Annotated in this window: 57 protein-coding genes and 1 other annotated feature (1 of these 58 cut by a window edge); of the genes, 28 read left to right on the top strand and 29 right to left on the bottom strand. The window is 66.4% G+C overall.

Features of this window, described 5'->3' with window-relative positions; genetic code table 11:
• Nucleotides 1-163: 163 nt before the first annotated feature.
• The 3 genes from ACFULV_RS21040 to ACFULV_RS21050 all read right to left on the bottom strand — a co-directional run bounded on the left by ACFULV_RS21040 (nt 164) and on the right by ACFULV_RS21050 (nt 3,175).
• Complete coding sequence (locus ACFULV_RS21040; protein WP_378659058.1) at nt 164-1,384, bottom strand: PucR family transcriptional regulator; 1,221 nt, start codon at nt 1,382-1,384, stop codon at nt 164-166.
• A gap of 41 nt (nt 1,385-1,425) precedes the next feature.
• The gene (locus ACFULV_RS21045; RefSeq protein ID WP_378659393.1) at nt 1,426-2,760 is read right to left on the bottom strand and encodes a lipase family protein; all 1,335 of its coding nucleotides are present in this window, start codon (nt 2,758-2,760) and stop codon (nt 1,426-1,428) included.
• Nucleotides 2,761-2,908: 148 nt separating this feature from the next.
• Nucleotides 2,909-3,175: a hypothetical protein gene (locus tag ACFULV_RS21050; protein ID WP_378659061.1), complete on the bottom strand. Its 267-nt coding sequence runs from the start codon at nt 3,173-3,175 to the stop codon at nt 2,909-2,911.
• Nucleotides 3,176-3,898: 723 nt separating this feature from the next.
• On the opposite strand from ACFULV_RS21050, the gene ACFULV_RS21055 reads away from it, so the two are divergent.
• The 3 genes from ACFULV_RS21055 (at nt 3,899) to ACFULV_RS21065 (ending at nt 6,694) form a co-directional block, all read left to right on the top strand.
• Nucleotides 3,899-4,492 carry a tetratricopeptide repeat protein gene (locus tag ACFULV_RS21055; protein ID WP_378659064.1) on the top strand — a complete coding sequence of 198 codons (594 nt, stop codon included), beginning with the start codon at nt 3,899-3,901 and terminating at the stop codon, nt 4,490-4,492.
• A 653-nt stretch (nt 4,493-5,145) separates the two neighbouring features.
• Nucleotides 5,146-5,772: a hypothetical protein gene (locus ACFULV_RS21060; protein WP_378659066.1), complete on the top strand. Its 627-nt coding sequence runs from the start codon at nt 5,146-5,148 to the stop codon at nt 5,770-5,772.
• A gap of 379 nt (nt 5,773-6,151) precedes the next feature.
• On the top strand, nt 6,152-6,694 hold the full coding sequence (locus tag ACFULV_RS21065) for a hypothetical protein (RefSeq protein WP_378659069.1): 543 nt from the start codon (nt 6,152-6,154) through the stop codon (nt 6,692-6,694).
• Between the two features lie 109 nt (nt 6,695-6,803).
• Here the strand turns inward: ACFULV_RS21065 and ACFULV_RS21070 are convergent, their stop codons facing one another.
• The 3 genes from ACFULV_RS21070 to ACFULV_RS21080 form a co-directional block, all read right to left on the bottom strand.
• A complete protein-coding gene (locus tag ACFULV_RS21070; RefSeq protein ID WP_378659071.1) occupies nt 6,804-7,091 on the bottom strand; it encodes an integrase core domain-containing protein in 288 nt (95 codons plus the stop codon).
• Between the two features lie 70 nt (nt 7,092-7,161).
• Nucleotides 7,162-7,722, bottom strand: coding sequence for a DDE-type integrase/transposase/recombinase (locus ACFULV_RS21075; protein WP_378659074.1), 561 nt, complete (start codon nt 7,720-7,722; stop codon nt 7,162-7,164).
• Nucleotides 7,630-7,758, bottom strand: a sequence feature (AL1L pseudoknot). (Overlaps the previous gene by 93 nt.)
• Nucleotides 7,719-8,045: a transposase gene (locus ACFULV_RS21080; RefSeq protein ID WP_378659077.1), complete on the bottom strand. Its 327-nt coding sequence runs from the start codon at nt 8,043-8,045 to the stop codon at nt 7,719-7,721. Its footprint overlaps the feature before it by 40 nt. Before ACFULV_RS21080 ends, ACFULV_RS21075 begins: the two co-directional genes overlap by 4 nt.
• Nucleotides 8,046-8,113: 68 nt before the next feature.
• Here ACFULV_RS21080 and ACFULV_RS21085 point away from each other — a divergent pair, with 68 nt between their 5' ends.
• Nucleotides 8,114-8,482, top strand: coding sequence for a low temperature requirement protein A (locus ACFULV_RS21085; RefSeq protein ID WP_378659080.1), 369 nt, complete (start codon nt 8,114-8,116; stop codon nt 8,480-8,482).
• Nucleotides 8,483-9,053: 571 nt separating this feature from the next.
• Here the strand turns inward: ACFULV_RS21085 and ACFULV_RS21090 are convergent.
• Together ACFULV_RS21090 and ACFULV_RS21095 are read right to left on the bottom strand one after the other, a co-directional pair.
• A complete protein-coding gene (locus ACFULV_RS21090; RefSeq protein WP_378659083.1) occupies nt 9,054-9,356 on the bottom strand; it encodes a hypothetical protein in 303 nt (100 codons plus the stop codon).
• A gap of 396 nt (nt 9,357-9,752) precedes the next feature.
• Nucleotides 9,753-10,079, bottom strand: coding sequence for a cupin domain-containing protein (locus tag ACFULV_RS21095; protein WP_378659086.1), 327 nt, complete (start codon nt 10,077-10,079; stop codon nt 9,753-9,755).
• Nucleotides 10,080-10,131: 52 nt separating this feature from the next.
• Between ACFULV_RS21095 and ACFULV_RS21100 the strand changes: the two genes are divergently transcribed.
• Nucleotides 10,132-10,578, top strand: coding sequence for a MarR family winged helix-turn-helix transcriptional regulator (locus tag ACFULV_RS21100; RefSeq protein WP_378659088.1), 447 nt, complete (start codon nt 10,132-10,134; stop codon nt 10,576-10,578).
• A 45-nt stretch (nt 10,579-10,623) separates the two neighbouring features.
• Here ACFULV_RS21100 and ACFULV_RS21105 read toward each other — a convergent pair whose 3' ends face one another.
• The 4 genes from ACFULV_RS21105 to ACFULV_RS21120 form a co-directional block, all read right to left on the bottom strand.
• On the bottom strand, nt 10,624-11,463 hold the full coding sequence (locus tag ACFULV_RS21105) for a DUF1206 domain-containing protein (protein ID WP_378659091.1): 840 nt from the start codon (nt 11,461-11,463) through the stop codon (nt 10,624-10,626).
• 89 nt (nt 11,464-11,552) lie between these two features.
• Nucleotides 11,553-11,726, bottom strand: a complete 174-nt coding sequence (locus ACFULV_RS21110) for a CsbD family protein (RefSeq protein WP_378659094.1) — start codon at nt 11,724-11,726, stop codon at nt 11,553-11,555.
• A gap of 383 nt (nt 11,727-12,109) precedes the next feature.
• The gene (locus ACFULV_RS21115) at nt 12,110-13,186 is read right to left on the bottom strand and encodes a DUF1254 domain-containing protein (protein WP_378659097.1); all 1,077 of its coding nucleotides are present in this window, start codon (nt 13,184-13,186) and stop codon (nt 12,110-12,112) included.
• 292 nt (nt 13,187-13,478) lie between these two features.
• The gene (locus ACFULV_RS21120; RefSeq protein WP_378630699.1) at nt 13,479-13,670 is read right to left on the bottom strand and encodes a hypothetical protein; all 192 of its coding nucleotides are present in this window, start codon (nt 13,668-13,670) and stop codon (nt 13,479-13,481) included.
• 36 nt (nt 13,671-13,706) lie between these two features.
• Here ACFULV_RS21120 and ACFULV_RS21125 point away from each other — a divergent pair, with 36 nt between their 5' ends.
• Complete coding sequence (locus ACFULV_RS21125; protein ID WP_378659395.1) at nt 13,707-14,345, top strand: hypothetical protein; 639 nt, start codon at nt 13,707-13,709, stop codon at nt 14,343-14,345.
• 202 nt (nt 14,346-14,547) lie between these two features.
• Here ACFULV_RS21125 and ACFULV_RS21130 read toward each other — a convergent pair whose 3' ends face one another.
• Nucleotides 14,548-15,699 (bottom strand): SMI1/KNR4 family protein, encoded by a 1,152-nt coding sequence (locus tag ACFULV_RS21130; RefSeq protein ID WP_378659099.1) that lies wholly within the window; start codon nt 15,697-15,699, stop codon nt 14,548-14,550.
• Between the two features lie 263 nt (nt 15,700-15,962).
• Here ACFULV_RS21130 and ACFULV_RS21135 point away from each other — a divergent pair, with 263 nt between their 5' ends.
• The 4 genes from ACFULV_RS21135 to ACFULV_RS21150 all read left to right on the top strand — a co-directional run bounded on the left by ACFULV_RS21135 (nt 15,963) and on the right by ACFULV_RS21150 (nt 18,866).
• A complete protein-coding gene (locus tag ACFULV_RS21135; protein ID WP_378659102.1) occupies nt 15,963-16,397 on the top strand; it encodes a hypothetical protein in 435 nt (144 codons plus the stop codon).
• A 313-nt stretch (nt 16,398-16,710) separates the two neighbouring features.
• Nucleotides 16,711-17,247 (top strand): hypothetical protein, encoded by a 537-nt coding sequence (locus tag ACFULV_RS21140; protein ID WP_378659105.1) that lies wholly within the window; start codon nt 16,711-16,713, stop codon nt 17,245-17,247.
• 80 nt (nt 17,248-17,327) lie between these two features.
• The gene (locus tag ACFULV_RS21145) at nt 17,328-17,810 is read left to right on the top strand and encodes a nuclear transport factor 2 family protein (RefSeq protein ID WP_378659108.1); all 483 of its coding nucleotides are present in this window, start codon (nt 17,328-17,330) and stop codon (nt 17,808-17,810) included.
• A gap of 315 nt (nt 17,811-18,125) precedes the next feature.
• On the top strand, nt 18,126-18,866 hold the full coding sequence (locus ACFULV_RS21150) for a hypothetical protein (RefSeq protein ID WP_378659111.1): 741 nt from the start codon (nt 18,126-18,128) through the stop codon (nt 18,864-18,866).
• Nucleotides 18,867-18,917: 51 nt separating this feature from the next.
• Here the strand turns inward: ACFULV_RS21150 and ACFULV_RS21155 are convergent, their stop codons facing one another.
• A complete protein-coding gene (locus tag ACFULV_RS21155) occupies nt 18,918-19,520 on the bottom strand; it encodes a TetR/AcrR family transcriptional regulator (RefSeq protein ID WP_378659113.1) in 603 nt (200 codons plus the stop codon).
• 150 nt (nt 19,521-19,670) lie between these two features.
• Between ACFULV_RS21155 and ACFULV_RS21160 the strand changes: the two genes are divergently transcribed.
• The 4 genes from ACFULV_RS21160 (at nt 19,671) to ACFULV_RS21175 (ending at nt 25,549) form a co-directional block, all read left to right on the top strand.
• On the top strand, nt 19,671-20,522 hold the full coding sequence (locus ACFULV_RS21160) for an alpha/beta fold hydrolase (protein WP_378659116.1): 852 nt from the start codon (nt 19,671-19,673) through the stop codon (nt 20,520-20,522).
• Nucleotides 20,519-22,900 (top strand): beta-glucosidase, encoded by a 2,382-nt coding sequence (locus ACFULV_RS21165; protein WP_378659119.1) that lies wholly within the window; start codon nt 20,519-20,521, stop codon nt 22,898-22,900. Before ACFULV_RS21160 ends, ACFULV_RS21165 begins: the two co-directional genes overlap by 4 nt.
• 131 nt (nt 22,901-23,031) lie before the next feature.
• Nucleotides 23,032-24,273, top strand: a complete 1,242-nt coding sequence (locus ACFULV_RS21170; protein WP_378659121.1) for an MFS transporter — start codon at nt 23,032-23,034, stop codon at nt 24,271-24,273.
• A 106-nt stretch (nt 24,274-24,379) separates the two neighbouring features.
• Entirely contained in the window at nt 24,380-25,549 is a 1,170-nt protein-coding gene (locus ACFULV_RS21175) for a serine hydrolase domain-containing protein (protein WP_378659124.1), read from the top strand.
• Between the two features lie 55 nt (nt 25,550-25,604).
• Here ACFULV_RS21175 and ACFULV_RS21180 read toward each other — a convergent pair whose 3' ends face one another.
• Nucleotides 25,605-26,273: a hypothetical protein gene (locus ACFULV_RS21180; RefSeq protein ID WP_378659126.1), complete on the bottom strand. Its 669-nt coding sequence runs from the start codon at nt 26,271-26,273 to the stop codon at nt 25,605-25,607.
• A gap of 214 nt (nt 26,274-26,487) precedes the next feature.
• Between ACFULV_RS21180 and ACFULV_RS21185 the strand changes: the two genes are divergently transcribed.
• Nucleotides 26,488-27,747, top strand: coding sequence for an oxygenase MpaB family protein (locus ACFULV_RS21185; RefSeq protein WP_378659398.1), 1,260 nt, complete (start codon nt 26,488-26,490; stop codon nt 27,745-27,747).
• Between the two features lie 17 nt (nt 27,748-27,764).
• Nucleotides 27,765-28,829 carry a lipocalin-like domain-containing protein gene (locus tag ACFULV_RS21190; RefSeq protein ID WP_378630713.1) on the top strand — a complete coding sequence of 355 codons (1,065 nt, stop codon included), beginning with the start codon at nt 27,765-27,767 and terminating at the stop codon, nt 28,827-28,829.
• Between the two features lie 21 nt (nt 28,830-28,850).
• Here ACFULV_RS21190 and ACFULV_RS21195 read toward each other — a convergent pair whose 3' ends face one another.
• Nucleotides 28,851-29,477 carry a TetR/AcrR family transcriptional regulator gene (locus tag ACFULV_RS21195; protein ID WP_378659129.1) on the bottom strand — a complete coding sequence of 209 codons (627 nt, stop codon included), beginning with the start codon at nt 29,475-29,477 and terminating at the stop codon, nt 28,851-28,853.
• 270 nt (nt 29,478-29,747) lie between these two features.
• Between ACFULV_RS21195 and ACFULV_RS21200 the strand changes: the two genes are divergently transcribed.
• Nucleotides 29,748-30,299 (top strand): hypothetical protein, encoded by a 552-nt coding sequence (locus tag ACFULV_RS21200; protein ID WP_378659132.1) that lies wholly within the window; start codon nt 29,748-29,750, stop codon nt 30,297-30,299.
• Between the two features lie 39 nt (nt 30,300-30,338).
• On the opposite strand, the gene ACFULV_RS21205 is transcribed toward ACFULV_RS21200, so the two are convergent.
• Genes ACFULV_RS21205 through ACFULV_RS21235 form a run of 7 tightly spaced genes read right to left on the bottom strand, consistent with a single transcriptional unit; the run spans nt 30,339 to nt 39,751 of the window.
• On the bottom strand, nt 30,339-31,367 hold the full coding sequence (locus tag ACFULV_RS21205) for an NADP-dependent oxidoreductase (protein WP_378659135.1): 1,029 nt from the start codon (nt 31,365-31,367) through the stop codon (nt 30,339-30,341).
• A gap of 56 nt (nt 31,368-31,423) precedes the next feature.
• On the bottom strand, nt 31,424-32,896 hold the full coding sequence (locus ACFULV_RS21210) for a serine/threonine-protein kinase (RefSeq protein ID WP_378659138.1): 1,473 nt from the start codon (nt 32,894-32,896) through the stop codon (nt 31,424-31,426).
• Nucleotides 32,889-34,121: a hypothetical protein gene (locus tag ACFULV_RS21215; RefSeq protein WP_378659141.1), complete on the bottom strand. Its 1,233-nt coding sequence runs from the start codon at nt 34,119-34,121 to the stop codon at nt 32,889-32,891. Before ACFULV_RS21215 ends, ACFULV_RS21210 begins: the two co-directional genes overlap by 8 nt.
• 3 nt (nt 34,122-34,124) lie before the next feature.
• On the bottom strand, nt 34,125-35,567 hold the full coding sequence (locus ACFULV_RS21220) for a serine/threonine-protein kinase (protein WP_378659142.1): 1,443 nt from the start codon (nt 35,565-35,567) through the stop codon (nt 34,125-34,127).
• Nucleotides 35,554-37,080 (bottom strand): serine/threonine-protein kinase, encoded by a 1,527-nt coding sequence (locus ACFULV_RS21225; RefSeq protein WP_378659145.1) that lies wholly within the window; start codon nt 37,078-37,080, stop codon nt 35,554-35,556. The genes ACFULV_RS21220 and ACFULV_RS21225 overlap by 14 nt, the downstream gene beginning before the upstream one ends.
• A gap of 5 nt (nt 37,081-37,085) precedes the next feature.
• Nucleotides 37,086-38,285, bottom strand: coding sequence for a hypothetical protein (locus ACFULV_RS21230; RefSeq protein ID WP_378630724.1), 1,200 nt, complete (start codon nt 38,283-38,285; stop codon nt 37,086-37,088).
• Nucleotides 38,282-39,751: a serine/threonine-protein kinase gene (locus ACFULV_RS21235; RefSeq protein ID WP_378659147.1), complete on the bottom strand. Its 1,470-nt coding sequence runs from the start codon at nt 39,749-39,751 to the stop codon at nt 38,282-38,284. The genes ACFULV_RS21230 and ACFULV_RS21235 overlap by 4 nt, the downstream gene beginning before the upstream one ends.
• Nucleotides 39,752-39,949: 198 nt before the next feature.
• On the opposite strand from ACFULV_RS21235, the gene ACFULV_RS21240 reads away from it, so the two are divergent.
• Nucleotides 39,950-40,162 carry a hypothetical protein gene (locus ACFULV_RS21240; RefSeq protein WP_378630727.1) on the top strand — a complete coding sequence of 71 codons (213 nt, stop codon included), beginning with the start codon at nt 39,950-39,952 and terminating at the stop codon, nt 40,160-40,162.
• Here ACFULV_RS21240 and ACFULV_RS21245 read toward each other — a convergent pair whose 3' ends face one another.
• Both ACFULV_RS21245 and ACFULV_RS21250 read right to left on the bottom strand, forming a co-directional pair.
• Nucleotides 40,163-40,414, bottom strand: coding sequence for a hypothetical protein (locus ACFULV_RS21245; protein WP_378659150.1), 252 nt, complete (start codon nt 40,412-40,414; stop codon nt 40,163-40,165).
• A gap of 197 nt (nt 40,415-40,611) precedes the next feature.
• Nucleotides 40,612-41,250 (bottom strand): TetR/AcrR family transcriptional regulator, encoded by a 639-nt coding sequence (locus tag ACFULV_RS21250; RefSeq protein ID WP_378659153.1) that lies wholly within the window; start codon nt 41,248-41,250, stop codon nt 40,612-40,614.
• Nucleotides 41,251-41,388: 138 nt separating this feature from the next.
• Here ACFULV_RS21250 and ACFULV_RS21255 point away from each other — a divergent pair, with 138 nt between their 5' ends.
• Entirely contained in the window at nt 41,389-42,021 is a 633-nt protein-coding gene (locus ACFULV_RS21255; RefSeq protein ID WP_378659156.1) for an NAD(P)-dependent oxidoreductase, read from the top strand.
• Nucleotides 42,022-42,185: 164 nt separating this feature from the next.
• On the opposite strand, the gene ACFULV_RS21260 is transcribed toward ACFULV_RS21255, so the two are convergent.
• Nucleotides 42,186-42,812: a TetR/AcrR family transcriptional regulator gene (locus ACFULV_RS21260; RefSeq protein WP_378630734.1), complete on the bottom strand. Its 627-nt coding sequence runs from the start codon at nt 42,810-42,812 to the stop codon at nt 42,186-42,188.
• Between the two features lie 217 nt (nt 42,813-43,029).
• On the opposite strand from ACFULV_RS21260, the gene ACFULV_RS21265 reads away from it, so the two are divergent.
• From ACFULV_RS21265 to ACFULV_RS21275, 3 genes are read left to right on the top strand one after another with little or no spacing between them, the layout of a single operon-like run.
• Nucleotides 43,030-44,157: a polyprenyl synthetase family protein gene (locus tag ACFULV_RS21265; RefSeq protein WP_378659158.1), complete on the top strand. Its 1,128-nt coding sequence runs from the start codon at nt 43,030-43,032 to the stop codon at nt 44,155-44,157.
• A 34-nt stretch (nt 44,158-44,191) separates the two neighbouring features.
• The gene (gene crtI / locus ACFULV_RS21270; RefSeq protein WP_378659161.1) at nt 44,192-45,718 is read left to right on the top strand and encodes a phytoene desaturase family protein; all 1,527 of its coding nucleotides are present in this window, start codon (nt 44,192-44,194) and stop codon (nt 45,716-45,718) included.
• Entirely contained in the window at nt 45,715-46,677 is a 963-nt protein-coding gene (locus ACFULV_RS21275) for a phytoene/squalene synthase family protein (RefSeq protein WP_378659163.1), read from the top strand. The genes crtI and ACFULV_RS21275 overlap by 4 nt, the downstream gene beginning before the upstream one ends.
• 3 nt (nt 46,678-46,680) lie before the next feature.
• On the opposite strand, the gene ACFULV_RS21280 is transcribed toward ACFULV_RS21275, so the two are convergent.
• From ACFULV_RS21280 to ACFULV_RS21290, 3 genes are all read right to left on the bottom strand, one after another.
• Entirely contained in the window at nt 46,681-48,168 is a 1,488-nt protein-coding gene (locus ACFULV_RS21280) for an SDR family oxidoreductase (RefSeq protein WP_378659166.1), read from the bottom strand.
• A 95-nt stretch (nt 48,169-48,263) separates the two neighbouring features.
• The gene (locus ACFULV_RS21285) at nt 48,264-49,547 is read right to left on the bottom strand and encodes a class I SAM-dependent methyltransferase (RefSeq protein WP_378659169.1); all 1,284 of its coding nucleotides are present in this window, start codon (nt 49,545-49,547) and stop codon (nt 48,264-48,266) included.
• A 63-nt stretch (nt 49,548-49,610) separates the two neighbouring features.
• Entirely contained in the window at nt 49,611-49,982 is a 372-nt protein-coding gene (locus ACFULV_RS21290; RefSeq protein ID WP_378659171.1) for a VOC family protein, read from the bottom strand.
• 78 nt (nt 49,983-50,060) lie between these two features.
• On the opposite strand from ACFULV_RS21290, the gene ACFULV_RS21295 reads away from it, so the two are divergent.
• From ACFULV_RS21295 to ACFULV_RS21320, 6 genes are all read left to right on the top strand, one after another.
• Nucleotides 50,061-50,585 (top strand): MarR family winged helix-turn-helix transcriptional regulator, encoded by a 525-nt coding sequence (locus ACFULV_RS21295; protein ID WP_378659174.1) that lies wholly within the window; start codon nt 50,061-50,063, stop codon nt 50,583-50,585.
• A 100-nt stretch (nt 50,586-50,685) separates the two neighbouring features.
• Nucleotides 50,686-51,852 (top strand): PucR family transcriptional regulator, encoded by a 1,167-nt coding sequence (locus ACFULV_RS21300; RefSeq protein ID WP_378659177.1) that lies wholly within the window; start codon nt 50,686-50,688, stop codon nt 51,850-51,852.
• A gap of 160 nt (nt 51,853-52,012) precedes the next feature.
• A complete protein-coding gene (gene lpdA, locus ACFULV_RS21305) occupies nt 52,013-53,461 on the top strand; it encodes a dihydrolipoyl dehydrogenase (RefSeq protein WP_378630748.1) in 1,449 nt (482 codons plus the stop codon).
• Nucleotides 53,462-53,471: 10 nt separating this feature from the next.
• Entirely contained in the window at nt 53,472-54,569 is a 1,098-nt protein-coding gene (gene pdhA / locus ACFULV_RS21310) for a pyruvate dehydrogenase (acetyl-transferring) E1 component subunit alpha (protein ID WP_378659180.1), read from the top strand.
• A gap of 19 nt (nt 54,570-54,588) precedes the next feature.
• Entirely contained in the window at nt 54,589-55,572 is a 984-nt protein-coding gene (locus tag ACFULV_RS21315) for an alpha-ketoacid dehydrogenase subunit beta (RefSeq protein WP_378659183.1), read from the top strand.
• A 26-nt stretch (nt 55,573-55,598) separates the two neighbouring features.
• Nucleotides 55,599-56,035, top strand: partial view of a dihydrolipoamide acetyltransferase family protein gene (locus ACFULV_RS21320; RefSeq protein ID WP_378659189.1) — the start only. It continues 832 nt past the right edge of the window; 437 of the gene's 1,269 nt are visible here — the first part of the coding sequence; it begins with the start codon at nt 55,599-55,601; its stop codon lies beyond the right edge, outside the window.

Here is a 56,035-nt window from a genome sequence, read left to right on the forward strand (position 1 = left end):
TATCTCGGCGCGCACCTGCAACCTCGACTACCCGAACGAGGACTGCGCTTCGCCCTGGGCGGGGTGGCTATCGCGACGGCGGGAATCTATGCCGCACAAGCACTCTGAGGAACCGTCGGACATACGGTCATGCCGCGAGGACTTCGAAACTCAGACCACGGGATCAATCAGGGCGGCGCCGATGAGGATCCGTGGTGTGAGCGGGGTAGGTGACGATGCGCTGGGCGACCCGCGCGGCCATGAGAGTGGAAATTCCGCTGGGCAGCAGGGGGTCGTAGCCGCTCAGTTCGGTGATGCGGGAGAGCCGGTAGGTGACGGTGTTGCGGTGGATGAACAGTGCCTGGGCGGCGGCGTTGTGGTTGAACTCGCTGTCTATGAACGCATCGAGTGTCTCTAGCAGCGCAGGGTGCTCGGCGAGCGGATCGAGCAGCGCGGCCAGGGCTGTGAGGGTGGCTCCGCCTGCCGCCACGGAGTATTCGAACATCATGTGCTTTCGGGTGCAGATCGTTTCGGGCCGGGCAAGGGCGCGGGCGGTCTCGGCGACGGTGTGCGCTTCGGTATAGGCCGCGGGGATATCCGCCCGGGTGAAGGCGGTCGCTACGCCGATCCAGCATTCGGGCTGAACAGTCTTGCTGGACAACCCGATTCGGTTGGCCAGCGCAGCCGCCGGATCGCCTTCGTCTACCGGGCGCAGGGGGACGAGCGCGATCCAGCCGCCGTTGTCGCGGTAGAGGAAGGTGCCCGGGAGCTGCCCGAGCCGGTTACGCAGTGCGGTGAGGGTTCCGGGTGCGGGTTCGCCGAGCCGTACCGCGGCAACGAGAAATGATTCCGCGATGTGGATTTCGGGTGCGCCTGTCCAGCCGGTGATCTCGCGTCCGGCTAGCAGGTCCGCGGCGATCTCGCCTTGGCGTTCCAGGATGTCCCAGCGTGGCTGGCGGCTGTCCTCGATGAGAGCGGTGGCGATGTGTGTGACTACCAGGTTGAGGTAGTTGGTCAGGTGCAGCCCGAGTTCGGGCAGTAGCGGGTACTCGTCCGGTTCGAGGGCCGAGATGGACTGAGTCCACAGGAATGCGGTGCCGACCCGGTAGTTGGTCAGGATCTCCTCGAGGGACATACCGTCACGGACCAGCCGCATCGCCCGCTCGACGATCGGGAGGGTGTCTTGCCTGGACAGCTCGTGGTCCACGGTGAGCGACCGGAAGAACAGTGCAATGTTGAGCTGGACGCTGGGTACGAAGTCCGCGTCCAGCATGGAGTGGGGCAGCAGATCATCGGTTTTGAGGGTGGTGGCCAAGCCTGCCGCTTTGGCGTGCGTCCGCTCGACGACCTGCTGCCACCGCTTGTCGTGCGCGAGCCCGGGCTCGGGGGAATACATCTGGGTCATGGGCCCTCCTAAGACGCCGATACCCGCGTCGACCTATTGGTTCAAGAGCCCGGGAAGCCTTCGGGTAGCGGTGCGGGGAACCCGAGATTGAACGTCGGGCCCGCAGGCACGCCGCGCAACACCGCGCTGGTCCAAGCTACCGACGGAATCCAGCCGGTGACAGCGTTCACCCCGTGCTCAGGAAGGGGAACGGTGATGAACCGCAGGTCCGCACCGCTGTCCCAGTACTTGTTCACTGTCGGCAGCACTGTCGACGGCGGCACGACCTCGTCCCAGATACCGTGCCACCACAGGATCGGGGTGTCCGGTATGTGTTTGCCGAGACTGTTGTCTTCCAGCACTTGCATGATTGCGGGTTCAGTTTCCAGTGATTTGCCCGGTTTGAAGTACGCACTGAGTGGGCGGTATATCCCTGACGGTGCGAGGGTGATGACGCAGCGAGACTGGAAATCGCGGAGCAGGTGCTGGCCTTCCTCGGTGAGCAACTCCTCCGGCCGGAATACGTCCGGGTATTCCCGCGCGAAGGCTACGAGCCCGAGCCACATGGTGAAGTTCCCGATCCCTGCGAGTCCGGTCTGCGGCTGCACCGCGTATCGCGCGATTCCTGTGAGGCTGCCAGGGGTGGCGCCCACTGCCGTACCCAGCAGCCGCACATCAGGTGCGTAGGTGGCGCGCAGTTCGGCTGCGCGAATCGATCCCGAGCCGCCGCCGGAGTACCCGTACAGCGCGATGCCGGCATCAGCGAGACCCAGTCCCGCATCGTTCTTCACCGCGCGCAGGCTGTCCAGGACCATCTTGCCCTCGGCGAAGGTGTTGAACGTGTTGAACTTCCCGTCGAAGTCGGGGATGTTGAGGGCGAAGCCTTGCATCAGCCAGTAGATCGCGAGCGCGGATTCCTTCATCGTGCCGACCTGCAACGTGTAGGAGGGATTGCAGGAGGAATTGGTGGAGTCGATGGCCTCCTGGAACGACAGCACCGGCCGGGTACTGCCCTGCCATGGAATACCCGGGATGATGACGGTCGTGGCTGTCACGATGGGATTGTCATGGACATCGTTGGACCGAAACAGCAGTTGCTTGGTGTAAACCGGGAACGGGATGCCGGCCAGGCGAGTCTGGACCTCCCGGGTGCGCACGATCTGACCGGGCGCGTAGGACGCAAGGTCGTTCGGGTCGTTGTACCAGGGGTCTTCCGAGGGCGTTGGAATCGGGAGCAGATCGTAGATCTGCGGTTCGGACGGTAGTTGCGGCAGTTGGTTCTGGTCTGGAGGGAATGCGATATCGGCGGGATCACCCACCGCAGTAGCGGCACTGACCAGCACAGTTGCCGCAGATAGCGTCGCGACAGTCCAGTGTCGCAACCATGTCTTACCCATTGAACCTCCAGCGTCATTGCCATGAAGTGTCGAAAGCCTCCCGGCACCTCGAACAAGAACATCGCATGACACAGCGCGGAGTCTTCGGCACGATCCCAGCAGTGAATGCCAACATTAGTGCGTGTGCACAACCGAATCCGAGTGCACTTCACCAGGTCCGACCGGGTTTGCTGGCCCGATGCTCGGGGTTGACCGCGCCAGCACTGCCGCCACATCCTCTACCGCGCCCGAGCGGATTGGCGGCCAGCACGTCCAGGCACCGGTTGTGGACGATGACCGGTGTGGCGTCCATGGAGTCGATGAGTAGCTGCACGGGCTGGGCGAGGGCGGCGGGCTTGGTCCGTGCTCGGGTGCGCGAGGGTCTGCGCGCGGAGCGGGCGAGGTCGTAGAGGTAGGCGGCCTCGTAGGCATACAAAAGACGATCCTTGTTTGCGTAACCTTTTCGGTCGGTCTCGCTTCTGGATTCACTGGATATTTCAAATTTCGAGAAAGGGGATTCTACCTCCAGCAGACAGCTGACTCTATTGAGGGGGAGCTCAGCAGCTTACAACTGGGCGTAGCACAGTACAAGCACATTCAGGAGCCGGAGAAAGCTCTAGCTGAATTCGCTGAACGTGTCGAACTCTTGAAGAGCGAGCAGCGAAAGCGCGAACAACAACTGGATCAGCCGAGTCAAAAGCTCGAAGGATGAACCAGTTCCTCAGTGGACTACCCCTGAGGCGTCAAGCGATCTGACACGCTTCTCGGCGTTTCCGGCCGACACTGCCGCGGATGCGGTTGCGGACGTCGGACAGTGGGAAAGACTGGTGCCAGTGGTGAGCCTGCTGTGGTTCGCCGTCTTCGGCGGCGCGGGCACGGTTGAGCCGGACGTTGATAGGCGCGTTCAGCCGAGGCGTCGATCCGCTCCAGCGCTACCGCCGGTTCGGTGCAGGCTCGGCGCGGCCTCTCGCGCAACGTGTCTGCGGATTCGGCGACGGCGACTTGCGCTGTACGTAATCGGCACGGTCGGTGGGTGTGCGGAACGCGTCGAAGTGGGTGCAGCGCAACGACATCGCTTTTCGAGGTCGCGATTCGAATCGCCGAATGCGGGGGCGGCGGCGGGTTACTCTGAAGAAAACGCCGGGCGATGGAGGCCGCATTGAGATTCACATGGCGTCGACCGAATCGCGTTCCCGCGCAGCTCGAACGGCGCCTGCGGGATGCGCTGCAGTTGCTCGACGCCGGCCGCCACGGATCGGCTGAGTCCGCGCTGACCGAACTGCTTGCCGACTGCGAAGCCGAGATCGGACCGGAGCACCCCTTCACGATCACCGTGATCGACGCCCTCGGATCCGCCTGCTACCAGCAGCGGAACTTTCCCGATGCCGCCGCGCGGCATCGCGACGCCCACCACCGCGCCACTCGCGCCCTCGGCCCGAACCATGCCCTCACGCTGGGCGCCGCGCACAACCTGGGCTCCGCACTGCTACTCATGCACGAGTGGGCCGAGGGGATCCCTCTGCTCCTGACGGTTCTCGAGGCCAAGAAGGAGGGGCTCGGGAGCGATCACCCCGAAACGCTGGCCACCGCCCAAGCGGTCGGGTCCGGCCTGTTCAAGTCGGGCGATAGGCAGCGGGCCGCACTCCTCCTGGACCAGGCCTATCGCACGGCCTTGGTTGCCTATGGATCTGACGATCCGATCGTGGTCGACCTGCGGCACAATCTCGATGTGGTGCTCCGCAACCCCCGCTGAACACCGTCGGTGCCGCACACGTGTTCGGCAACGAAGGCAAATTGAGGTCAGTGAGCGCGGTGCCGTCTCGGCCCCGGTTCACTTCCTATGAGCCGAGACTCCGGTGTCGCCTCGGATCTAAGGTTTTGTATCGGCCTTGACGTCGCGATGTTGGTTGCGCGTGGTTCGGCTGCCGTAGTGCACAATCGGGCGCATGGCACAGTCCTCTGCCCGAGGGCGAATCTCTTCTGGTGCGTTCGTACATGGCGGCCATCGTGGCGAGGCGGTTCTTCATCACGAACGCGGGCAGCCCCGGGATTCCGTCGACGATCCGCGCCACACTCGGCCGCACCGCGGACCGGGGTGCCTGTTGCCGGGCCCGATTCCCGGCCGGCCCGGCGGCACAAGCGAGGTCGTACAGGGGCATTCGCTGTCGTCGAGCCTCAGCGCATGGGCGAGAGCGTCAGCACACTGTCGGAGACGCCCTTGAGATTGCCACGCTCCACGCGCGTGTAGTACTCGACGCTCACCCCAATAAGTGCTCACCCCAATAAGTGGTGTCACCTCTGCACTCCCTATCGCCTGAGCTGTGGCCCGCGAAGCGCTGCCGCAGCATGGCATATGCCTTCAGTGTCCACCGAAACCGGCACGGCCACCGTCTGTACCCTCCGACGATGAGTTGGAGTTGGACCATTCCGGGAGCCATGGGCGCGATCTACACCCTGCTGATGGCCGTACCGGCTACTCACCGACGTCGATGCGCGTCGCGCGCCGAACTCCTCGCCAAGCTCGTCGCCGCAGCAGGGGATCGCTGCCCAAAAGCGTTGCGGGCGGAGTTGATCGAAAAGATCACCTGGGTGGCGGCCTATAGCGCCATCCGCTACACCGGAAAGCGCCGACTGATCGTGTGGATCGGATGGCCTTTGTCCGTTGTCTCCGTCACGCTGTGTGCCGCGGCCGTCATCGTTCACGAAGGTGGGCGGGCACCGAGATCCCCTGGAATGTTCCTGGGTACAGCGGCCGGGGTCGGCGCGATCTTTGCCCTCCAAATCATCCCCGTGGTCTTTGTCATGGACTGGACGTATGCCCGTCGTCTGCTGTATGTGAAGGTTGGTGGGCGAGACGACTTTGCCCACCTTCGTTTCCCCGGTCTGCGACGACGCGGGTACTCCTCGGCCACCGTCAAGAGGCTGATATCGCAAGTCTTCGGGGATCAAAAATGCGGAGAACCGGTCAGTCAGGGCGACATCCTCGCACTACGCCGTGCTATGGCCGAATGGGAGAACTCTTCCTTCCAGTGACCGCTGCGCATAACTAGAGCACCTCTGTTGGCACCCGCTCACGGTCACCCCGTCATGGGTCACCGGCAGAATCGGTCATTCAAGGAGTGTGTAACCGACATCTCACCCCGGAGAGTGGTACCACCCCTACACCACCTATCGCCTCAGCTGCGGAAATGCGCTAGCTGCGCTCGCTTGCTCGGGGCGGCCCGGCGGGACGGGTATGCCTGCCCTGGTTGTGGCTCCTGAACGATCGCCATACTTGGATCGAGGCTGCGCTCGTCGAGGCGTGAGAACCGTTGGTGCAGAACGCTTCCTGGCGAATACCGCCTGGCAATGCTGCACGAGGGCCGTAGACTAGCCGTGATCCCTCGCGCAGCGGGGGTCAGTTGGGGGAGCAATGACGGCAGCATTCTTCGCCGCGTTGGCCGGCTTGGTCGGCGTCATGATCGGGCGCCTGTGGGATATACGATCCGAATCGACTCGCTGGCGCCGCGATCAGAAGACCGCCAGCTATCAGCGCGTCATCGAACAGTTCCAAGTCACCTACGAAGCGATTCGTGTAGTCGCCCTGACCGATACCGACGCAGCAGCGTTTCAAGCCCTGATCGAGCACACCCGTTCGGGCGGGTTCGCGGCCTGGGACAGTGCGGTAGCCGCCGTGTGGCTCCACGGGTCGACTGACGTCGTCGTCGCGGTCACTGATCTCGACGAAGCACTCGGGGCCTTGTTCTCCGCCGCAACCGACCGGCAGATTCAAGACCGCGCCGAGTGGGACCAGGCGCGCCAGCCAGCAGGGGCAGTTTTCGAACAGTTCGTCAACGCGGCGCGTAGGGAGCTCGACCTTCCCCCGGCCCCTGTGAGAGTGTTCCACTCTGCACAGATACTCCCGACAACCGGGCACGACTCGGCCGCGATCACCGAACAGCGACGGGGCTCCTGATGACTGCCGCGCTACTGGCAGCGTGCGCTGCCGTCCTCGGCATCGTGATCGGCCGCCTCTGGGACCATCGCACCGATGAACCGTCACGGGTAAGGGACCGGCTTCTGATTCAGACCAGCGCCGGTCGGCGTGGTGGTTGTTGAGAGTAGTACGCGGCCTCGTATTCGGCCGGGGTCAGGTAGTCCAGCCGGGAATGGAGGCGGGCGTTGTTGTACCAGTCCACCCATTCCATGAGCGCGAACTCGACCTCGGGCAGAGTCTTGAACGGTCCGTGCCGGTTGACGACCTCGGTTTTGAACAGGCCGATGATCGATTCCGCCAAAGTATTGTCATAGGCATCGCCAACCGAACCTATTGACGCTGAGAGTCCTTGCAGTGCAAGCAATTCAGTGAACATCGCTGATTCGTATTGCGATCCGGCATCGCTGTGGTGGATCAGTCCGGGCTCGATGGGATGCCCGTAGTGATCACCGCCACAGAGCCATGTGCAGCGGCTTGGACACCAACGCTGTGGTTTTCGTAGTGGCGGTAGTCCAGCCGACGATCGCGCGGGAGTAGGCATCGAAGACAAATGCCACATACGCCCACCCGGTCCAGGTCGAGACGTAGGTGAAATCGGCGACCCACACCAGGTTCGGTGCGGTGGCAGTCAAATCTCTGTTGAGCTTGTCCCCGGCGCGGATCCCGTCCTTGTCCGGGATCGTGGTCCGATGTCTGCGACCGCGCACGGCGCCGTTCATGCCCAGGTCGCGCATGATCTGATCGACGGTGCAGAAGGCCACCTGGTGGCCGCGGCGGCGCAGATAGCGGGTCATCTTGCGGCGCCCATACATTTGATCCGGGCTGCCCACCAGATCACGCAGGGCGTTCTCCACATACGCATCGGTGATGTCGCGGGCCGACGGAGGCCGGCGGCGTGCTTTGCGGTAAGTCCTTGGCGCGAACTGGATTCCGTGCGCCGAGAGCGCACCACAGATCGACTCGACGCCATAGGCCTGACGGTATTCGTCGATGAAACCGATGATCAACGGTGTCGCGGGTCGAGTTCCCGCGCGAAAAAAGCCGACGCCAACTTCAGAATCTCGTTGGCCTGCTTGAGATCGCGCACTTCCTTGCGCAGCTTGGCCAACTCCTCACGCTCCGCCGCAGCGAGTCCGCCCGCCGACTCCTTGCCCGGCCGAGACCCCTCGGCCATGGCCTTCTTCACCCACACCCGCAACGTCTCATAGTGCACATCGACCAACGGGCCGATCGCCCTGGCGGCGGCATACGGGGACTCGAACTCATCGAGGCGCTCCAAGACCAACCGAACGGCCTTCTCACGAACCTCGGGAGGATAGCGCTTCGGCATGATGGTGACCATCTTCCACTAGGAAGAAGCGGCCCCCAACCCGTGACGGTTCACCACATCACCACGCCATGCCCGGATTCGCCAGCTCACTGGGCTACGGATACGGCCACTACTTCATCTTCGCGGCCGCAAGCGCCTTCTCCGCCGGCATCGAAGTCGAAATCGACGTCCTCGCCGGGCACAGCGCACTACATCAGCCCTACGCGTCCTTCGCCTACACCATCCCCCTCGCCGTCTTCGTCCTCGGCATCTGGACCCTCGCGATCCGGCCCAACGCCGACCGCATCGTCAACACCGTCGTGCCCGCCGTGGGACTACTCGTGCTCATCGACCCCCTCATCCCGATACCCTTCGCGCTCACCGCGGCAATCCTCACCGCGACCGTCGCTGTCCTCGTCTGGCGGCAGCCGATAGATCCCGGCACCCCACACGCCTAGACCTGTCCGGAAGGAGTGGATACCGAGTGTGGGCTGCTGTCGTCTTCACGCATGCTTCGGCATCCGGGCATCTTCGGTGAAATGCCAAGTACCACTGCTGCTCTCCGGCACGCATACCTCTGCGTCCGCGTGTCAGGATTATCGCGAGGATTGCGAAAACGGTTGCGCTAGCGATATTCCGGCTTCAGTCATCCATTTGGATCGATAGGCCGAAATCCCGCGCTTACCCAAGGTTCGGCTCAGGAACTGGTCGAGCGGAGCATCCGCCATGCCGCGATCAGTGGCTCAGTCTCGCCGTGGACGCAGCGCGTAGCCGGGCACGAGCTGGTCGGTCAGCTGTAGCGGAGCCCGGCCGTCGGCGTAGGTGATCGACAATGTAACCCCGCCTAGCCACTCCCGGAATAGGTGTCCTCTGCCCTTGGCAAGCAGCTCCACCGAATAGTCCACTACTCCGGCCAAGGCCAGTTCGGTGCGGTGTGCGACGCACTCAACTGCCGATTTCAGTGCGGACTGCGGCGTGCGTGCCAGACGGATCGTGACGCTTCGAACAATGATCTTTCAGGGAAGTGATTCACCAGAACTGCCAAGTGATCGGAGAGGGCACTCTCGATTCTGCCGCGATCCGCGCATCATCAACCGAACGGTGCGGCCCGCAATCAGGCCAGAATGACCCATCGTCGCGGAGGGCTTTGAACGACACGTAATAGGAATGCCCGGCCGAATCGAGGATCGGCTCCTCGCCCTCCGCGAGTGTGCCCTCGTCCTGGGCAACTTCGTACCAGAAATCGTAGTCGAGACGGACGACGAACACCGGCATGAGAACGATATCGGCATACAGCCACGAACCCGTAGCTACGATCTCCTGGCCGTTCATGATGACCAGATGCTACGCAGAGTGGAGAGATATTCGCTTCGGCGCCTGGCCAACGCCCATATTGCCGCGATCCGCGCGACCCCGAACGGCCACGACCCTCGCCGACGAACGCACTCAACTGCCGAGTTGGGTGCACAACTGGCGACTGCGGCTGTACTGACGAAGACCGACGGTAGCCCGCGCGATGAAGATCTCCTCGCGGTCCAGGGCATACGGCGGGGCATCGACGTCGGGTTTGATGCTGAGCCCGTCAGGCACAGATCTCGGTGGAACCGCGGCTGGGGGCAGGCAGGCCGACGAAGTCAACGTGGCCGTTCTCGAATCGCGGGGCCTGGTCGGCGGTGATGAGCGGCATGGGTCTCTCCTATGCGTCGTGAATGAGGTTGTGTACATGGGCTACTGAGCCCAGGGCGGGCTGATGGGATCGCCGTCGGGGGCCTGGGCGTACGCGCCGACCGGCAGCACCGCCACCGCCTCGAACGGCTCATCGCCCGGGACGCTCAGGTGAAAGACGGTGTGCGCGGGGATGACCAGGGCGTCCCCGGCGCAAAGCTCGCCGGTCTCGCCGTCGATGATCACCTGCGCCCTCCCGGAAAGCGCGATGAAGATCTCCTCACGCGACACCGCGTGCGCGTGACCGGGATTGCCCGCTTCGAGGGTGAATCGCCACACGCTGTTCTCGCTGGAACCCCGGCTGGGAGCGGCCAATCCGATGGCGGTCATGAGGGGAGCCTGGAAGGTGGGTGCGTACATATCGATACGAAGGGAGTCAAGCATGGATTTCGGGGTACTGCTCGGGCAGGCCTACCAGGGGTTCGTGCAGGAGTTACACGCACACCTGGTCGGGCACGGACATCAGGTGCTGGGCGCCTCGTACGGGTACGTGCTGCGCACACTCGCGGACAACGCGCTCACCGCGAGCCAGTTGGGCGAGCACCTGGGGATTACCGCGCAGGGTGCGGCCAAGGTGGTGGATGAGATGGTCCGGCAAGGTTATGTCGAGCGCCGCGCCGACCCGAATGACAAGCGCGCCAAACTGCTGCAGCTGTCCGAGCGCGGGCGCGACATGCTCGACACCGTCCGGACCTTCCACGCGGACTACGAGCGGAGATTGACCGCACGGGTGGGCGCGGATCAGATCACCGCCGTGCGGGCGGTGCTCGGCGAGATCGTTGACGCTGCAACCGATTCCGCTAACCCACGCGCCTTCCGGCCGCTGTGAGCCGAGCGATAGGTCGATGGCCGGTCTGGCGCTACCCAGAGTCCGTTACATCTTGGTGTAGCGCGCCATGGCGAAACTGTAGAGGCCGTAGGTGATGATGCCCAGGCCGGCCGCAATCAACAGGGCAGCTCCGAACGGCTGTGCTCCCAGATTTTTGAACGCTCCGTCGAGTCCGGTGGCTTCGCTGGGGTCGGATCGGCCGACCGCGAGTATCACCAGCAAACCGATAGCCGCGACGGCCAACCCCTTCGCGATGTATCCCACCGTGCCCAACCGGCGAACCAGGTTGCTCGTGGAGCCTTGCAGGTCTTCGAGGAAGCTCTGGGTCGCGCCCTTGTACACGTGATAGCCGCCGATCCCGATGATGATCAATCCGGCGGCGACGAGGGCGATCGTGCCCACGCTCGATCGCATCATCGCAGCAGTGATCCCCGTACTCTGCTCGCTACTGGATTCGCCCGCGCCCCGGGCGAATCCGAATGCGGAGATGGCGAAACCGAGGTAGACCACCGCGAGGGAGAATGCCTTGACGCGATTGACGGCCTCGGATTTCTTGCTGTCGGAGTCGGGTCTGGAGGAGCTGCCGAGTGCCGCTTCGGCGAGCCGCCACAACGCCATCAGCGAGAACGCGACGACACCGACCCAGAGCGCGAGGACACCGCCCGGCTTTGCGGCCAGTTCCGTCATGGCTCCCGATTGGTCGGCGGTTCCGCCTCCGCCACCGAGGGCGAGCCGGATGGCGATGTAGCCGATGAACAGGTGCACGATGCCGCTCATGACGAAGCCCGCGCGGGCGAATCGTTCGAAGACGCTGTTCTGGGCCACCTTGGCCACGGCACTGGACGAGTTGTCGTACGACGATGTGGGGACGGTGTTGTTCGGCATGGTGATACCCCTGCGTGTGGTGGATCCGTCGAGTGGGTCCGCAACGGTCGGCGCGCGGGGTCTAGTGCGAGGTCTCTCGTTCGGCGAAGCTAGTTCTTGAAGGCATCTTTGATCTTGGCGGCGGACTGTTTCAGGTTGCCTTTGACTTGTTCGGCCCGACCCTCGGCCTCGAGGCTTCGGTTGCCGGTGGCGCGACCGAACACCTTCTTCATCCGACCCTTGGTGGCCTCGACGGAATTCGCGATTTTCTTACTCGTACTCATGGCGGTTTCCTCGCTGTGTGGGATCAAGTCAACGCCGTAACCCCACGGCTGTCAACGATGTTGATCTTCAACACAGGGATCCGCGTGGTCGCGGCGAGCCTCCTGGTACGAACCCGCCCGACGAGATCCCCGAACGCCAGGTGCGTCACCTCGGAGATCGACACTTTCCGGCCGCCACTTCCTGCCGGTGGTCGGGCAAGCGCAGGAAAGCCGGGGTCGGCTCCTCGGATGCGCTTGAATTCAGGAGAGGACGCTGGGCCGACAGATCGTGCATGCCGATCTTCATACGATGCAGCACGCCGACGAAGCTTTCAGTTCACCCGCCCGGTCGGAACTCTCACGCTCGCAGTAGATCTCGAGCCGTGCTTGACGTGCATGTGGGCTCAGCCGAACGCACGCAACTGCCGAATATCGTGCATTCGGCAAGGATCGGACAAGTCAGCGGTTGCTGCCTTTGGTGAGGTCGCCGGGTGTCCAGGCGCGGTCGAAGAAGGCCTGGGTGGGTCCGTGTTCTGGTAGGTCGCGGTGTTGAACTCCGGGTCGGCGGTGACGTACGGGCCGGGGATCATGTTGCTGGTCCAATGCCGATCCGGCCACACCCGCAGATGGTCATCGGGGTTGAAAGCGACTGTGGCGGCGTATTTCTCACCGACTGCCGCGGCTGCGTCCAAGATCTCGATCAGTGTGTGGTCGGGTGTGAAATCGTGTCCGGGTGCGATGCCGAGGGTGGCGGCCAGTCCGCGCATGGTGAAGTCTTCGCGGTCGGCGGGTTCGGTGGCGAGAATATCGGCGAGTATCGCGAAGTAGCTGTGGTCGTTGGGTGCCAGCATGTCGATGGCGACGCCGGCGGCATCGACGCGGTTCACCGCCGGTGGGTCTTGGGCGGCGGTGAGTGGGTAGATGCTGGTGGCGTTGATCTGGGCGAGCCCGGCGTCGAGGTCGGTGGGGGTGAAGAAGCCGCGCAGGAATACCAGCACCCGATAGGTGCGCGAGTGGCACACGAAGTACCCCGACGGCAGGGGCTGGTCGTAGCCGGGCGGGACGATGAGGAATTTGCCGCCGTCGCCGTGGTCGGGTCCGGCCGCGCCGATGTCGGTGATAGGGCGCTGCCAGGCGTCGTCGACCAGACCTTGCAGGTGTGGGGCGGCCTCGATCACGGTTGGTCCGTCGACGGCGAGGTCGAGCCAAGTGAAGCTGTAGCTGACATCGGGGTTGGAGGTCACCGCCAGTGCTTCGGGGCCGATACGGCGCCAGCTCACCATGGTGGTGGCACCGAATCCGAAGCGCTGCCCGCACGCGCGCCGCATCGCTTCCAGTGCGACCGCGGGCATCGCCCAGTCATAGACCTGAACCCCGCGCTGGAACCAGATCTCCTCCCGTAGCGCCTGGGCGGCTTTCGGGGTCGGGTAGCCACCCTGGAACGGAGCCTCGACCAGTGCGGACCATCGTGGATCACTCATACAGAACTCCTGCCGTCAGCGCGTGGCCATCGAGACTTTGTCGAATGGTCACATGTCGTCGGGTCGGCGCGCCTCACCCGAAGCGGGTGGCTTTCCCCCGCATGTACGGCGACAAAGCCGTCCAGGATCTCGACGCCGCAATCGCCGCCCCCGTTCCGACGTCTCGATGACCTCGGAATGAGTCATCGCGGGACGATTCTCGAACGTCGACCAGAGTGCACTTCGCGAGATTCGTTGGATGATGCGCGGCGCACCGGATCCAGCATCGGTCACCGCTGCGGACATCTTTCGATCAGGACTTGCCGTCATCGACTGGCGTGGTGGGGCTCGGTCTGTTGGATTTATCGCCGAGGCGCGCGTGCAGCCGTTCGCGGACCTGGTCCGGGGTGTATGCGCGACGTTTGCGTTCGGCCCGCACGATGACCACCCCGGTCGCCGCGACACCCGCGGTCCCGGCCAGACCCAATATCTTCCACCAGCGCATGCGCCTAGGCTAGTCGCTGTGCCAGACGAAACGCCGATGAGTATCGGCTTGGACGAAGCAGTAGAGCTGACGCGAACGGGGGATCTATGGCTGTTTCGCGGGCATTCTCGCGCCGATCGCGCGATACGGGGGTTGACCAACAGCCCGGTGAACCACGTCGGCATGGCAGTGGTCATCGATGACCTACCGGCGCTGATATGGCATGCCGAACTCGGCAAGGCACTGCCGGATATCTGGTCGGGTAGCCATCATCGCGGAGCCCAGCTACACGATTTGCGGGCTGCGGTCATCCGATGGAGCCAGGAGTACGGGCAACAGGCGTGGATGCGTCAGTTGGATCGGCCGGTGACCAGCGAGATGGAGGATGCAGCGCTGCGGGTGGTGGCGAGGCTGGACGGCATGCCCTTCCCCTCCACCGGCGCGCTGGCGGGGCGCTGGTTGCTGGGCCGGGTGCCGATACCGAAACGGTCGAAAAAGCGCGAATCCGATCATGCCGGTCTGGAGAACGCCTACTGCGCGGAGATCGTCGCCATGACGTATGAGGCCATGGGCTTGTTGCCGAACAGACGTCCGAATTGGTATGACCCGGGCAGATTTTGGAGCGGCGACAACCTGCGACTGGCCGAGGGGTATCACCTCGGCGGGGAAATCACGGTGCACGTTCCCGACCACTGACCGCGGCGACTTCCACCACGAGTGACATCCCCCATCATCGTGCACGGACCACGACCCACGGAAGCCCGGTAATGCCGATGAGCGTGCTATTCCGGTGTGGTCGCAGATGATCCGAGGGGCCGTGCGGGTGTGCGGTGAGGACCGAGTTGTCGCTCGGTCGCACGCAACCTATGAAGGAACGGATTCGGTCGGCCTCGCCGGGTCAGCGGCCGCTGCGCGGTTGACTCAACAGCGCGCGCCCGCGTTCCGGGGTGAGGCTGTACGCCAGCACCGGGTCGGCGAGCAAGGCGACCGGGGCGATGTGATCTGGCGTGCGGGGCCGCCAATGCGCCATCGCGGCCTCGAGCGCATGCCACAGCGCCGCCGGGTCGGAGTGGTGTTGCGCGAGCGCCTTTCGTACCGCGGCGTCGAATGCCTGGTTGCCGTAGGAGAGTTGGTGGCCGGGCCGCTCTACCCGGGCCCGGTGCCCGTCGATGGCACGTTTGATCTCGCCCCCGGGGTCGTCGACGATCTGGGCAACGTCGAGCGCGGAGGCATACCAGGGTTCTTTGTGTGCGTGTTGCAGGAACATGCATGGCACGAACTCGTCGGTGAACAGTGGGCCGGTGAAGAATTCCTCCGGAACGGGTGCCAGCGGTAGCACACGCGAAAGGATCCGGGAGGCATCGTAGGGGGAAGAGGTGCTGAGGAACATCTGGAGCTGGGTTTGTAAGACCGTGGCGCGTGACTGGCCGAAATGCTGGGCTTTCTCCAGGGCCGCCATGGCTGTGTCGATGTCCCCGGAAAGGGCTTCGGCACGTGCCTGTTCGGCCACCAGATCCCAGTTGTCACGGGTTTTGCCCGCCGGCTGACGTATTTGATGAAGGCTTTGGTACGTCGATTCCATGAGGGCGGTGAACGAGGGGTACCGCTGCGGGAACTCGCCCCAGGAAAACACGCTGTAGGCGGCCCATTCGCCGTTGTCGTCGCGGTCGGCCGGGTCGAGGAACAAGACTCCGACGTCGGCGTGCAGCGAGATCAGTAGTCCGCGGCTGAACGGGTTACCCGGCGCGTCGACTGGTGGCTCGGTGATCAGGTCGGCCCAGGACTCCCAGGTTGGCTCGAGATCACGCAGCCATCCCAGATCGGTGGTGTCCCGCATCTGCCGCACGAATTCCCCGGCATGGCGCCATCCATCGGTGGTCAGCAGGAAGCTGCGATAGGAGGGTGGCAACCGCAGGCCGAGGCGTTGCTCGACCGCGGCGATGTCGGCCTCGGTTGCCGGGGGGTACCCGAGCCAGCGCTGCTGCACCACCTCGGGATCCAACTCATCAGGATCTCTGCTGGCGATCCATTCCTCGCTCCACAGCTCCAACCACGGTCTCCAGTTCATTCCATGAACGCTACGACCAGCCGCCGACAAGCTCGGACGGGTGCGGGCCGAGATCGTGGTGAGGAGAGGTACCGGCCCTTCTTCGAGATATCCGCAAATGCCGCTGAGCGCGCGGTCGCGAACGACCGCATCTACCGACGAGCGTCAATCGGTCCAACCCGGCCGGGCTGATCTACGCTTCCGGGTGGATCGATTCTGTGGATTTCATTCGAAAGTCCCGCCCCCCATCTCGTGAGGAGACGCTCATGGGCTCGAGTTGGAGAACAGATCCCGTCCAGAATGGCTGGTCGGTGGAGCTTTTCTGGATGCGGTACGAAACCGGCACGCTGTACGGCTATGGCGTCGGAGGGACTGCCCCGGCATCCGAAGACGGGAAGGTCTACCAGTTCAGTTACAGGTTGAACGAACCCTTCACGCCGGACTCCGGCAGTTCCGCGATCGACAGCTATCAGACCATCTTCCAGGCGACAGCGAAGATTTCTGGAGACAAGTTCAGCGATGGACACGAGGTCGAACTCGATGAAGGACGCACGACGGTCTTCGATGGCCCCCAACGGCGGTATCGAATCGTCGCTCGCGAAATGACCCCGACACCACCCCGCGGTCGCCTGGAGCCGATTGGGCCTGACGTCATCGTCGGCGAGGGCGTCAGCACGGTCCACATCGGGGGAGTTCGTTGATTCAGCAGCCATCCCGAGGGCTACTGATCGAGTGAACGGACTCGCACGGCCCCGCCTCGCCCCGAGCAGGCGGGGCTGTCGTGCACCGCACTCGAACGCCGACCCTCGCGGTTCGTCCGGCCAGACCGGGGCGTGGCCGCCGTTCAGAGCAGGGCGCGAGACCTCGTGCGCCGGGCTCGACGAGGGCACCGGGCATATAGTCGTCGTCAGTAGCGATTCTCGACGAGGTGCACCGAATTCCCACCCCGCGTGTCCGCACCTCCCCGCTTCGCCATAGCTGTCTCGTAAGGGTGCGACTAACGGGTGAGGACCGATGGAACGCGACAAAAACAAGCTCTTACACGGGCCTTTGTTCTCCCGGAGTGTTTCGCTCGACCGTCGGAACGCGGCTCGCCGGATCAGCGCGTACATCTATGGGAACGTGCTGATCCTCTCCGCGTTGATCCCGGTCGCACCGTCCCTCGAGGATGTCGGCATCGCGGTCGTTCTCGGGGCCGCCCTGTCGACCTTCATTGCCCATGTCTTCGCCGAGAGCGTCGGGCAATCGGTACGCCAGAGCGACGCGCCCTCTCCACCCCAGCCATGGCTCGACCTGCGCGATTCGCTGCCCATCCTCAGTTCGGCGGTGCTGCCCTGCGCGATCCTCGTGGCGGCGGCGGTCGGGTGGCTCGAACCACGGACCGCCCAGGTGCTCGCCGAGGTCGCCATGCTGGTGCGGATCGGTGGAATCACGTTCGTCATCCGCAGGCTCGAGGGTGCGCGGCCAGATCGGTCGACCCTGCTCGGGGCGATTCTGCTCAGCTGCGTGGCCACCGCCGTCGTAGCGGCGAAGGTCGCCCTCACGCACTGATCCGAGGCGGAACGCTCGGGGGAGCTGCTCGAGGCGCGCTTTTCCTGCGCCGAATCTAGAACACGTTCTACACTCCGGTCATGGACCTGGTTGCTATCGAGGAGATCAAGCGTCTCAAGCACCGCTACTTCCGCACGCTCGACCTGAAACTGTGGGACGAGTTCGCGGACTGCCTCGCCGAGGACGTCTCCGCGCGCTATGGCACCCAGGCCATGGGCGAGCCACTGCATTACGACAATCGCGCCGACGTCGTGGCCTTCATGCGCAAGAACCTCGGACCCGGGATCGTCACGGTCCACATCGCCAACCATCCCGAGATCGAGGTCGACGGCGACACCGCGAAGGGGTCCTGGGCATTCGAGGACACCGTCCTCGTGCCGGGTGCGAAGATCCAGATTCGTGGTGGCGGATACTATTCCGACACCTATCGTCGCGACCCGGACGGAATCTGGCGGATCGCCTCGACGCGATACGAGCGCATCTACGAGGCATTGACCTCGCTGGAAGACCTCCCGAGTTTCACACTGCTCGCCAACCGCTGGGATCCATCGCTGAAGCACTGAAATCAGTCGTCTCCCGAATTGCCCTCGGCCGCAACACGAGAAGCCCGGCCGTGATCACTCAGCACGTCGTTCTCCATCCGACCGCGCGATCCTTGCACGCCTACTCGACGCCATCCTTCTGTCGCACCTCGACAGTGGCGTCGTCTATAGGATCGGGCACGCGAAACGCGGAATCACCAGGGGGCGACAGGTATGGATCAGCAGGCACCGCAGCAGTCTCCGTCCAGGACTGGTGGGGGTATCGAATCGCGCGGTGACACACCATCTTCGCAGATGCCGGGGCGTGTTCGGGCGGCGCGAGTCATCATGGTCGTGATGTCGGCAATCGGACTGGCCGGCACTGTCGCGCTGATAGGGATGGGCCATCCCTTTGCGGCGGGCGGGAACGCTCAGGGGTACCTGTTCTTCTGGGCGATGGCGGTCACTGCCGTGTTCTTCGCGCGGCGGCGGGGCTGGGTCCGGATCACCGCGACCGTCTTCGCCGGGATCGAAGGGCTCGTGGCTTTCGGTTCCATGGCCTTCAACGGCGGGAACGTCGACACCGATGCCGGTTTCGCCTTCGTCCGGATGTCACCCGGGCCTTTCGGGCTGGTCGCGGTGATCGCCGTCATCGCCCTGCTGTTCGGTGGATCGGCCGACCAATGGTTCAGTCCCGGCGGGGCGGCACCGGGCAGCCCGCGACCGCCGCGAGACCCGGGCAAGCCGCTGCTGCGCCGCCGCCCTTACGTGGTCGGTTTGCTGATCACGATCGTGGTCGTCATCGGCATCGCGACGGCGGTGGTCATCGGCAACACCAGCAACACCACCGGCCCCGGCGCGCTGTCGGCCGGCGATTGCGTCGCGACCGAGGACGACCTGAGTATCGGCTTCTCCGATGCCGCGTTGGTGAAGGTGGGCTGTTCGGACGTGAGAGCCCAGGCGAAGGTCATCGCCCGAATCGAGGGCACCGACAAGACCACCGAGTGCCGGAAATACGAGGACTCCGTCAAGCTCGCGGGGTACATCGGCTCCGGCGGTGGTGCGTCCTTCGTGCTCTGCCTGCGTTCTTTCAGCTGAATCCGGCGACGCCGCGAAGGGCGGTAGCGGATTACATTGCGGGCAACACGATCACTTCGACAGTCGGATGGTCAGGTCGTCGATGTAGGTGCGGAAGAGCTCTGCCATGTCGACGCGCTCGGGGTCGAGGAGCCACTGCAACTGCAGGCCGTCCATCATGGCCGAGATCTGGCGCGCTACGGCGCGAGTGTCGATGTCGGGGCGGAAGGTGCCGTCCGTGACGCCGCCGTCGAGGGCGCCTGCCAGGTAGGTCTCCATGATGCGGTAGCGATCGACCACCCAGGCGCGGGCGGGGTGGTCGCTGGTGACCGCTTCGCTGGTGACGACGGTGAAGAGCTGGACCAGGCCTGGGACGTGCATGTTGTGCTCGACCAGTCGGACCAGCTGTTGCAGGGCCTCTGTGCCGCGCAGCTGCCGGTTCATGCCGAGGCGGTCGTAGTCGAGGCGGTCGCGGTAGTCCAGGACCGCGGCCAGCAGGGCCGCCTTGTTCGGGAAGTAGTGGAGCAGGCCGGGCTGGGAAAGTCCGCAGCGCGTGGCGATCTCGGCGATCGAGGAATTGTGATAGCCGTTTTCGGCGAAGCTCCCGAGCGCCTGGTCGATGATCTGCTCGCGGCGGTCCTCGCCCCGTCTCCGGCGTTGGGGATGCGGCGTCATGAGCAGCGACAGTAGTCGAACGAAAGGACCCAGAGAACCCCAAGAATAACGAAAGGATCACAGTACCGAGTGACCACTCGGTAAACTGGATGTCCGCTGGCACACTCGTGCCAGCCGTACCGGGACGGCCCGTGCGAGGAAGGACAGCCGATGACTCAGGGCACCGAGATACCGATCGAACCGATCACGCTGCGAGGTGGTGCGGGCGCGCTCGCCGGATGGGAGGTCAACCCGCCCCTCGGTACGCCGAACCTCGGCACCGTGGTGCTGGTGCCTGGTTTCACCGGCTCCAAGGAAGACTTCGAATTCATGCTCCCGCTGCTCGCGGCGGCCGGGTATCGCGCGGTCGCCTACGACCAGCGCGGCCAGTGGCAGTCCGAGGGGCCGGACGATATCGCCGGCTACACGATGGACGATTTCGTCGGTGACCTGCGCGGCGTTGTCGATCAAGTCTCGCCCGACGCGCCCGTGCACCTGGTCGGGCACTCCTTCGGCGGTTACGTCTCACGTGTCAGCGTGGTCGACGAGCCCACACGATTCCGTAGCCTCACGCTGCTGGCCTCGGGCCCTTCCTCGGTCGAGGACATCAAGTTCTCACCGCCACAGCTGGTGGCGCAGGTGGTGGAATCCGCCGGCCAGGAATTTCTCTGGCAGCAGATGAGCGCGGCCATGGACGCCGCCGGGCAGACACCGTCGCCCGCGCGCGCCGAGTTCCTGCACAACCGCCTCGTGCAGACCGAAAAGGCGAACATCCTCGGCATCCTTAAATGTATGGAGACCCCGCCGCTGGCCGATCCCGCCACGCTGCGCGATGCCGCGGTGCCGCTGCTCGTGGCCTACGGCGACACGAACGATCTGTGGGATCCCGAGGTCCACGAGAAATTCGCTCGACAGCTGCAGGCGAGGACCGCGGTGTACCCGGGTGTCGGACATGTGCCGAACGAGGATGTCCCCGCACAGGTAACGGCCGATCTGGTGAACTTCTGGAAAGAACTGGCATGACCGACGACATCGAAAACCTTCTGGACAAGCTGGACCTGGAGGCCAAGATCCGGCTGATCTCCGGATCCAACATCTTCCGCTTCGCCGGCGATGAGAGCATCGGCCTGACCGAGATGCCCGTCTCCGACGGCCCGTCCGGTGTGCGCGGCGAGACCTGGGACGAGCGCGACCCTTCGGTGAGCCTGCCGTCGGGCTCGGCGCTGGGCGCCACCTGGGATCGCGACCTGCTCGCCGAGATCGGTGGGCTCATCGCCGCCGAAGCGCGCCGCAAGAATGTGTACGCGGTGCTCGGCCCGACCGTCAACCTGCACCGATCCCCGCTCGGTGGAAGGCATTTCGAATGCTTCTCCGAGGATCCGATGCTCACCGGTGAGATGGCCGCCGCGTACGTCACCGGCGTCCAGGACCACGGTGTCAGCGCGTGCCCGAAGCACTACGTGGCCAACGACTCCGAAACCGAGCGCTTCACCGCCGACGTGATCGTCGACGACCGCACCCTGCGCGAGCTGTACCTGTACCCGTTCGAACGATCGGTGGACGCGGGCGCGTGGATGATCATGGACGGCTACAACTCCGTCAACGGTGTCACCATGACCGAGAACCCGCTGCTGGATGAGCCTTTGAAGGGTGCGTGGGGCTTCGACGGCGTGGTGGTCTCGGACTGGACCGCAGTGCGCTCCACCGAGGGCGCCGCCAAGGGCACCGACCTCGCTATGCCCGGACCGTGGGAACTCTGGGCCGCCCCGCTGATCGAAGCGGTTCGCCAGGGTGAGGTGCCCGAGGCTGCCATCGACGAAAAGGTCCGCCGCATACTGCGATTCGCGCAGCGCGTGGGTGCGCTGAACGGAACCCCCCAGCAGCCACCGGCTTTCACCGACGAGACCGCGCGCCGACTCGTGCGTGACGCCGCCGCCAGGGCCATGGTGCTCGCCACCAACGACGGTGTGCTGCCCCTGAACAAGCCCACCCAGGTCGCCCTGCTGGGCGCGGCCGCCGCGCAGCCACGATTCGGAGGCGGTGGTAGCTCGACAGTCGTTCCATCGCATACGAGTTCGCCGCTGGAGGGCCTGCGCGAAGTGCTGCCGGTGGTCTACACGCCGGGCGTTCACCTCAACGAGAACATGATCGCGGTGCCGCTGGATCTGGTCACCGACCCGGAGACCGACACGGCCGGGGTGAACCTGCGCTTCCTCGACGGCGAAACCGTCCTGGATTCCGAGCACCGCACCGCGGGCAATCTCATGCTCTTCGGCACACCCTTCGCCGTGCAGGCCGAGTCCTTCGAGATCCGTGGTCGCCTGCGCGCCGATGTGGCGGGGGAGTGGCGAATCGGCTACGCGGGCGTCGGCACGCTGCGCCTGGAGCTCGACGGTGAGACCGTGCTCAGCGAGACGGTCTTCCCCGAGGGCGGCGATCCGGTCGAGATGTTGCTGAATCCACCGCAGCGCTGGGTCACCCGCACTCTCGCCGAGGGTGAAGAGGTCGATGTTCTCATCGAACTGGTTCCCGCCCTCGACAAGGGCCTTCCCGCGATGGGCATCACCTTCGGTGTCGGCCGGCCGCGCCGTTCCGCCGACGAAGAGTTCGCCGCCGCGGTGGAATTGGCGCGTACTTCCGAGGTAGCCGTGGTCGTGGTCGGTACCACCGAGGCGATCGAATCCGAGGGGTATGACCGCAAGGATCTGTTGCTGCCCGGGCGCCAGAACGAACTGGTGGCGGCGGTGGCCGCCGTGAACCCGCGCACGATCGTCGTCGTCAATTCCGGTGCGCCGGTGGAGATGCCTTGGCGCGATGATGTCGCCGCCGTCCTTCTGGCATGGTTTCCGGGCCAGGAATTCGGCGACGCGCTCGCCGATGTCCTCACCGGCGCGACCGAGCCCGGCGGCCGCCTGCCCACCACCTGGCCCAAGGTCATGGCCGACGTGCCGGTGCTGGACACCCAGCCCGCCGCCGACAACACCCTGCCCTATCCCGAGGGCATTCACGTCGGCTATCGCGCCTGGCTGAAATCCGGAGTGGCCCCGGCCTATCCGTTCGGCCACGGCCTCGGCTACACCAACTGGGAACTGGTCGATCTGAGCGTGAGCGGTCACACCGCCACCATCACCACCCGCAATATCGGTGAGCGCGCGGGCCGTCAGGTGGTGCAGGCGTATCTGTCCCGCGCCGACAGTGTCATCGACCGCCCGGTGCGCTGGCTTGCGGGCTTCGCCGCCGTGGAGGCCGGTGCGGGCGAAACCGTCACCGCCACTATCGCATTGCCGGATCGCTGCTTCGAGCACTGGACCGAGCAGGGCTGGGTTGTCGAACCGGGCACATTCACCCTGCACGTCGGTACCTCGGTATCCGCTCTCCCGCTCACCGCTGAAATCAGCTGATACAACCGCTCATCCACTTGGCGAACCACCTCGTCATCCCGGCCGCGAAGGCCCGGGATGACGAGGTGGGCTGAGGCGACGGCCGCGGCGAACTGCCCATCCACGCTCTTCTCTCACACCTGGATCTCACCGTGGCCACGTCCGATGCCAACCCGTCCATCGACGAAACATTCTCTCCCGCCAACACTTCCACCAAAGTTCTGCTGCCTCTTCTCTTCGTCGGTAATGCCGCGATGTACGCGCTGTACTCCGGTGTCGGTGGGGTATTGCTGCCCCTGCAGATCGAACACATCGACCCGGCGAACAAGATCGCCAACCTCGGACTGGTCGCCGGTGTCGCTGCGGTCTTCGCGACCGTGTTCAACCCGGTCGCGGGTGCGCTGTCGGATCGCTCCGGCCGCCGCAATCCGTGGATTCTCGCCGGTGGCGTCAGCGCGATCGCCGCTATGGCACTGCTCGGCGCTGTGCACACGGTGTTGCTGGTCGCCATCGCCTGGTGCGTGGGGCAGGCGGTCGTGAACGTCTATCAGGCCGCCATCACCTCGGTCGTCCCGGATCGAGTCCCCCTCGAACGCCGGGGAACGGCTTCGGCGGCGGTCGGCCTCGGCGTCCCGCTGGGGTCGGTGATCGGCGTGGTGCTGGCCTCGGTCGTCGCCGACCATTACAGCGCCGGATATCTCGCTCTCGGCGTGCTGCTCGCCGTGGCCGCGGTGATCTTCACCGCCGGTGCGCGTGAACAGAAAATGCCACCCAAAAAGGCTGTGCCCCTGCGTGATCAGGCGACCGCATTCCTGAGTGTGTTGCGCGAGCACGACTTTCGCTGGGCGTTCATCGGCCGTGCTCTGCTCGTGCTCGGCTACTTCTGTGTGATCGGCTACCAGCTCTACATTCTGCAGGATCACATCCGTTTGCCGGACGGTATGAAACCCGCAACCGCGGTCGCCGTTCTCACGCCCATTTCCGCGGTGGGAATGACGCTGTCGACGATAGTCGGCGGCGTACTGTCCGACCGGCTGGACCGGCGCAAGCCCTTCGTGGCGATCTCCTCGCTGCTGGCCGCGGTGGCGCTGCTGATTCCGGTGTTCAGCCCCACCTGGGGCGGCATGCTCGCCTTCTCCGCGCTCAACGGCGTGGCGTTCGGATGCTTCATGGCTGTGGACACCGCCCTGGTCACCATGGTGCTGCCCAAGGCCGAGGACGCCGCCCGCGACATGGGCGTGCTGAATATCGCCAGCGCGGGCCCGCAGATTCTCGGACCGTTCGTGGCCTCGGCGGTGGTCAGCCTGGCCGGCTACACACCGTTGTTCATTCTCGGTGGTCTGCTCTCGGTGCTGGGCGCGCTCGCCGTCGCGCCGATTCGCTCCGTGCGCTGATCAGCGGCTGACTCTCCCCGACGAGCCTGTGCCGATTGAACGCCGCAGACGCGTAGATTCGACCTTGCTGTGATCGTGAGCGTTCCTCGACGAAGGGATCTCTGTCATGAGCAAGTCGCCCAGGCATCGCGGATGCCGCAGAGCATGTGCGGTGCTCGCGGTCGTGCTCGCCATCGCCACGGGCGGCTGCGGTACGGAGGACAAGTCCGACGGCGCCGCGTCCTCGCCGGTCGAGAGTGCCGAATCGGCGAAGATCGCCGACATCGTTCGCGCCAAGATGGCCGAACTCGATCTCAGCTCGGTGGTCTACGGCGCATGGCGGGGCAGTGAGCAGATCGCCTTGGGTGCGCTGGGCGGATCACCGCTCGGTGTCCCCGCGACCGTGGATATGCGCTTGCGTGTCGGCCAGCCGATGGAGCCCATGCTGTCCACGGTCCTGTGGCGACTCGATGGACAGGGCGTGCTGAAACTCGACGAACCCATCGCTCGCTGGCTGCCCGATTTCCCGCGCGCGGACAAGATCACCCCGCGGATGCTCGCCGACAGCACCTCCGGAATCTCCGACTATGTGACCGAACCGGAGTTCCTGAAGATATTCGGCGAGAACCCGATCCGCGAATGGACCGCGCCGCAACTGCTCGAACGCGCCAACGCGCGCCCTCCGCTGTTCGAGCCGGGCACCAGCTTCGCCTACGCCCACAGCGATCTGGTCGTGCTCGGCGAGGTCCTGCAAAAGGCAGCGGGCAAGCCCCTCGGTGATCTGATCGCCGAGCACATCACCGTCCCACTGGGCATGCACGACAGCAAAGTAGTCCTCACCCCGCAGGTCGACGAACCGATCCTGCACGGCTACACCAACGAACGAAACTTCTTCGAAGACTCCACGTTCTGGAACCCCACCGCCTTCCTGCACAGCGGCAACATGAACTCCACCGTCGGCGATGTCGGCCGCTGGGTCCGCGCCCTCGGCACCGGCGAACGACTCACCCCCGACCAGTTTCAGCAGATGATGGGCCCGTCGACCGCGGGCCTCGGTCCGTTCACCACCGAAAAATACTTCGCCTTCGGCGTGGTCCACCTCGCCGACTGGCTGTACATGAACCCGTCCTACGGCGGCTACGACGGTGTCGCCTTCTACGACACGAAAACCGAGACAACCGTCGTGGTCTACGACACCCTCGGCCCCACCTCCGACTCCAACCAGAACAACGCCGTCGGCATCGGCACCGAGATCGCCACCCTCTTGGTTCCCGAACGCCCGCCGGCGGTGCCCTGAGCCGTGGGCGACGCCCTTCAGCCGGGTTCGATCGGCACGGTGTACCGACCCGCGATCACCGGTTGCGCAGGACTTCGAGGCGGCCGTCGACCGATGTCAGGCGACATCCCGCTGTGCCGGTGGTCAGCAGCATGTTGGCGACTTGGAGCAACAGGACGAGGTAGGGCTTGCCGGAGGTGGACCGGCGGGGCCATTCGTGCCAGTAGTGCGGTGGGTCGAGGCAGGTGTCGGGACCGGTGGGTAGTCGCAGACGTTCACCGGGCGTGAGGACGGTGATGTGGAGATCGGCCAGGGACCTGACGGCATCGTCGGACAGGGACGCGGCTCGGGTGAGCATCGCCCAGCGGTGCAGCGGAACATAGGGCGGCGCCGTAGCGAGGGTCGGTACTGCCAGCGCGTTGTGGTCGTAGGTGGCGGCGGCCAGGCCGGCGGGAACGAGAAGCGCGGTGACAGTGTCGTCGCACACCAGCTCCACGCCAGTCCCGTCGGTGGTGATCGCGGTCGGCAGACCGCGCTCCCGATACGCCTTCATCCAGTCCGGGGAGTTGTGCGGCTGGGGTGCGTTCGGCCAGGGGAGACCCCGGGATCCGTTGAGGACCTCCCACGCGGCGGCGCCGAGCTCGCACTCGTGGTGGCGGTGGTCGAACCAGTACCGGCGGGCGTCGGTGGGAGAGAGCGCCAATGGTGGGCTGACGCAGTCGAACTCCTCGTTCTCGAGTCCCATCGGTTTCCTCCGGTGTCGGATGGCGGCCGATGACAACGGACGCGGGCACCGACGATCGTGCCACACGCTTCCATACTTTCAGGTATGGATAAGTGTGCTTCATAGTATGGTCGGTGGACGTGACGCCCAGCGCGGGTCGTTCAGCGAATTTCACGTCAGGAGGCCGACATTGGCCGAGTTCGTCGAGGATCAGGTCCAGCGGGTCGCGAGCACCGTGGACACCGTGCGAGCCCCGTCGAGATGTCCCACCGCTTTTCGCTACTGGGAAGCCCGCAGCACGCCGACAGCGCGACGGGTCGAACGCGCTTTCACGGCCGTGACCCGGCAACCGCTGTTCCCCAGCGACGAACAGGCCGCGGCCCTGTGCGAAGACCTGTTCGCCGGTGATCCGGTGGCCGAGCGATTCGTCGCCGAGGTGATGCACGGCGAGATCGGCTCTAAAACTGGGCGGGCGATGCTGGAGACAGCGCTGGCCGAGGGCATCGACGCCGTCGCGGACGCACCGGAATCCATGCGCGCGTTGTTCGCCGAGTTCGAAACGGTGCCCGACTGGGTGGTCCCCGAACTGGTCGAACAGGGCGCGGCGATCTGGCGGCGCTGGGGCACCATGCTGTTCAGTTTCGCCGGGGCCGAAACCCTCGAGATGTACACCGAAGCCGCGGTCGCGACCCCGTTGTCGCTGGCGGGCGGCTACGCCGGAGACAGTGCGCTGCGCCGGTTCCTGGAGACCACCCGCTTCTGGATGGACGTCTCGGCCCCCGACGCGCTGCTCACCCCGGGATCGGCGGGCCGGGCCACCGCACTGAAGGTCCGCGTCATGCACGTTTCGGTGCGGGCGAAGGTCGCCGGCCACCCCGAATGGGACACGCGGCGGTGGGGTCTGCCGATCAGCCAGACCTACCAGATGCTGACCCTGCTGGCAGGCAGTGTGACCCCCGGACTGGGCTTGTGGGCGCTGGGCTACCAGACGACGCCCTCGGAAATCCGTGCGCTGCTGCACTTCCAGAAGTACATGGGCCACCTGCTCGGCGTGCGGTTGCGCTGGTACCCCGAGACCGTGCGCGACGCCCTGCGGGTGCTGGCCATGACGATGGTCTCGCGCTCCTACGACGCGGGGGAGCACGGTACGGAACTGATCGAGTCGTATCCGGCGGCGTTCGCGCCCCGCGACGGGCACCGTGGCCTGACCCGGTTGCGCGAAATGTACAACTACCGGATCAATTCCGTGTACTCCGCGATGTACATGGCGCCGGGAACCCGTCGCCGCTACACCATGCCGCCCGCGTTGCCCTGGATCGTCGTTCCGATCGCGCGATTCCCGCTGATCACCGTGATGGAGATCGTGCGCCGGTTCTGTCCGCCGTTCGCGCGGGCGCACGAGAAGATCATGCTCGCGCATCGCGAGAACTGGTATCGAGCCCAGATGCGGGGCCGCACCGCCGCATTCGACGCCAGCGGCGCACTGCGCCGATGAACCCACCGAAGGTAGCCATGAGTACTGCCGACATCGTCGAAGTGTGGAACGGGCCGGGACGTCGCGACGGCGTGCTGACACCGGTCGAGCCCCGGCACAACGCATTACATCCGTCGTCGAGCACACTGGCTTTCGAACACTGGTACTTCGACGCGCACCTCGACACCGGGCACGTGGTGATCGGGTTCCTGATCAAACGCAGGCCCGAGGATCTGCCCCTGGCCCGGCCCTGGGTGGAGATGATGGTCTATTCGCCCGACGGCACCTTGCGTCAGGTGTCGCAGCGCTACCCCCGTTCGGCCACCTCGTTCTCGGCCGAGGGCTGCGACGTGCGCATCGGTCAGAACACCGCACGCACCGTATCCGACGTCGACGGGCAGGTGACCCACCACCTGCGGATGGCCGAGGGCGGCATCGAATTCGATCTGCGATTCCACAACGAGGTACCCGGCTGGATGCCGGGCAAAGGTGAAACCCGCTTCGGTACCAAGGATTCCTTCGGCTGGATGGTCGGCGCTCCCCGAGCGCGGGTGAGCGGCACGATCGAGCTCGACGGCGTGCGGCACGTGGTCACCGGGCGTGGCTATCACGACCACAACTGGGGTGTCGGCGACATGAAGAAGATCATCGAGCGCTGGCACTGGGGTCGGCTCTATGTCGAGGACTACTCGCTGCTGTTCGCCTCGGTGCTGACCCAGCAGCGCAGAGGCGGACACGAGATCAGCCCGCTGATGCTGGCCCACCACGACCAGATCGTGCTGTCCACCGGCGAGACCCGGCTCACCGAGGGGCCGGAACGCTTCGACGTGACCGCGGGACGCACCTATCCCGAATGGGTGGAACTGCATGTACCGGATCAGCTCGACCTCCGTTTGGACGTGGTTCGCGTCATCCACGCCCACGACCTGCTCGACGATCTTCCGGTGGTGCGATCACGGGTGGTCAAGCCGCTGATGCACCGATTGGTCGGGCACCCCGGCTACTTTCGGTTCGAATCCACCTTCGACCTCAGCGTGCGCACCGACGCGGGAACGCAGCGACGAACCGGTTCGACCCTGCACGAACTGGTCGCGCTGACCTGACCGGCACTCGTGCCTGGACGATCAGCCCGGTTCCTGTCCGCTGGTGATGAATCGGAAGAACTCGCGGCGTTGCTCCTCGGTCGGCACGGGCAGGTTCTGGTTGCCGTGCACGAAGCCGATTCCGGCGAAACACATCAGACCCGCGCGCATCTGGGCCTGCTCGGTCGAGAACCCCATGTCGACGAGGGTGTCGGACAGCGTGTGAAATATCCGCTGATCCAACGCTTTCACGGCCTCGGCCACCTTGGCGTTCGTCCGGGCCCAATCCCGGACCGCGAGTTCGACCTGCCAGACCCGTTCCCCGGTGAGCAATTCACCCATGCGGGCCAATCGCTGCTGGGGTGGCAGCTCGTCGAGGTCGTGGAAGCCGCGCGCCGCGTCGTTGTGGTCGGCGCACCAGAACTGCGCGGTGGTCTCCAGGAGCTGATCGATGCCGTCGAAATGCCAGTAGAAGCTGCCCTTGGTCACGCCGAGTTCGTCGCACAGGGTGGAAATGGTGATGGCGGCGACGCCGTTTCGCAGCAGCAGGCCGAGCGCGGCGGACGTCCAGTCCTCGACTCCGAGCCTGCGTGCCCCGCGACCGGCCGCCGCCGCCTTGCGCTTGGACACCGGCTCGGCCGGTCGCGAAGCCCTGGTCCCTCCGGTCATGGCCGCCTTCCGTGTGCGCGTCGAGGCCAGCTTATCGCGCGGCGTACGGCGTGCCGGCCGACGACTGGATACACACTGACTGGTCGGTAACGGGGTGCGCGGCGAGAGGCAGCGCCCCCAGGGCGAATTCTGCGGCGATTCGCACTCTGTGCGGGCACGTACTCTGTTGAGTGCCTGCACATTTGGTGACCGTAGACCGTAGGATGGAGCCTGATGGACCACACGGACCCTTTCCCCCGCCCTATTCCCGTCACGGTACCGAAGCTGCTAGTGGGCTTAGGGTCAGCGTTGGTCGTCGCCGCGGCAATCGCATCCTTCACCTTCACCTCCACCCTCGCGCGGGTAGCCGGAGTTCCCGAGCACCTGACCTGGCTGTGGCCGGTGGTCGTCGGTCTCACCGTCGCGCTGGTCGCCTGCACTTTCATCACATTGGTGGGCATCCGGGACGAGAAGGCCACCTCGCTGGTGCGGGTCTACGAGTTGTTGCTCGTGGCCGCCGTGCTGTCGAGCATCTGCGGAAACCTGCTGTCGATCTCGCGGGATCCGATCGAGATGGGAACTCTCGGCACCGCGATCGTGGTGTCGGTTCCCCCGATCTGCCTGATGATCTGCGTCGGTAACTACCTGCTGCTCACGGCGGTCGTTCCCGTCCGCATCGTGGCCGCGATCCGTGAGGACGACTGGCGGCTGAGAGTCCTCGGTATCCCCAGTGAGTCCCCGCCGTCGAAGGAGCCGACCCCCACCCGCCACGACAGCGACTGGTGGGACCAACACCGCAGCGAAGCGCGAACTCCACCGGCGACACCGAGAACCCGGACGTAGCGAACCGGCTGGACCGCCACGGTCCCCGCCGCATCGACCTCAGGTCTGTGTGTGCGGGGACCGAGGCTCGATGCGGAGCAGTTGCTTGCCGAGGTTGCGCCCTTCGAAGAGACCACGCAGCATCGCCGGAGCGAGTTCGAAGCCCTCCTGGACATCTTCGGCGTACACAATGTCGCCCTGGGTCATCCATTCGTGCAGTCGGCCGAATGCCTCGGGGAATCGGTCGACATAGTCCAGAAAGATGAACCCCTCCATGCGTGCTCGCTTGAGCCCGAGTTGGAGGTAATTGCGTGGTCCAGGAGGCGGTTCGCCCGCCTCGTAGCCGGAGGAGATGCCGCCGCAGACCACGATGCGGGCTCGCTCGGCGATAGCGGCCAGGCCGGCGTCCAGAATCGCGCCGCCGACATTGTCGAAGAACACATCGACACCGTCGGGGGCGAGTTCGCGCAACTTCGTCTCGACGTCCTCGGCCTTGTAGTCGATGCACGCGTCGAACCCGGCGACATCGGTGACCCACGCGCATTTGGCGCTACCGCCCGCGATGCCGACCACCCTGCATCCCAAGGCTTTCGCGATCTGGCCTGCGATGGACCCGGTCGCGCCGGCAGCTGCGGATACCAGCACGATGTCCCCGGCCGAGGGCCTGCCGATATCGATCATGCCGAAGTAGGCGGTCAGCCCGGTCGCGCCGAAAATGCCGAGCATCGCCTTGGGGTCGATGCCCGGCGGGACAACGTTCAACCCGAGCAGTCCCTGGCCAGAGGCGATCGCGTAGTCCTGCCATCCGACCATCCCGCAGACCCAGTCGCCCACGGCGTACTCGGCGTTGCGGGATTCCACTACCTGCCCGACGCCGCCGGCCCGCATCACCGCACCGAGGGGTACGGGATCCATATAATTCGGGCTGTCGTTGAGCCAGCCCCGCTGGGTCGGATCGAAAGCCAGCCAGACCACCCTGACCAGTGCCTCGCCCGGACCGGGGGTCGGGGCGGGGGCCGTCCTGAGCTCGAAACCGGTCTCCTCGACCATGCCTGCCGGTCTTTCGACCAGAATCCACTGGCGATTCACCCGGCGACGTTAGCCTGCCTAACCGATCCCTGTCATCCGAGTTTTCGGCGCCGAGCTCAGAGAGGGGCGCTGCGCCACCATCGGTCGTAGAGGTCCTGGCCCGAGGCGCCGCCCGAGACTCCGAGGGCGCAGCGGGAGCGGGTGCCGTTCTCGAATTCGACCAGCATCTCGCCCGTCGGTCCGGCGATGCCTTGTGTGTCGTTCCAGCGGGCGTGTCCGCGGCCGCTGGGGCGTTGCCAGTTCTCCTCGCCGACGAAAACCGCGGTGGCGGAGGAGACGTAGCGCTCCGCCGGTTCGTCGGTTCCGCAGGTGAGCAACAAGCGGAACACCGGGTTCTGGTCACCGTTGCAGGCGAGTGCGTTCAGCGAATCGCGGGTCTGGCGCGCGTCGATGGGACGTTGGTTGCCGTCGACCGCGCTACAGCGCAGACCTTGGTAGCCGCTGTCTGCCTGGGTTTTCGGCAGCAGTTCGGGGAAAGCGTCGACGACCCACTGGTGGGCCGCCCAGGAGTTCGGGTCGATCGGAGCCGTCGACGTGGCCGCAGCCGTGCTCTCGTCGGGCGAATCACGGTTCAGCACAATCACACTCGTGACAACTGCCGCGAGCACCGCCGTCAGCGCGCCGACCACGATGCCGAGGCTACGGCGACGTGCCGGTGCACGCTCGGCCACCGCCACCGCTTCGGTGGGGACACCGAGGGCGGCGGCGGCATCGGCGGCCAGCGCACCGCAGCTCGGATAGCGCCGCTGCGGTTCCTTGGCCAGTGCGCGGGCGATCACGTCGTCGATCCGGCGCGGCAGCTCCCCGGCCACCGCGCTCGGACGGGGCGGCGGGTCGTACAGGTGTGCCGCGATCACCGCATCGACGCTCGGTCGCGGGAACGGTTTGGCACCGGTCAGCAGTTCGTAGAGGGTGCAGCCCAGTGCGTAGACATCGGCACGGTGGTCGATCGCCGTGCCGGTGAGCTGCTCGGGAGCCGCGTAGGCGACGGTCGCCAGAATCGTTCCGGCCTGGGTCAGCGTCGTCGCGGCCGCGGCCTTGGCGATGCCGAAATCGGTGACCGCGACCCGATCCGGTTGTCCCGGAATGGATTCGACCAGAATATTGGCCGGTTTGACATCGCGGTGCAGCATCCCGGCCCGGTGCGCGTGATCGAGTCCGCGAGCCACCCCGGTGACCAGATGCGCGACACGGTGCGCAGTGAGCGCGCGGTCGCGCAGCAGCGTGGCGGCGTCGGGGCCGTCGATGAAGCGCATCGCGATCCACAGTTGACCGTGCTCGATGCCACGGTCGTAGACGCCGATGATGTTCGGATGGTCCAGCCGCGCGGCGAGTTCGGCTTCGCGACCGAAGCGCGCCCGGAACTCGGGGTCGGCACCGAATTCCGCGGACAGCACCTTCACCGCGTCGCGACGCGGCAACCGGGGATGGGCGGCGACGTAGACGGTGCCCATGCCACCGACACCGAGAACCCGCTCGATCCGGTACCCGGCGAAGACCGTGCCCGGCGGCAGCGGACGGCTATTCACTGCGCACCAGCAGCGCGTACTGGGCAGCGCTCTGCTGCCTGGCGTGCGCCGGACTCCGGCCGAGGACCGAGGCGGTGTACCGGCCGTAGAGCACATGGCAGTAGACCTGGGACGGCGATGCCGGGTGCTGATCGAGGTCGTTGCAGTAGACATCCGGCACGCCGGCCGGGGTGTCGATCAGGGTGGCGGGATCGGCGGCCTGCCGCTCCTTGGTGAAGACCCGGCGCGCGGTGACCGCGTCGGGAAACCGTTCGACCAGATTGTTCCCGTTCACGGCGACGACTTCGATCTGATCCTGAAAACCGAAGTGCTTCATCAGCCGGGTGGCTCGTGGACCGAGCACGACGCCGCCGATGGCGATCGAGGCCGACCAGCCGGCATTGGCGTCGGTGTCGGCGGTGATCACCGTCGGCGTAGGCCAGTGCCCGGCGCCGAAGGGAAGCACCCGCGCGAGCATGCCGTCCCGGTCGAGCGGCAGGTCGGCGAACCGGTCCGGCGCGGTCGGCTGGAAATCCTGCAGCCGGGGGAGCTGGACGTCGAAGGTCTTGCGCACCATGGCGAGCAGCGCGGCCTGGTCCGGGCTGGTGTGCGCGGCCAGCACACTGACGACGAACGACCCGTGCGCGAGGGTGGCCGCCATGGTCGGCACGGTCGGGCGCCAATGCGCGAACGCCCCCGGGTACTCCGCGATCCGCACCGCGACGTTGTCGGCGGTGACCGCGGCGTCGGTGGCGTTCATCTGCCTGGCCGCCAGCCGCGCCTTCGTGTCGTCCGGGAAGCGCAGCAGCAACACGGTGAGCAATCGGGCGGAGCCGATCTCGGGTGCTTTGCCACGGAAGTTGACATCGCTGCCACTGACCGCGAATCCGGCGAGCATGTCCTGGGATTCGAGCACGTCGCGGACCGGTTCAGCCAGAATTCCGGCTGCTTTCAACGGTGTCGGCAGCGGCGCGGTCCGGTTGGAGATGCCGTTGGTCAGCGTCGGATCGACCTCGATCGGATCGAGCACCGCCTCACCCATCCGCACCGATTCCAGTATTCTGCCGTACTTCTCGGTACTGGAGGTCGGCGGCGTCATCGGGTCGACGCTGTTCGAACCCACATCGAGGGCGGCCAGGTCGAGTTGCTGGGGTACGGGTTCGCCGGAACGCACGCACCCGCACAGCACCGTCAACGCCGCGGCCAGGACTGCCACGGTTCGGATTCGCTCACCACGTGTGAACATCGGCTACCCCTGTCCCAGTGGAGCGTCCGGCCACCAGCGCTCCCACAGCACCGAACCCGAGGTGCTGCCGGAGATACGCAGCCTGCAGAACTGCCGGTCGGGCCCGTCGAACATCACGTCGAGCCGGCCGATGTGTGAGCCGTCGTCGCCCGTGATGGTTCCCCATCGCACCTTCCCGCTCGCACCGTCGCGTGTCCACAGCTCCTCACCCTCCACCGCCAGATTCACTGTCCACGCCGGAATCTGGGTGCGATCCGACCGGCAGACGACCGAGAGGGTTTCGACCGGGTTGCGGTCACCGAGGCAGAGCACACCGCCGACATCGACCTGCTGATCGAGCGCGAGCACATTGCCGTCCTGGTCGATGTGCAGACAGTTGTTGACGTCCTGGTATCCGACGGCAAGCGGTGCGACCGGCAGCAGGTTCGGCAAGGTCTCAGCGGCCAGGGCGGCCGCGCCCCACGCGTCGGAGTTCGTGGCGACCCGGGTAGGGGCAGCGGCACCGGAATCCTCACCGGCGAACCCCGCCGCCAGCGAAATCGCCGCCGCCACAGCCACAGCGGCAGCGATCGCCACGCCGGTCAGGAGTCGGCGCGGCGCGGCGGAGGTCTTCGGTACGCAGGCCGCGCGCGCGGCAGCAGCCAGCTCACCGCAACTCTGGTAGCGCTGTGCGGGGTCCTTGGCCAGTGCGGTGGCGATGACCGTATCCAATTCAACCGGCACCCGGCCGTTTTCGAGCGACGGCCGGGGCGGTTCGTCGGACAGGTGCGCGTACATCACCGCCGCGGGACTGCTGCGCGGGTACGGGACCGTCCCGGTGAGCAGCTGATAGAGCGTGCACCCCAGCGAGTACACATCGGCGCGATGATCCACCGGATCGCCGTTGATCAGCTCGGGCGCGGCGTAGGCCAGTGTCGCGGTGAATCCCGCACCCTGGCCGAGGGCTCCGTCACCTTCGGCGGTGCGGGCGATCCCGAAGTCGGTGACCAGCACCCGATCCGGTTCCCCCGGTTCCGCGGTGAGCAGCAGGTTCGCGGGCTTCACGTCGCGATGTTGCAGGCCGACCCGGTGGATCTCGTCGAGACCGTTCGCCGATTCGGTCACGATGCGCAGCGCCCGCTCGACCGGAATCGCGGTCTCCTGCCGGATCAGCTCGGCGACATCGCCACCGTCGACGAACTGCATCGCGATCCACAGGCGGCCGTCCTGCTCACCGCGATCACGGACCGCGACGACATTCGGATGTTGCAGCCGCACAGCGACTTCCGCTTCGCGCAAGAACCGCGCGCGGAATTCCTCGTCGTCGGTGTACCGGTCGGACAGAATCTTCAGCGCGTCGTGCCGGGGGAGCCGAGGGTGGCGCGCGAGGTACACCTCGCCCATGCCACCGGCACCGAGTCGCCGTTCGATCCGGTACCCGGCGAACTCGTCGTCAGAACGGAGCATCTGCCCACCACCGGTCGTAGAGTTCCTGGCCCGTTGTCGCACCGATCACGACGACCATGCAGAAGTTCCGGGTCGGTTCGTCGAACCCGACACCGACCAAGCCGAGATCGCCGGTGGACACGGTCATCGTCGACCACGTCACCCGGCCACGCCCGGTAGCGTGTTCCCACTTCTGGTCACCGAGAACCACGGCACCCGGTTCGTTCACGAGGATGAAGGGGTTCCGGTTCGTCGAACAACGCACGTCGACATCGCGGATGGGGTTGTTGTTGCCGGTGCAGGCGACGCGCGCGACTTCGTCGGGCATCAGGTCCAGATCGGCCGGCCCACCGGAACCCACCGCCATGGCGGCGCATCGAATGCCCTGATGTCCGGTTCGGGTCGGGGTGGCGGGCAGCAGCCCGGGCAGCGCGTCGACGATGAAGGCATAACGCCCCCAGGTCACCCCGGCGCTGCTGGTCGGTGTGACGGGACTCGCCGTCGAATCGTCGGGGTCACGGACGACCACCACGGTGACGGCGAGTGCCACCACCAGCATGATGACGGCCGCTGCCACGGCGGCGTACCGCAGCCGCGGATTCGCCTGCCGTGGTGACTGTTTCGGCACGGGTGCGCCAGGGCGTTCGGTGATGGGCGGCGGAACGGCCGCGACCACGGTGTGATCGGCCGCCACACCGAAAGCACCCGCGGCCGCGGCGGCCAGTGCACCGCACGACGAATAGCGTTCGTCGGGGTTCTTCGCCAGCGCACGGGCCAGCACCGCGTCGATCGCGGGCGGCAGTTCCGGCCGAAGGGCGGTGGCTCGCGGCGGCGGCGCCATCAGATGCGCCTGCATCACCGCGACCACCGAATCGCGGGGGAACGGTTTCGTGCCGGTGAGCAGTTCGAACAGGGTGCAGCCCAGGGCGTAGACATCGGCGCGATGATCCACGCGCTGTTCGGTCAGCAGTTCCGGCGCCGCGTAGGCGAGCGTCGCCACGACCGTCCCGACCGCGGTCAGCGCGGTGCCGTCACCGGCGGCCCTGGCAATGCCGAAATCGGCGACCAGCACACGATCCGGTGCGTCCTCGACCGGCTCGAGCAGGATATTGGCCGGTTTCACGTCGCGGTGCAGCAGGCCGTGGCGGTGCGCCTCGTCCAGCCCGCGCGCGGTCTCGGTGACGATGTGCACGGCCCGCGCCGGCGGTATCGGCGACTCGCGGCGCAGTAGCGCGGCCACGTCCGTCCCCGCCACGAACTCCATCGCGATCCACAGCCGGCCGTCGTGTTCGCCGCGGTCGTGCACCGCGACGATATTCGGATGATCGAGCCGGGCGGTCAGTTCGGCCTCGCGCAGGAAACGCGCCCGGAATTCCTCGCCCGCACCGGCATTCTCGGGCAGTACCTTGATCGCGTTGCGGCGAGGCAGTCGCGGATGGGCGGCCACGTACACCGTGCCCATGCCGCCGGAGCCGAGCACCCGCTCGATCCGGTATCCGGCGAAAACGGTTCCCGAGGGAAGGGTTTCGGTCATCGCCTCTACTCGCTGTTCACCAGCAGCGCGTACTGCGCGGCCGCTCGTTGCAGGACATCCTGGTAGTCCCGGCTGAAAACGACTCCGACATAGCGGCCGTATCGAAGGCGGCAGCTGAACTTGGTCATCGGCGAGTTCTTCATCGACTCCGCGCAGTTGATGTCGACCATGCCCTTCGGTGGTGGAACGACGAATTGGTCGTTGTTGTCGGGCAGGTTGGCGAAGAACGCGGTCGCGGTCGCCGCGTCGGCGAAGCGCATCAGCCGGTCGTATCGGTTGAGGCCCACCAATTCGGCGACCTCGCGGGTGGGTTGGTAGAAGTGGCCCGCCCGCGGACCGAGAACGATGCCGCGCGCCTGCACCAGGCTTTCCCACCCCGCGACTTCGCTGAAGTCGCCGAGAATCACCACCGGATACGGCCAGCGGCCCGGTGCCTCGGGCACCATGCGTCCCAGCATGCCGTCACGGTCGAGCGGCAGGTCGGCGAATTGCTCGGGCGGGGTGAGCACGATATCGCGCAACATCGGCCGCTGTTCCTCGAAAGCCTTGCCCGCCAGCGTTGTCAGCGCGGGGAGGTCGGGCGAGGTGTGCCCGGCCATGACCGTGACGACGAACGAGTCCATGGCGATCGTCGCCGCCAGCGTCGGCACCGACGGACGCCAATGCGCGCGAGCCGCCGGGTGCCCGGGGATCGAGACGGCCACGTTGTCCGCGCTCACCGCGGCGTCGGCGGAGTCGATCTCCTGCGCGGCCAGTCCCGCGGCCGCCGCATCGGGAAATCGCAGCAGCGTGACCTGCAGAATTCGGCCACTGCCGATCGAGAACTCGGTGGAAGTATCGGTGGCGCCGACGGTGTAGCCGGCCAGCATGCCGTGGCGCTCCAGGACCGCCCGCACCGGATTGGCCAGTAGCGCCGCCGCTTTCGCGGCGGTGGGCAGGGGGTCCGAACCGGACTTCGTGCGGGGTACGGTGAGTGCCGGGTCGACCCTGGCCGGATTGGCCATGGCCTCGCCGAGCCGAACCGATTCGACCACGCGCCCGTGATACTCGCTGCCGTGTTCGGGCGCGCGCAACGGGAAGCGGCTGTAGGGGCCGACATCGAGGGTGGCGGGATCGGGCACGGGAGTCGGATCACCGGTCACCGTGCAACCCGAGGCCGCGGCGAGGATCACGCCGAGGGCGACCGCGAGGGGTGCGAGTCTCACAGCGGTGCCTCCGTCCACCAGGCGGCCCGCAGCTCGGTGCCGTTCTGCGCACCGGTGACGACGATGTAGCAGAAGCTGCGGTCGGGATCGTCGAAGTACAGCCGCAGGTAACCCGTGAGCTGAGGGGCCTTGTAGAGGTCGAGATAGGTTCCCCAGTGCAGATTTCCGTGGCTCGACGGCCTGGTCCACTGTTCGTCGCCCTCGGCGCGATCGTAGGTCGGCGGCGGGGCGATCGGCGAGCGGTCGGCGTTGCACACGAGTTCGATCGTCTGCACCGGTTCACGATTGCCGAAACACATGATCCGCCCGGTCGGGACGAAGACGTCGACGGGCAGGTCCCGCATTCTCTCGTCGGAGGGCCTGCACCCCCACATCTCCTGATATCCGGTCCCGAACTGTGAAGCGGGAAGCAACTCCGGAAATGCTTGTGCGACATAGGTGTACGCGCCCCAGGAGACCGGGTCTACCGCGGTTTGCGGACCGAGCGCGATCGCGGTCGGCGCGTGTTCGGTGGACCCGGTTCGGGTGACGCCGAGCACCCCAGCCGTCAGCGCGATCAAAACCGCGGCGGCCAGCGCGCCGTAGACGAGCGGGCGCCGCCGGGTGGGTGCCCGGACCGCGGCCAGCCGGACCGTCCCCTGCGCGGCGACGGACGCGGCCGCTGCCAACGCACCGCAGGACGGATACCGGTCGCCGGGGTTCTTCGCGAGCGCGGTCGCGATCACCTCGTCGAATCCGGGTGGGAGCCCGGGCTTGCCGAGTGCAGGCGGCGCTTCGTGCAGGTGCGCGTACATGACCGCGGCCGGGGTGTCGCGGGGGAACGGCACCGACCCCGTCAGCAGTTCGTAGAGCACACAGCCCAGCGCGTACACGTCGGTTCGGTGATCGATCGCCCCGCCGTTGATCTGCTCGGGCGCGGCATAAGCCAGGGTCGCGCTGAGCCCGGCACCGGTCGAATTCGTGGGTGCGTCAGCGGGTCTGGCGATGCCGAAGTCGGTGATCAGCACGCGGTCGGGGCGGCCGTCCTGTTCGGCGACAAGGATATTGGCCGGTTTCACGTCGCGGTGCAGCACCCCTTTGCGGTGCAGCAGATCGAGTCCCTTGGCAGCCTCGGTGATGATCCTGACCGTCCGGTCCAGCGGCAGCGCGTCCGGTCCACGGCGGATCAGCTGGGCGAGGTCGACACCGTCGACGTACTGCATCGCGATCCACAGTCGGCCTCCGTGCTGACCGCGATCGCGCACCGCGACCAGGTTGGGGTGGCTCAGCCGGGCCGCGATCGTGGCCTCACGCAAGAAGCGCTCACGGAACACCGCATCGCCGGAGTGCTTGTCGGACAGCACTTTCAGCGCGTCCTTGCGCGGCAGCCGCGGATGACCGGCCAGATAGACCGTGCCCATACCGCCCATGCCGAGGCGTCGCTCGAGGCGGTACCCGGCGAAATCCATGCCCTCAGAAACAGTCAACCGTCGTGCTTCCCGAACCGATCGGCGCCGGGACCCTTCCGGCGCGAGTCGACCGACCCATGATCGACCGGCCGACTATAACCCGACAGGCGGTCGGGTAACCGGTCGATAGTTCGAGTACTTTTCGACGTGGTTCTCGGTGTGCGCCCCGGCAATTCGGGGCGTGCGCGCCGCGAGGACACACGGCACGGTGGAGCTATGAACAAGCTCGCGGCGTCGTCCGCACTCGCTCTCTTCCTGCTCGCGTCCGCCGTCGGCGCGGGCTCCGCGCACGCCCAGCAGCCGGTGGCGGACACCGGCTCGTCGAGTCTGGACGTGCTCTGCAGCCCGGTCGGCGGCCTGCTGGTCGCGGTGGGCAGCGCCGAGAATCCGTACGGCCCGCTGCTCGTGGCGGTCTGCCTCAACCGGTGATCAGGGCGGAGTCAGCTTGGTGACCGTGCCGAGAAAACTGGTGACGTACAACGACTTCGGGTCCCAGCCGGGGCCGGATCCGAATCGTGCCGACGAGGACGAGGGCAGGCCGTCGGCGATCGCGCAGGTTCGGCCGGTATCCACATCGACCTGCTGGACACTGCCCGCGACGTTGAGGGTGACGTAGGCCTTGCCATCCTGGCCGACGGTCAGATCGTCGGCCGAGTTCAGTGGTCCGATGCCGGGAATCACAGCCTGTCGCGGCGGGCTTTCGGGATCGGCGTAGTCGACGGCAGCTCTGCCGTTGTCGGAGGCGGTGTTGTCGACGAGATCGGGACCAGCCTAGGGGGACGGTCGTGGAACTCGCACCGAAACAACGGATCGGCCGTGGACGTCGGCGACGCCGCGGTGGGGCAATGGAGCCGGAGGTGCGGCAGGTGTCCCCCGCCTCACAGGTTGCCCGCTTCGAGGATGGTCAGCAGTCGGTCGGCCGCGTGGCGCGCTCGGCGGGTGATCTCCTCGGCGTCGGGCTGCGCTGCGCCGAGTAACACCTGGTCGAAGAGCCCGGCCTTCAGCAGTCCGCCGAACACCGCGGCCGCCTCGTAGTTGTCGGCGATTCGCCAGCCCGACTGCTCGCGCCACCGGTCCAGATAGGACGCGAAGATCAGGCCGCCGCGGCCGAGGACTTCCCGCCGATAGATGCGCCCGAGTTCGGGAAAACGATCCGCGTCGTGAGCGACCACCCGGTAGAGCGCGAGCTGCTCGTCGGAGAGGGCATGGCGAAGGTACTCCTCGCCCGCGCGAGCCAAGCCGACCTCGGGCGGATCGGTGTACCAGGCGGGGTCGCGAGAGGTGTCGCCTTCGGGTGCGCAGAGTCCCGCGATGACGGCGGTGAAGAGCTCGTCTTTCGTCTCGAAGTGGCGGTAGAGGGTCTTGATCGAGACGCCGGCGTCGTCGGCGATCTTGTTGACCGAGCTCGCGGCGTATCCCTCGTCGAGGAAGGCCGTGCGCGCGGCTGCGACGATCTGGGCACGCTTGCGCGCCATCAGCCCGGCCTTGGGATCGTCTGTCGCCCACGTTCTGACCATGTGTCCGCCTTCCGTCTTGACCGACCTTACGACAGTAGTTACTGTCGTTTCAAACAACAGTAACTACTGTCGTGAGGGTGGGTTGTCCGAGTGGGCGATCGCGATCTCGCGCGACCACACAGAGGCGGGGCTCGGAACATGAAACTGGTGGTCTTCGGTTCGACCGGGATGGGCGGCAGCGCCGTTGTCGCGAAAGCGCTCGAACGCGGGCACGACGTGACAGTCCTCGCTCGTTCCCAGGCAAGCGCCGACAAAGCGCCACACGGCGTTCGCGTCGTGCGCGGTGACGCGTTGGACCCGGCGGCCGTCGAGCGCACGCTGGACGGCACCGACGCCGTGATCCAGTACCTGGGTGTCGGCGGACTCGGTGACGGCAAACCCAATGACCTCGTACCGGAGGCCACGCGCGTGATCATCGAGAAGATGCGCGAGCGCGGCATCGAACGACTCGTGTGCGCGAGCAACATGGGGCTGCCCGGTTCCGGTGCGGTGCTTTTCCGTCGCGTCCTGGTGCCGCTGTTCGCGCGCCGGCTGCCGCCTATCCTCGACGCCAAAGTAGCGATGGAAGCCCAGCTCGCGGCCAGTGAGCTGGCGTGGACAGCCGTGCGTCTCCCGGGCTTGAAAGCGGTGTCCGACAAGGGAACCGTCAAGGTCGACGCGAGCGGGCGGGCGACGGGCTACTCCATCACCTGCGGCGATGCCGCCGACTTCATGCTCGACATCATCGAGCGCCCCAAACACCTGCGCACAGCGGTCGGCATCGCCAACTGACAGCTCACAATCCTGGCCGCCCCCGACTCGCGGGCGCCGGCCGATGTTGTCCTCGCTCTGGAGGGGAGGGCGAGGGCGGCAACGGGGATGGGGCCGTTCACCTTTCGGTGGGCGGCCCCGTTGGCGTGCTCGGGGGTGATGCCGCGAGCAGGGGTGATCACTGGTCAGTCGACCGCGCGGGTCTCCCGCTCGATGTCGGCGAGTGTTGCTATCAACCGCGCGGTCGTGGCGATCACCTCGTCGCGCACGCGCGTGTCCTCCAGTACGGCGGCGCGCAGGACCGTGCCGAAACACGCACTGATGATCGTGAAGGTCAGCACGTCGTACTCGTCGTCGTCACCGGGGCCGAGAATCTGGATCACCTGCATCTTGACCAGCAGACGCAACCGTATTTCCAGCTCGGGCATGCCGCTGCTGTAGAAGTCCAACCCCGCTATCAGCGCACGCACCAGAGGAACGTCGGTGGACATCTCCTCCATGATGGCTTCGAGTACGCCCAGAACCAGTTGCTGCACCGGAGTGTCGGACAGATCGCGCACGCGTTCGGTGAATCGCCGCTCGATATTGCCCTGGATGCGCGAGAGGAGCTCGTCGACGATCATCGCGCGGTCGGGGAAGTATCGATAGACGGTTCCGATGCTGACCCCCGCGGCAGTGGCGATCCGGTTGGTCGAGGTGTTGGTGATGCCCCGCTCGCCGAAAAGCTCTGCGGCCGTGTCGAGGATGTGCTCGCGAGTCGCCTTGGCCCGATCCTGGGTGGGGCGACGCCGATCGGTCGATTTGGGCGGCATCGAACCCTCCTCCCCGGGCCGATCGGAAGCTCGGCGTCGGCAAGTCTAGTTTCGGCGGCGACGGCCCGAAATGGGGCGGCGCCCGAAATCCGGACAGCTCGATGATGGCCGGTCACGACGCGTGATCGGTGGGGCGGCCGCGATATCAGGAGCCTGACTCCGATTCAAACGATGCGCAAACGATGCATTTTTGCCCGATCGGTGTCACAATCGAAGGGTGGATGCCGAACGAGTAGCAATCGCGCTTCGACCGTGCGAGCCCGCAACCGGTGATGACGGATCCGCGCGGTTCGCCGACTGGCTCGCGCGCACACAGATCTCGGTACGTGGTCATGTCGACGAGTTCGTCCGCGCGCGCTGCCGGGCCGAACTCGACTCGGCGGGATTCTCGCTCCCGAGCCGGTTGATGATCGATTTCGCGTCGGGCGGCAAGTGCGTACGGTCGGTCTTCGTCTATCTCGGCTGGCTGTGCGGCGGCGCAGGGGAATCCGAAGCCGCCCTGCGCGCGGCCGCAGGTGCGGAGCTCCTGCACGCGTTCGCGCTGGTGCAAGACGACGTGATGGACGAGTCGGCGGTCCGGCGGGGAGAGCCGTCAGCCCACCTCCGGCTCGCCGCGTGGCACCGCGATCAGGGATTGTCGGGCTCGCCGGCCCGATTCGGTGAGTCCGCGGCGATCCTCATGGCCGACCTGTTCCTGGTGTGGGCGGAGCGCATGATGCGCGAGAGCGGCCTGCCTGCCGCCGCGCTGGATCGGGCATGGCCGCGCTACGACGCGATGCGCAGCGAACTGGCGGTAGGTCAGCTCGCGGATCTGACCAACGACGCGAACCGGCTTCCGAGCGTGGGCGAGGTGATGGATATCGCGCGGCGCAAGTCCGGCAACTACACAGTGCGGCGCCCACTCGAATTGGGTGCGGCGATGGCCGGCTGCGACGAGACGGTGATGCGCGTTCTCGGTGAATACGGCGAAGTGATCGGGGAAGCGTTCCAGCTCCGTGACGACCTTCTCGGCATCTTCGGTGATCCATCGACTACCGGGAAACCCACCGGAGACGATGTCCGGGAACGCAAGGCGACCACCGTGATCGCGCTGGCCGATCAGCTCGCCGAGCCGTCGGATCGCGCCCGGCTACGAGAGCTCTGGCGGGCCGAGTCCATCGATGAGCAGGCCGTAGCGCTCGCCCAGACCGTGATCGTCGACAGCGGCGCACGCCGGCGTGCCGAGCAGATGATCGGCGAGCGCGTCGAGCATGCGCGTCGGCTTCTCCAGGACGCCGACCTCGAACCGTCGGTGGCCGACGCGCTGCACCGAATGGCGCTGTTGTGCACGCACCGCTCGCACTGACCGGCGAATCCGCCGCTCCCATCGAAAGGAAGCAATGCGCACGATATCGGGAACAACCGATGAGGTGGTCGTCGTCGGGGCCGGCCTGGCAGGACTGGCCGCCGCGTTGCATCTGGCAGGACGCGGACGCAGCGTCACGGTGGTGGAGCGCGATACGGTCCCCGGTGGCCGGGCCGGACGACGCGACGTCGACGGCTATCTGCTCGACACCGGACCGTCGGTGCTCACCATGCCCGACATCGTCGCCGACACCCTCGCCGCGGTCGGTGACAGTCTCGAGTCCCGGTTGGAGCTGTTGCCCGTCGCCCCGGCCTATCGCGCCCACTTCGCCGACGGCACCGGGCTCGATGTCCACAGCGACGCCTCGGCCATGGAGGAATCGGTCCTGGCGTTCGCCGGACCGAAAGAGGTCGGGGGATATCGCCGGCTGCGCACGTGGCTGAGCGAGCTGTACCAGGTCGAATTCGAACGGTTCATCGCCGCGAATGTCGACTCTCCGCTCGGGCTGCTCACGCCGGCGTTCGCGCGGTTGATCGCGTTGGGTGGATTCCGGCGCCTCGACAGGGCCATCGGATCGTTCCTCACCGATGAACGGCTGCGCCGCGTCTTCACCTTCCAGTCGCTCTACGCGGGCGTTTCGCCACAACGCGCACTGGCGCTGTACGCGGTGATCTCCTACATGGACACCGTGGGCGGGGTCTCCTTTCCGCGCGGCGGCATGCGCGCACTACCCGACGCCCTGGCCGCCGCCGCTGTCGATGCCGGTGTGACGTTCTGTTACGGCGAGACCGTCAACGACCTGGAGCGGCGTGGATCCCGGATCACCGGGGTGCTCACCGAGCGTGGCCGCCGAATTCCTTGCGACGCTGTCGTTCTGGCGACCGAACTTCCCACCGCCTACGAGCTGCTCGACCGCGTCCCGCGTCGCCCGAGCAGTTGGCGCCCGGCGCCGTCCGCGGTCGTCATGCACGTCGGTGTCCCCGAATCGGTGCCTACCGCTCATCACAACCTCGTCTTCGGCGCCGCGTGGGAGCAGACCTTCGACGAACTGATCGGTGCCGGAAAAGTGATGACCGACCCGTCGTTGCTGGTGACCCGCCCGACCGCGACCGATCCCACCCTGGCCCCACCCGGCCGCGACCTGTTCACTGTTCTCGCCCCGGTGCCCAACCTCTACCGCAGCGGTGACCTCGACTGGGATCGCCGTGCCACTGCCTACGGCGAGGAGCTGGCCGCGATAGTCGAGAACCGGTTGGTCCCTGGCTTCGTCAGCGACGCCCGGGTCGTGCATCTGGACACGCCCGCCGACTGGCAGCGGCAGGGCCTGCTGGCCGGAACCCCGTTCTCGCTCGCGCACACCTTCGCCCAAACCGGCCCTTTCCGCCCCGCGAACCTCCCGCGCGGTGTGAGCAATGCGGTGCTGGCGGGCTGCGGCACCGTACCCGGCGTGGGCGTACCGACAGCACTGCTGTCGGGCCGCCTCGCCGCCGACCGCGTCACCGGCACGGTGTCCGCGTCGCGGGCTTCGACCCCAACCTCGATCGGAGGCGATCGACGATGATTCGCACGGAACTCGACGCGGCCGGAATCCGCGATGCTCGACTGCGCGAGGCTTATCAGCGCTGCCGGGAACTCAACGCGCGCCATGGCCGCACCTTCTTCCTCGCCACCCGGCTGCTCGCGCCCGCCCAGCGACCGGCGATCCACGCTCTCTACGGCTTCGCCCGGTGGGCCGACGACATCGTCGACGAGCCACCGACCGACGATGCAGCGGGCACTCCGGCGCAACGGCTGGACGCGGTGACGAAGGACCTGCACGACAGCCTTTCCGGTACCCCGGTCGACGACCCGATCTTCGCCGCGTTGGCCGATACCGCCGCCAGATACGAAATAGACCACGTCCTGTTCGACGAATTCCTCGACTCGATGCGCATGGATCTGACCATCACCGACTACCCCGACCGGGCCGCGCTCGACCGCTATGTGCACGGTTCGGCCGACGTGATCGGTTTGCAGGTACTGCCGGTGCTCGGCACCGTCGGCGAACGAGCCGATGCTGCCCCGTACGCGGCCGCGCTGGGAAAAGCGTTTCAGCTCACCAACTTTCTCCGCGATATCGCCGAGGATCTCGACCGCGGCCGGGTGTACCTACCGGCCGACGAACTGGCTGCCCATGATGTGGACCGCACCAGGTTGCAGTGGTGTCGTTCTCGCCGACGCACCGACGCGAAGGTCCGGTCGGCGCTGGCCGAGCAACACGCGATCGCGCGCGACTGGTATCGGTACGCCGACAGCGGAATAGCGCAGCTACATCCGGTGTCGCGCCCCTGTGTAGCCACCGCGGCGGTGCTGTACTCGGAAATTCTCGACCGCATCGAGGAAAGCGAGTTCGCGGTGTTCACCGCGCGCGCCACCGTGGGCAACGCGCGCCGCACCCGCGTTGCCGGTTCGGCGTTGGCTCGTGCGCTGTGGGCGCGGCGAGGCAGCCGCGCTCGCGCACTGACGAACGCGGCAGGCTGATCGTCAGCTGGACGGCACCGCGCCGTCGGCGGGGTTGTGTTCGGCGGTGCCGGTGATGTTGCGAACCATGCCGCCGAATACGGCGTTGTGAAACGGCGTGATCGCTTTCCAGTAGAGGTGTCCGGCGAGACCGTGCGGCTGGAAGATGGCCCGCTGCCGATAGCGGGAGCCGCCGGTCGGGTCCGGTTCCACACCCAGTTCGAGCCACGCCAGTCCCGGGAGCTGCATCTCGGCGCGCAGCCGCAGCAGATGGGGCCGGTCGATGTATTCGACGCGCCACCAGTCCAAGGCTTCGCCCGAGTGCAGGTGGCGCGGGTTCTTGCGGCCGCGGCGTAACCCGACACCGCCGGTGACACGGTCGATCCAGCCGCGCAGTGACCAGGCGAGAGGGAAGGAGTACCAGCCGTTCTCGCCGCCGATGGCTTCGATCACCGCCCACACGGTCTCGGGGTCGGCGTCGGTGTGCTGCTCACGGAGGTCCTCGTAGAGCGAGCCGCCCGACCACGCGGGGTCGGTGGGCAGCGGATCCGAGGGCGCGCCGAACGTGCTGGCATCGGACCAGCGGGTGGGTACGTCGGCATGGCGAATACGGGTCAGCGCCAGTTCCACGGCACGCGCGTAGGGGGTGAGGCCTTCGGCGGGATCCGGGATGTAGGTGGCGATATCGTGCTCGGCGCACACGACTTCATGCACGAGCGACTCGATGAGCGGTACGGCCAGTGCTCGTGGCACCGGGGTCACGAGGTTGACCCATTGCGCCGACAGCCACGGCGTGAGCACCGGAACCGGCAGCACCACGCGACGAGTCAGCCCGGCGACGACAGCGTATTCGCGCATCATGGTCAGGTAGGTCATCACGTCGGGCCCGCCGATATCGAAGGCGCGATTGACGTCGGCGGGCAACTCCGCGGCCTGCACCAGGTAGTAGAGGACGTCCCGAACGGCGATGGGCTGGATCCGGTTGTGCACCCATCGCGGGGTGATCATCGCGGGCAGGCGTTCGGACAGGTATCGCAGCATCTCGAAACTGGCCGAACCGGATCCGATGATCACCGCGGCGCGCAGTTCCGCCGTGGGAACACCGGATTCGCGCAGAATTTCGCCGACCTCGGCGCGGGAGGCGAGATGGCGCGACAGCGTCGCGTGCTCGGGGATGATGCCGCCGAGATAGACGATGCGGCCGACGCCGGCCGAGCTCGACGCGGCCGCGACGAGCCGCGCCGCCTCGCGATCGATGTCGGAGAAGTCGTCCCGGGCCAACGAGTGCACCAGGTAGTAGACGACCTCCTGGTCGGCGACGGCGGCGCGCACCTCGTCATCGTCGGTGACATCGCCACGGACGATCTCGACCTGTTCCCGCCACGGAACCTCTGCCAACTTCTCCGGGGTCCGGGCCACCACCCGGACCTGATGGCCGGCCTGGATCAGCTCGGGCACCAAACGTCCACCGATGTAGCCGGTCGCGCCGAAAACCACACACCGCATGCTCATCACCCGTTCCCTGTGCTCGTCATCGGCTTTATTCGATGCAGAAATGATTCATCATATCGGGACGGTGATCGTTGTGCGAGCTGTTGCCGTGCGGACTATCCCCAGTCCCGTCGTGTCGCGGGCATCGCGGCGTTGCCTGTCGCTTCGGGCACTACGCCGAGGACCTGGTGAATCCCGAGTCCGCCGTCCTCGAAGCCTAGCGCGGAGGCGGCCATATACAGCCGCCAGATTCGGGCTCGCCCTTCGCCGACGAGCGAAACCGCCTGTTCCCACGCGTTTTCCAGATTCGCGACCCACTGGCGGAGGGTGCGTTCGTAGTGCTCGCGCAGGGCCTCGACGTCACGGACCTCGAATCCGGCGCGTTGCATGGCGAGCACGACCTCGCCCACATCGACGAGTTCGCCGTCCGGGAAGACGTAGCGACCGATGAAGGATCGATTGCGCATGACGGAGCCGCCCGGCGAGGAGATGGCGTGGTTGAGCAGCCGTCCGCGCGGGTGCAGCAGTGCGCGCAGGGTGTCGAAGTATTCGGCGGCGCGCCCGGAGCCGACGTGTTCGAACATGCCGATCGAGGAGATGGCGTCGAACTCCTCGCCGCGCAGGTCCCGATAGTCGGCAAGCCTGATCTCGACACTGTCCGACAACCCCGCGTCGGCGACTCGTTTGCGGGCGAGCTCGACCTGAGCACTGCTGATGGTGACACCGACGACCTGAGCACCGTAGGTCGACGCCGCGTGGATCGCCATGGACCCCCAGCCGCAGCCCACGTCGAGCAGTCGCAGGCCCGACTGCTCGGCCAGGCCCAATTTGCGGCAGATCAGGTCGTGCTTGGCTTGCTGGGCGGCCTCGAGCGAGCCGTCGTCGTCCGGCACGAACCGCGCGCAGGAGTAGGTCATGCTCGGGCCGAGCACCAGCCGGTAGAAGTCGTTGCTGACGTCGTAGTGATGACTGATCGCCGCCGCATCGCGCCGCTTGGTGTGTAGGGGTCCACGCTGCGGGCGGGCTTCCTCCGGCGGTGGTTCCAGGCGGCGACCGAGCGCCCCGAGCTGGCGCGCCGCGCCGATGGCCTGCCATGTCGCACCGAGACCGAGACGGGCATCGTTCGGCGCGGTCGACTGGAGTGCTCGAAGCATCGTGAAGATATCGCCGTCGAGATCCACCGCGCCGGACACGAAAGCCCGCGCCAAGCCGAGCTCGCCCGGCGCCCAGACCAGATGACGCAGCGCGTCCTCGGAGCGCACGCGCATCGTGCCGGGGCTCTCACCGTCGGGATGGATCGTGCTGCCGTCCCAGAACTCGAACCCCACCGCGGGGCGGGGGCCCAGCGTGGCTCGCAGCAGAGGTCGGAACGCGGTAGCGATCGTGGACTGGTTACCCATCCGACCACTATGGCCCGCCTCGCGCCGCCGCTGCGGCAACGACGCGGCGCCATCCGTGCCAGATCAGGGAACTCGGGTGAACAGCTCGTAGCTGTGGCCGTCGGGGTCGCGAACATAGACCCCGCGCCCACCTGCCAGGTGATTGACCTGCCGGTCCCATCCGTGTTCGGGCCCTGAGCCGTACTCGACCGCCGGCCATGTAGCCAGCCGCCCCAGCACGGCGTCCAAGGTGTCGTCATCGACCAGGAAGGCGTAGTGGCCGGGCTCGACTTGCCCGCGGTCGTCGAAGTCGAACGTCAGGTCGTCGTTGACCCGCACCGGCACGAAGGGCCCGCTCGGTACTGAGACCGTCAGTCCCATCAGCTCGGCGAAAAAGGTTGCCGCGGAACACTTGTCGGTCGCCGGAATGATCGTGTGATTGAGAACGATGGACATCGCCACCTCCTGATCAGTGGACCCGGAAAGGTCATTTATATGCGATACGCATACAAATATACGTGCACATCGCATACAATGTCGAGGGTGGGCACACGCGACGGTAGAAACTCCCCATCCACAACCGGTCCTGCGGTGACCGAACCCCGCCATGCGGTCGACGGAGGTCCGGCACTGTTTCGGCTGGTCCGTTTCTGGTCACGCCGCTGGAGCAACCAGGCATTCACCGGCTCCAGCTCAGAGTCAGACGATGACCGGCGGCGTGTGCAGCACATCCAAGTCGTGGAAGCCGTCGCCGCCACGCTTCGGACAGACAGGGAAACCACCGTCACCGACGTTGCCGAACAGCTCGGCCTCGACCACTCCGGTGCCAGCCGCATGGTGCGTGACGCCGTCGCGGCCGGATACCTCGCCCGGGAGGGCTCAGCGGACGACCGCCGCCGGGTCGTCGTGCGACTCACCGGCAGCGGCCGCGAGCTGTCCGCCGCATCCCATGACTGGCAACGCCGATGCTTCGATCAACTCACCGCGTCGTGGACCGAGCACGACCGTCGCCAATTCGCCGGCTACCTGGAACGCCTCGCCGACGAAACGATCCGATGAGCTCCCGCTTCGAACAGGTGGCGACGCTGATCCGCGGTAGTCGGGGTCGGGCGTAGCGTCTAGCGATATGGCCGCGAGATCCAAGCACACCCTTCCCCCGGTGGGTACGAGGGAGCTGGTGGCCGCGTGCCGAACCGAGATTCCCGCACTGACCAGGCAGTTGATTGCCGCGATCTTCACCGATATTCCGGAGTGGACCGACTACTCGCCGGTGAGCCGGGAGGACCTGCACCATGCGTGCTGCCGGTATCTGACCAGGGTGCTCGATCTGGTCGCCGGTGACGTGACGAGCCCGGACCGCGACGATGTCGCCGCCGCTATCGGCCGCAATCGGGCCGCGCAGGGCGTGCCGCTGGAGGTCATGTTGCGGACGTTCCGGCTCGGCGGTCAGATCGTGTGGGAGGCGCTGCTCGACAAGGCCGGGGAACTCCCGCCCGGTGAGGTCCGCAAGATCGGAGTGGCGACCTGGTCGGCCATCGACGGCATGTCGTCGTCGCTGGTCACTTCCTATCGCAGCACCGAACTGGAGCAGGTACGTCGTGACGAGCGGCGCCGACACGGCGTGATCGAGGACCTGCTGGCGGGCAGCGCCCGCGACGCGACCTTCGCCGCGCGTGCGGCGCGCGAGCTGAACTTGCCCGCTCACGGTGGGTACCTGGTGGTCGCGGTGCGCGGTGACCGTCCGCACGTGGAGTTCGGCACCGAGACCGCGTTGGCGGCCATGGGCATTCGGTCGGTCTGGCACGACCGTGTCGAGACCACAGTGGGGCTGGTCTCGCTCGAGCAGCGAGACGGTTCCGCTGTGCTGGACCAGGTGGGAAGCCGGATCCGGGGCCGGGCGGCGGCGTCACCGGTGGTGCAGGGATTGGCGCAGATCGATACGGGCCACGCGCTGGCGATGCTCGGCTTGGAGACCCTGCCCGCGACAGTGCGGGGCTTGGTGTCGTTGGAGGAGCGCTACCCCGAAGCGCTGTTGCTGCGCTCTCCCGACCTGACCGCGCTCATGGTCGCGCGCACCCTCGGCCCGGTGCTGGAACTACCGGTCAAAGAGCGCGAGATCCTGTTGCGCACCCTGGCGATCTGGCTGGAGGAGAACTGCTCGGCGGCGAATGCCGCGCCGCGACTGCACTGCCATCGCAACACCGTGATCAACAGGCTCCAGCGAATCTCGGCCCTGCTGGGTCGGCGGCTGGAAGGACAGCGGTCCTACCTGGAACTCTCCCTCGCCTTGGCCGCGCTGGAGATGGGTGTGAACCCACCCGGCTGACTCCCCGCAACCGCGACTGGTTGGGCGCTGCGCCCATTTTCGAGCTCCGATTTCTGGGCTGCCGGTTGGTTGTTTGTGCATTTGTGGACCGTGAGACTCGACAGATGATCCAAGCCACGACCGTGGATGGGTTGATCGTTCGAGCTGAGGAGCACCACGAGTGCTGGAATTCGATCTATTGGTGATCGGTGGTGGACCGGGCGGATACGTGGCCGCCATCCGTGCCGCGCAACGCGGCCTGAAGGTCTGTGTGGTGGAGAAGGAGCGCCCTGGCGGCGTGTGCCTGAACTGGGGTTGCATCCCCACCAAGGCGATGCTCCGCTCGGCGGAGGTCTTCCAGACTCTCACCACCGCAGCGGAATTCGGTGTTCACGCCGACAATGTGCGCTACGACTTCGGTGCGGTGCGCCAGCGCAAGGACTCCATCGTCAAAGAACTGACCGACGGTGTAGCCGGCTTGCTGAAGGCCAACGGTGTCACGGTCATCGAGGGTCATGCCCGGTTCGTCGAACCGACTGTCGTGGAGGTCCACGAAGTGGGCGCCTCACCGATCTTCGACGGCGGCCCCCGTTACGCCGCGCCCGCCGGAACGGCGATGCGCCGGGTGAGCGCGCGCGACGTGATCGTCGCGACCGGTTCGGTGCCCGCGCAGCTGCCGATCCCGGGCGCGGGATTGCCCGGCGTCGTCACCTCCGACGGCGCGTTCGGGCTCACCGAGGTACCGCGACGGTTGGTGGTCATCGGCGGCAGCGCGGTCGGCGCGGAATGGGCCAGCCTGTTCGCCACGTTCGGCAGCCAGGTCACGGTCGTGGAGATGCAGGACCGCCTGGTTCCGTTGGAGGACAAGGAGATCGGCCACGCACTCGGCCGATCGTTGCGCACGCGTGGCATCACCGTGCTCACCGGCGCCACCGTCACGGCGATCACCGAGGGCGACGCGCTGCGGGTGACGGTCGGCGGCCCGGCGGCGCAGGAACTCGACGCCGATGTCGTACTCGTCGGCGTCGGGCGGCGCCCCAACACCGCGGAACTCGGCCTCGATGTGGCCGGAATCGCCACGGATGCGCGCGGTTTCATCGAGGTCGACAACCGGCTGCGAACCGGCGTCGAGCACGTCTACGCCATCGGCGACGTGACCGGCCGGGCCCTGCTCGCCCACGTCGCCTCCCACCAGGGCATCACCGCGGCCGAGGTGATCGCCGGGCACGACACCCACATCGACTACACGGTCATCCCGGCCGCGACGTTCACCCACCCGGAGATCGCGAGCGTCGGTCTCACCGAGGACGCCGCCCGCGCGGCGGGCCATGAGGTGATCACCGCCAAATTCCCATTCGCGGCACTGGGCCGGGCGAAGACCTTCGGCGAGACCGAGGGGTTCATCAAAATCGTTGCGGGGCAGACACATCAGGAAGTGCTCGGCGTGCACATCATCGGCCCGTCCGCCAGCGATCTGATCGCCGAGGGCGCGCTGGCGATCTCGCTGGAAGCCACGCTCGACGAGCTGGCCGACACCATCCACGCCCACCCCACTCTCGGCGAAATCGGCATGGAGGCGGCCATGGCCGGACTCGGACTGCCGGTACACATCGCGCCACGCAAGCGTTGAGGAGCTCGACATGACCACGACCACCGCGCGGAGCAAGCCCGCCCGCAAGCCGGCCGAAACCACCACGCCCGCTTCGGATGTCGACTCCGCTGTCGCGGCCGAGAATCCCGAGACCCTGCGTGGTCTCTACCGCGACATGCTGTTCATCCGGCGCTTCGAGGAGCGCACCGCGCAGAGCTACCAGCAGGCCAAGATCGGCGGCTACTGCCATCTCAACCTCGGCGAGGAAGCCACGGTCGTCGGCCTGGGCGCGGCGATGCGCCCCACCGACTACTTGTTCACCAACTATCGCGAACACGGATACGCACTGGCCAAGGGCATCGAACCGGGCCGCGTGATGGCGGAGCTCTACGGCCGCTCGACCGGCACCTCCAAGGGGTGGGGCGGCTCGATGCACATGTACGACACCGCGACCCGGCTGCTGGGCGGCTACGCCATCGTGGGCGGGCAGGTTCCCCTGGCCATCGGTGCGGCGCTGGCCATCGACTACAACGACGGCGACGACGTCGTGGTGTGTCAGATGGGGGAGGGCACCACCAATATCGGCGCCTTCCACGAATCGCTCAACATCGCGGCGCTGTGGCGGCTGCCGGTGGTGTTCCTGGTGATCAACAACCAGACCGGCATGGGTACCACGGTCGAGAAGTCCTCGGCCGAACCGGATCTGTGGAAGCGCGCCGCCGCCTATCGCATGCGCGGCGAACGGGTGGACGGCACCGATGTGCTGGCCGTGCGCGACCTGGCGAGCGAGCTCATCGAAGGCGCCCGCCGGGAAGGCAAACCCGCACTGCTCGAAGCGGTGAGCTACCGGCTCAAGGGCCACTCGGTGGTCGACCCGGCCAAATACCGCAGCACCGAAACCGTTGCCACGGTGCGTGAACACGATCCGATCGTGCTGTGGCAGCAGCGTTTGCTCGCCGCCGGTGTGCTCACCGAAGCGTCGCTGGCCGATCTCGACCGCGAGGTGGCCGACGGTGTCGCCGCCGCCGTCGAATTCGCCGATTCGAGCCCGCATCCGGAGCCGTCGAGCCTGTTCGACTACACCTACGCCACCCCGGTGCCGGGCGATTCCCGCCGTCTGCCCGCCGATCCGCTCTTCACCCACTGAGGACTCCACTGTGCCTGTCATGACCTATCGCGAAGCGCTGCGCGAAACCCTGCGCGAAGAGATGCGACGCGATGACGACGTTTTTCTGATCGGTGAGGAGATCGGCGTCTTCGAAGGCTCCTACAAGATCACCGCCGGCCTGCTCGAGGAGTTCGGCGAGAAACGAGTACGCGACACCCCCATCGCCGAGGAAGGTTTCGTCGGTGCGGCGATCGGCGCCGCGATGCTCGGATTGCGCCCGGTCGTGGAGATCATGACGATCAACTTCTCGCTGCTGGCGCTGGACCAGATCGTCAACCACGCCGCGAAGATCTACGGCATGTTCGGCGGGCAGACCAATGTGCCCATGGTGATCCGGACTCCCGGTGGCGGCGGCCAGCAACTCGGCGCGACGCACTCGCAGAACATCGAGTTGTACTACGCCTTCGTGCCCGGTCTGAAGGTCGTGGCGCCCAGCACTCCCGCCGATGCGCGGGCCTTGCTCAAAGCCGCGATTTCCGACGACGATCCGGTGCTGTTCCTGGAGAATCTTTCGCTCTACAACACCAAAGGCGAAGTGCCTGAAGATCTTGCGCCTGTACAGATCGGCAAGGCGGCAATCACCCGGGAAGGCACCGACATCACGCTGATCGGCTACTCCCGCATGGCCACCGTCGCGACCGAGGTCGCCCAACGCCTTGCGGGCGAAGGGATTTCGGTGGAGGTGATCGACCTGCGCAGCTTGCGTCCACTGGATCGCGACACCATCGTGGCCTCGGTCCGCAAGACCGGATGCGCGGTGATCGGCGAGGACGACTGGCTCACCTATGGCATCGGCGCGGAAATCGCGGCCTCCATCTCCGACGGTGCCTTCGACTACCTCGACGCGCCGGTGCGTCGTGTCGCCATGGCCGAGGTCCCGCTGCCCTATGCCAAGCCGCTGGAGAAGCTCGCCTTGCCGTCCGCGGAATCGCTCTATACCGCGGTGACGGAAACCCTGGCCGCTGTCGGCCGGCGGCGCTGAGAACCAGGAACAGGACGGACAAGATCATGCCCGAAATCGTCATGCCCCGGCTCTCCGACACCATGGAGGACGGCGTCGTCTCCGCCTGGCTCAAGCAGGTCGGCGACCAGATCACCCGCGGCGAGATCGTCGCCGAGATCGAAACCGACAAAGCGCTGATGGAACTCGAAGCCTACGACGACGGAGTGCTCGAGAAGATCCTCGCCGAGCCGGGCGTTCGGGTCGCGATCGGTGAGCCGATCGCGATCGTCGGCGACGGCACCGCCTCGACGGCGGATTCCGGTGCCGCTGCTGCGGTGGCGCAGTCCGGCGCCGTGTCACCCGATACCGGCTCACCGGCCCGCGACGCTGAGCCACAGCGCGCTTCGCACACCGATACCGTCTCGGTCTCGCCGAGGGCCGGCGTGGTGAAGTCCTCGCCGCTCGCCCGCAAGATCGCCCGCGAGTTGCAGGTCGATATGAA

Source organism: Nocardia sp. NPDC057272 (genome assembly GCF_042668615.1).
Classification (GTDB): Bacteria; Actinomycetota; Actinomycetes; order Mycobacteriales; family Mycobacteriaceae; genus Nocardia.

Bases quoted from the DNA above. Each gene is read 5' to 3' on its own strand.
- ACFULV_RS21315 (WP_378659183.1), top strand. From the start codon at position 54,589: ATGACCTATCGCGAAGCGCTGCGCGAAACCCTGCGCGAAGAGATGCGA.
- ACFULV_RS21195 (WP_378659129.1), bottom strand. From the start codon at position 29,477: ATGACCGGAGGGACCAGGGCTTCGCGACCGGCCGAGCCGGTGTCCAAG.
- ACFULV_RS21140 (WP_378659105.1), top strand. From the start codon at position 16,711: ATGGAACGCGACAAAAACAAGCTCTTACACGGGCCTTTGTTCTCCCGG.
- ACFULV_RS21100 (WP_378659088.1), top strand. From the start codon at position 10,132: ATGGATTTCGGGGTACTGCTCGGGCAGGCCTACCAGGGGTTCGTGCAG.
- ACFULV_RS21080 (WP_378659077.1), bottom strand. From the start codon at position 8,045: ATGCCGAAGCGCTATCCTCCCGAGGTTCGTGAGAAGGCCGTTCGGTTG.
- ACFULV_RS21220 (WP_378659142.1), bottom strand. From the start codon at position 35,567: ATGCTCCGTTCTGACGACGAGTTCGCCGGGTACCGGATCGAACGGCGA.
- ACFULV_RS21060 (WP_378659066.1), top strand. From the start codon at position 5,146: ATGAGTTGGAGTTGGACCATTCCGGGAGCCATGGGCGCGATCTACACC.
- ACFULV_RS21090 (WP_378659083.1), bottom strand. From the start codon at position 9,356: ATGAACGGCCAGGAGATCGTAGCTACGGGTTCGTGGCTGTATGCCGAT.
- ACFULV_RS21175 (WP_378659124.1), top strand. From the start codon at position 24,380: ATGAGCAAGTCGCCCAGGCATCGCGGATGCCGCAGAGCATGTGCGGTG.
- ACFULV_RS21125 (WP_378659395.1), top strand. From the start codon at position 13,707: ATGAGTATCGGCTTGGACGAAGCAGTAGAGCTGACGCGAACGGGGGAT.
- ACFULV_RS21070 (WP_378659071.1), bottom strand. From the start codon at position 7,091: ATGTTCACTGAATTGCTTGCACTGCAAGGACTCTCAGCGTCAATAGGT.
- ACFULV_RS21295 (WP_378659174.1), top strand. From the start codon at position 50,061: ATGTCGAGGGTGGGCACACGCGACGGTAGAAACTCCCCATCCACAACC.
- ACFULV_RS21260 (WP_378630734.1), bottom strand. From the start codon at position 42,812: ATGCCGCCCAAATCGACCGATCGGCGTCGCCCCACCCAGGATCGGGCC.
- ACFULV_RS21280 (WP_378659166.1), bottom strand. From the start codon at position 48,168: ATGAGCATGCGGTGTGTGGTTTTCGGCGCGACCGGCTACATCGGTGGA.
- ACFULV_RS21045 (WP_378659393.1), bottom strand. From the start codon at position 2,760: ATGGGTAAGACATGGTTGCGACACTGGACTGTCGCGACGCTATCTGCG.
- ACFULV_RS21040 (WP_378659058.1), bottom strand. From the start codon at position 1,384: ATGACCCAGATGTATTCCCCCGAGCCCGGGCTCGCGCACGACAAGCGG.
- ACFULV_RS21255 (WP_378659156.1), top strand. From the start codon at position 41,389: ATGAAACTGGTGGTCTTCGGTTCGACCGGGATGGGCGGCAGCGCCGTT.
- ACFULV_RS21120 (WP_378630699.1), bottom strand. From the start codon at position 13,670: ATGCGCTGGTGGAAGATATTGGGTCTGGCCGGGACCGCGGGTGTCGCG.
- ACFULV_RS21250 (WP_378659153.1), bottom strand. From the start codon at position 41,250: ATGGTCAGAACGTGGGCGACAGACGATCCCAAGGCCGGGCTGATGGCG.
- ACFULV_RS21155 (WP_378659113.1), bottom strand. From the start codon at position 19,520: ATGACGCCGCATCCCCAACGCCGGAGACGGGGCGAGGACCGCCGCGAG.
- ACFULV_RS21115 (WP_378659097.1), bottom strand. From the start codon at position 13,186: ATGAGTGATCCACGATGGTCCGCACTGGTCGAGGCTCCGTTCCAGGGT.
- ACFULV_RS21160 (WP_378659116.1), top strand. From the start codon at position 19,671: ATGACTCAGGGCACCGAGATACCGATCGAACCGATCACGCTGCGAGGT.
- crtI (WP_378659161.1), top strand. From the start codon at position 44,192: ATGCGCACGATATCGGGAACAACCGATGAGGTGGTCGTCGTCGGGGCC.
- ACFULV_RS21180 (WP_378659126.1), bottom strand. From the start codon at position 26,273: ATGGGACTCGAGAACGAGGAGTTCGACTGCGTCAGCCCACCATTGGCG.
- ACFULV_RS21110 (WP_378659094.1), bottom strand. From the start codon at position 11,726: ATGAGTACGAGTAAGAAAATCGCGAATTCCGTCGAGGCCACCAAGGGT.
- ACFULV_RS21290 (WP_378659171.1), bottom strand. From the start codon at position 49,982: ATGTCCATCGTTCTCAATCACACGATCATTCCGGCGACCGACAAGTGT.
- ACFULV_RS21150 (WP_378659111.1), top strand. From the start codon at position 18,126: ATGTCGGCAATCGGACTGGCCGGCACTGTCGCGCTGATAGGGATGGGC.
- ACFULV_RS21085 (WP_378659080.1), top strand. From the start codon at position 8,114: ATGCCCGGATTCGCCAGCTCACTGGGCTACGGATACGGCCACTACTTC.
- ACFULV_RS21285 (WP_378659169.1), bottom strand. From the start codon at position 49,547: ATGGGTAACCAGTCCACGATCGCTACCGCGTTCCGACCTCTGCTGCGA.
- ACFULV_RS21275 (WP_378659163.1), top strand. From the start codon at position 45,715: ATGATTCGCACGGAACTCGACGCGGCCGGAATCCGCGATGCTCGACTG.
- ACFULV_RS21135 (WP_378659102.1), top strand. From the start codon at position 15,963: ATGGGCTCGAGTTGGAGAACAGATCCCGTCCAGAATGGCTGGTCGGTG.
- ACFULV_RS21190 (WP_378630713.1), top strand. From the start codon at position 27,765: ATGAGTACTGCCGACATCGTCGAAGTGTGGAACGGGCCGGGACGTCGC.
- pdhA (WP_378659180.1), top strand. From the start codon at position 53,472: ATGACCACGACCACCGCGCGGAGCAAGCCCGCCCGCAAGCCGGCCGAA.
- ACFULV_RS21165 (WP_378659119.1), top strand. From the start codon at position 20,519: ATGACCGACGACATCGAAAACCTTCTGGACAAGCTGGACCTGGAGGCC.
- ACFULV_RS21225 (WP_378659145.1), bottom strand. From the start codon at position 37,080: ATGACCGAAACCCTTCCCTCGGGAACCGTTTTCGCCGGATACCGGATC.
- ACFULV_RS21240 (WP_378630727.1), top strand. From the start codon at position 39,950: ATGAACAAGCTCGCGGCGTCGTCCGCACTCGCTCTCTTCCTGCTCGCG.
- ACFULV_RS21145 (WP_378659108.1), top strand. From the start codon at position 17,328: ATGGACCTGGTTGCTATCGAGGAGATCAAGCGTCTCAAGCACCGCTAC.
- ACFULV_RS21215 (WP_378659141.1), bottom strand. From the start codon at position 34,121: ATGTTCACACGTGGTGAGCGAATCCGAACCGTGGCAGTCCTGGCCGCG.
- ACFULV_RS21095 (WP_378659086.1), bottom strand. From the start codon at position 10,079: ATGACCGCCATCGGATTGGCCGCTCCCAGCCGGGGTTCCAGCGAGAAC.
- ACFULV_RS21065 (WP_378659069.1), top strand. From the start codon at position 6,152: ATGACGGCAGCATTCTTCGCCGCGTTGGCCGGCTTGGTCGGCGTCATG.
- ACFULV_RS21105 (WP_378659091.1), bottom strand. From the start codon at position 11,463: ATGCCGAACAACACCGTCCCCACATCGTCGTACGACAACTCGTCCAGT.